We start from the raw sequence: 57,671 nt of genomic DNA, 5'->3' as shown, positions 1-57,671 counted from the left end.
GGCAGCACCCCACCCGTGGCCTGGTCGCCCCCGGCGAGTTTATTCCCCTGATGGAGACCACCGGGCTGGTGGTGCCGGCGGGACTGCTGATTCTGAAGCTGGCCTGTCAACAGCTGCACCGCTGGCAGCAGCAGGGCTGGAGCGACCTGACCATGAGCGTCAACCTGTCGATTCGGCAGTTCGCCTGCCCCACCCTGCTCGACGATATTGACCAGATTTTGGTCGCCACCGGCATCAATCCCGCCCGGCTAAAGCTGGAAATTACCGAAAGTGCCATTATGGACAATGCTGAAACTGCCATTGCCCTGGTGGATGCCCTGCGATCGCGGCAGATTCAGATCAGCATCGACGACTTTGGCACGGGCTATTCATCCCTGGGCTATCTGCACCGGTTTTCAGTCAATGACCTCAAAATCGATCAATCGTTTACCAGCCAAATCCAAGTCTTGACCTCTAAATACAAGGTCGTCGATACCATTATTACCCTAGGCCAGCAGCTGGGCTTAACTGTCACCGCCGAAGGCATCGAGACTCAACCCCAGCTGGAGCGACTGCAACAGCTCAACTGCGAACTGGGGCAGGGCTATCTATTTTCTAAGCCCCTACCGGCAGCAGACATTGAGGCCCGCTTTCTCAACGGCAGAGATAGCCCCCTCATGCTGGCGGCCTAAGGGGGTACCAATCGCTCTGCTACAGCCGGGCAAGTGATCTCGAGCCAAGGAATCGAGAACAAAGGCCATGAGTTTCAGCTGCTATCTTGACCGTCTGGGCTGTCCACCAGGAGACCCTCTCCTCAGCTTAAAATTCACGGAGGGACGGTTACCACCAGACAGAATTAGTGAGGCTTTTAATCGCCTGTGATCTCTGAATACAGACTCAGATCGCTCAAAACCCAGCGGTCGAGAGCCTAGCCCTAGCGTAGAAAACTGCCTGAGCAGCCTGGGAAATAATGCCCAGTCTGCTCAGGCAAATGTTTGCGGTCAGCTCATTCCCGCTACAGTAGTTGTCTCTAACGCCCTTCTTCGACGGTTGTTCCCGCTTGGGGATTGCCTAACTGAGTCGGCTGCTGGAAGATGGCGTAGATGGCCCGTACCGTAAACAGCACGATGGCGATCGCGCCCAGGGTGAAGACAATGTCGCCGGGGATGCGCAGCCACACCGTCCACCGCATCCAGGGGGAGCCAATCACCTCGGCACTACGGGCATACCAGGTACCGTAGTTGACCGACTGCACGAGCTGGTAAAAGCCGTTGGGAATCAGGCCCAAGACCATCATCATCACCAGGCCCCCATTCAGGCTCCAGAATGAGAACCGCAGCAGCTTCTCATTCCAGGCACGATCAGGCACGATCTCCCGCAGAGAGAACAGCATCAGGGCGATCGCCAGGCAGCCGTACACCCCAAACAAGGCACTGTGGGCGTGGATGGGCGTGGTGTTGAGGCCCTGGGAGTAGTAGAGGACAATGGGTGGGTTGATCAGGAAGCCGAATACCCCTGCCCCTACCAGGTTCCAAAAACAGGTGGCTAGAAAAAAGCGCAACGGCCAGCGGTAAAAGTTTTGGGCCTGGTCAGACATCCGCAGGGTCTTCACCACCTCAAAGCCGATCAGCGTCAGGGGCACCACCTCTAGTGCCGAGGCCACTGACCCCATGGCAGCAATAAAGGAAGGTGTGCCCGCAAAGTAAAGGTGGTGCAGGGTACCAATCACGCCGCTGCCCAGATAAAGGACCGTGGTCAGGTAAGTGGCCCGCAGCGCCGAAGACTTTTTCAAAAAGCCCAGTTCACTGCACAGATAGGCGATGGTGACCGTGGCAAACACCTCAAAGAAGCCCTCCACCCACAGGTGCACTACCCACCAGCGCCAGTATTCTGCCACGCTTACTGGGGTGTGGTTGGTGTACATCAGCCCCGAGGCGTAGAACAGCGGAATCGTGATCGCACTGTAGAAGAAAAAGTGGTTCAGCCCAGTTTTACTGCCCTCGTTCATGAGCGCTGGGCGCAGCGCGCGAAACATTAGCCACAGCCAAAACACCATGCCGCCAATCAGCAACACTTGCCACAGGCGACCCAGCTCTACATACTCATAGCCCTGATGGCCAAAAAGAAAGCTATTGTCGCCGGTCAGAAAGCCCTGCACACTGGCCCAGGAACCAACTAGCGATCCGACCACGACCAGGGTTAGGGCCACCAGCAGAGCGCCATTGCCCCACGCTTGCCCCTTCGGTTCTTGTTTGCCAAAGCGGGGCGCAAAATAGAGGCCCGCCGCCAGCCAGCAGGTGGCAATCCAAAACACGGCCAGTTGCAGGTGCCACGTGCGTGAGGCTGCGTAGGGTAGGTACTGCTGTAGCGGAATGCCGTAGAAGCCGTCGCCCTCCACCGCATAGTGGGCGGTGACCATGCCCATCAAAATCTGCACCCCAAACAGCGCCATCGCCACGCCAAAGAATAAACTGGTGACCTTTTGGCTGGGGGTCGCTAGACGGATAGCCGGGCATGCAGCTACCACCTGTACTTCTTCGGCATCCTCCTGGGTGAGGTAGACAAACAGGAAGAGGGCGATCGCAAAGATCAGCACCATCACCGACACAATTGACCACACCAGAAACTGCCCTGGGGCCTGGTTGCCAATTAGGTCATCGTGGGGCCAGTTGGCAGTGTAGGAAAAGGGCGCATGGGGCCGATTGGCCGAGGCCGCCCAAGCCGTCCAAGTAAAGAACGAGGTGACGTCGCGAATCTCCTGCTCACTCTTAAACCAGCCATCGGGGATGGAGTGAATCCGCGACCCGTGAGCTAGCAGCTCTCGGTAGTCGCCATACACTTGCTTCAGCCCCTGGGTTTGGGCGGTGGTCAGCAGTAGGGTATCAGTATCGGCGTCGTAGCGGTTGGGCTTAAACTGCTCGCTCACCTGGGCTTGCAGCATCGCTCGATCCGTGGTGCTGAGCGCCTCTAGATCGGCCTGGCTAAAGCTGGGATCGTTGGCGTAGAGCACCCCAGCGGTCGCCAGACCCCAGCGGTGCAGCACATCCGCTGTCCAGTCGGGAGCCAAATAGCTGCCGTGGCCCCAAATGCTGCCCACATGCTGACCACCCCGACCCAGGTAGGTGACTTGGCCATTTTCGATATCAGCGCCGGTAAAAACCACCTCGTGCTGAGACGACTCAACGGTAGCTGGATAAGGCGGAGCATACTTGGAAATAGCGGCTCCAGCGCCCAGCAGTACGCTGAAGGAAACCACACAGATGAGGATGAGCCACACCGGTAGACTAAAGTTCTTAATTCGGGAGCGGGCTTTTACCCCACCCCTTAGAGATGGACTTGCCATGATAATTTAAACGCCTTTTTAAACAAGAGAAAAATTGTTGAATTTGTGATCAATTCAGCTCGGTTTTCCTATTCAAAATAAATCGAGAAAGTTCATCATTACGTCTTAGATTACTCACTATGGACCGGAAACAGAGTCACTGTGACAATTACTCCAATAAGCAGTTCTGCAACGATCTCATATTAAATCTGAACCGTATAATTCTGATTTTACGAAGGTCAAACTGTAGGCACAAATGGCATTTTTTCCCTGAGGAATATGAAGGGTTATCAAACAGGATTTGGCATTGATTTCAGCGATCGGGCTGGAGAAGTTATAGGAAAGAACTAGGCTTGGGCTCCAAGACCTTTAAGCAGGTTACTCGTCATCAACAAACCTGCACCAAACCAGCATAAGTAGAGCAAGTAGATTAAACCAAACTGAAGCTCAGGATGAAATGAGGGATTTAGGCAATTTTTCACTAGTTCATTGATTCAGACCTACTTCTAAGTGAACGGGCATTCACTTCACCCGTTTAACCGTAGTGTGACAGATACTGCTCAGCCTGTTCATGAGCTAGCTCATAGTCTAACCGCCGACAGTTTTTAAGGTTTGATTGCAGTACAAGGAAAAAAGTTGTAGCGCTTAATGGCGTTGTTGTATAAAAAGGGTGCTGATGGGGTAATGACCTAAGGTTTAAGTAACACTGAAAACATAACCCCTTTGCTTGTTAAATCCTCTCCAGTCCTAATATGCGGCTCTCCTTATTCAACTTTTGTCCCTGTACCTGGAGAGAAGCTTCAGCTAAGCTACCGACACCCAGCCTTTTACCAGGGCCAGAGGGATGCTGATGTAGGGGTTTTGGGTGAATACCCGAATGAGCTCGCCGCTGCCTGCCTCAAGGGCCTTGAGCAGCCGGGCTTTAAACTCAGGGTTAACCCGAGCTTTTTTCTTCAGGGCGTTGTTCACCACCTGGGGCCGCTTATGGACGGGCACCTCGGCCGCCTGGTCGGCCAACTGTTGCAGCAATTCTTCCACCTGAGTGACCAGTTCAAAATCAGAGACTGTATCCATCGCGTGCTGGTTATACTGCACCGATTTTTGCTGGCCGCCCGCCTCAACGGTGTCGGCAAAGCTACCGATGTTGGCACCGCGCATGTCGTACTTAGATACACCAGTCATAATGTTATTCTCCATTACAGAAACAGACTGAACGTAAACGTTTTGCTGGGTCATGGCCTTGAGCAGCTCCAGCAGCTCGTCATTTTGTCGCTGCACCGTAGCCATCTGCTCTTCTTTGACTTGCAGCTGCTGGCGATAGAACTCGCCCCGGCCCAGGGTGCTAAACAATTGCTGCACCGTGGGCTTTTCCGCCGTAGGCGGTGGGGGTGCCTTAAGGCCAGGCACGCCCACTCGCACCATTAGGTCGCCATCACCCTGAAGCTCTACCGATTGCAAGTAGATGTCAGGACCAGCGGCCCTGACAGACGGTGGCCAGTCAATGCGGTAGTGGTGAGGGCCATCGTTTTCGCAGACTTCCACAAAGCTTTGGTAAAACTGATGCAGGGCTGAGCGAAAGCAAGCGGTGTAGGTGTTGGCCGTCTCGCCACTACCCCCCTGAGCAACGCAAGACAGCACGTAAACGTGATCGCAGGTCACGTGTTCTAGAGTAGCCAGCACGCCAATATCGACATCGCTGACCATGATGCCGGTCAGATCAGCTCCAGTTAGCCGAGTGTTGGTGAGAGCGGCGTTAGTAAGCTTCGCCCCCTGAGGTTGGCCCCAGTCAGGTCGGCCCCGGTGAGGTTGGCCCCTGCTAGGTTAGTCATGCTGAGATTAGCGCGGTGCAGGTTAGCGCCGCGCAGGTCAGCCTGGCTGAGGTTAGCACCCAGCAACTCGGCCTCGGCCAGGTTGGCCCTAGCGAGGTTGGTGCTGCCCAGATTGGCGCTGCTGAGATTGGCAGCCCGCCCATCGGCATGGCTCAAGTCGGCACCCCACAGATCGGCGGAGTACAGGTCGGCCTTGTTGGTTAGCCGCGCTGAGGTCACTGGCGCAGAGGTAGGCTTCGCTTAAATCGGGTTTTATGGTTGGGTTGTCATTGCGCCAACGGTTCCAGGTTTCGATTTTTTGCTTTAGATGCACGAGGTGGGTTGGGCTGCCCATGAGACGCACCTCCCCTTTATATGTAATGGGCCCTGATGATGAGAGAGACACTTCAGCGCAGAAAAGATGTAGGGGCTGAAACCTTTAGACACTAGCCGAGGGGCTAGTCGGGCAGTGCCACCCGCACTATGGTCTGCTGACCAGGAATGCTCTCAATGAGCACTTTGCCCCGATGCAGCTCGACCAGGCGTTTGGCAATGGTGAGACCCAGGCCAGTGCCGGTAGCTTCTGACTCAGGTTCAAACTGAAGATAAGCCCCCACTTGGGCGATCTGGTCAGAGGTCATGCCCTGGCCATAGTCGATGACGTAGAAGGTGACCTTACCGTCACCGCACGACCCAAATATTTTGATTGGGGTACCTACCTCAGAAAACTTAAAAGCGTTGTCGAGCAGCTCTTCGCAGACCTTGCGCAGCTGTGCTTCAGACATGGGCACAGCCAGGTGCTCGAGGGAGATCTCTAGGTCGTCGTCGCGTAGGTAGTCGGAGGCCAGCGCCTGGGCAACCTGGGTGATCACCTCGTCGGCGCGATCGGTGTGCTGGTGCTGAAGAGTTTCAGCGGAGATCTGCTCAGGGCTAAGCCGCTCAAGCTTGGCAAACAGCATCATGTTTTGGGTCAGGCGGGCGGTGCGATGAGAATTGCGGTGGATAGCCCTGGCCAGGGTGACAATCTCTTCAGGCTCCAGGGTCGCGGCCTTTTCGATTAGTGTGGTGGCTAGCTTGAGCACTTCTTTCATGGGGGCACCCAGCTCGCGGGGCAGGGCGATGCTAATACTGCTGCGGAGGGCACTAAGCTGCTGCTGAGTCTTGTGCTCCACAGCAGTATTAGCCTCCAGACGGGTGTGAATCATACGCAGCAGATCATCGTGGGTGAAGGGCTTGGTGAGATAGTCATCGGCCCCCAGATCCATACCGCTGCGAAAGTCGACCCGTTCGGCTTTGGCGGTGAGAAATACGAAGGGCAGGGTGGCCAAGCCGGGATCTTGGCGGATCTGCTTCAACACGCCGAAGCCGTCGAGCACGGGCATCATCACATCGCAGATCACCATATCGGGCTTAAATTCGTGAATTTGGCGCAGGCCCTCCTCGCCATTGGCGGCGCTGTCAACAATAAAATCTTCGGCGTTGAGAATGTCAACGATGCTGTCGCGTACCCCAGCTTCGTCTTCGATCACCAAAATCTTAGCCATGATGGTCACTCCACAGAACAAGGGGTAATACAACAGTGAAGGTGGTGCCTAGGCCCACCTTGCTCACAAACGAGATGCGCCCCTGATGGGCTTCGGCGGCCCGCTTGGCGATTACCAAGCCGAGGCCGGTGCCGGAGATATTCCCCACGTTGTCGGCCCGGTGAAAGGCTCCGAAGAGCTGGGCTTGGTCGGTGGGGGGAATGCCAATGCCGCGATCGCTCACCTGAAACACGCTTTCGCCGTCACCACAGGTCACCGCAAAGGTAACCGGGGTATGCTCGGGGGAATATTTCACCGCGTTAGAGAGCAGGTTGAGCAAAACATGTCGCAGCAGCTTTTCGTCGGCCAGCACCTGGAATCGATCGCCAGTGGTGCTGAACTCGATGGAGCTGGCAGTACTGACCTGGGCAAACTGCACCTCTTCGACTAGGTCGCGGCAAAACTGGTGCAGGTCAATGGGGGCCAGGGTGCAAGCCAGCTTGCCCGCTTCGGCTTTGCCCACGGTGAGCACGTCGTTGAGCAGGCCAATGATGTGATGCACCGAGGTTTGAATGCGCTTGAGTATGGTTTGTTGCTTTTCGGGGGTGAACTTGTGGCTGTAGCGCTCCAGGGTTTCGGCAGAAGCCAAAATGGTGGTTAGCGGGGTGCGAAACTCGTGGGAGGCCATGGCGATAAAGCGGGTTTTGAGGTCGCTCAACTCTTTTTCGCGGGTGAGGGCTTTGCGAATGTTGACTTCGATCTGCTTGCGTTCGGTGATGTCGCGGGTGATGCCCCGGTAGCCCTCAAACTCACCCTCGGGGGTAAAGATTGGCGAGCCACTGATGTCGAGGGTGACGGTCTCGCCGCTGGGGCGCAGGCAGGTGGCCTCAAGCTGGATGAAGGGCTGGCGCTGGCCCACCAGCAGCGTCAAAATGGTGCTAAAGCGCACTGCCTCGTCGTCGGCCATAAAGTCTGTAAAGCAGTGGTTGAGAATCGCTTCAGCGGGGCAGTCGAGAATTTCGCTAGCACGGGGGTTGATGTAGCTAAAGCTAAACTGACGATCAATTTCCCAGACCCAGTCGTTGGTCTGCTCGACCAGGCTGCGAAACTTAATTTCGCTAGTTTGTAAGGCAGCTTTAGCCTGCTCGCGATCGCTGATATCCAGCCCCACAAACACCGCTGCGCCGCCCTGGTCGTACCTTTGGGCCACCAGCAGCCAGTTGCTAGCTATTCCGTTCATCGCAAACTGTAGTTCCTGCCGAACGATGCTGTCGCTGCCGGCCAAAAAGCTTTTGGCAAAGCTACAGAACGGTGACTCTTCACCCAAAAAGCCCAGGGGCTGGCCAATAAAGTTGGTGGGTAAGAGCTTGTAAGAGGTGGCTAGACGGTGGTTGCAGCCCAGGTAGAGGCCTTCGGCGCTGACCCACGACACTATGGCGGGTACCGCATCGAGTACAGCCTGAAGCTGCTGGTTGATTTGGGACAGGGTCTTCTCGGCCTGGCGACGCTGGTCTACTTCTTGGCTCAGCTTTTCGGTTACCTGACGCCAGGAGGCGGTGCGTTCTTCCACCCGCTGCTCTAGCTGATCGTTCAGCTGTTGCAGGTGAAGCTCATACTGTTTACGGGCTTCGATATCCTCCTGGAGCTTTTGGTACAGCTCTGACTGGCGCACAGCAATGGCCACCGATCGCGCCAGCTGCTTCACTAGGCGAATTTCCCAGTCGCGCCAGCGCCGAGAGCTGTCGCACTGGTTAATGACCAGTAACCCCCAGAGCTTGTGGTTGCAAACAATGGGCACCACCAGATTTGCTCTGATTTGCAGGCCTTCAAGCAGGGCAATGTGGCAGGGGCTGAGGCCCGCCCGCTGAATATCTTCGACCGCCTGGATGTGGCCGTAGCGGTAAGCCTCAGCGCAGTGCTGCTCAAAATAGTGATCTTCAATGGTGTGGCCCAGCAGCGAATTCCATGGGGGGACTACTGCCTCTACGGCCACGGTGCCTATGGAGCCGGCGTCAAACCGATAGATTAGGGCGCGATCGGCCTGGAGTAGCTGCCGTACTTCCCCCACCGTAGTGGAGAGAACATCTTGCACTTCAAGGGATTCGTGGATGCGCTGGGTGAGGGTAGTGAGCAGGCGATCGCACTTGGCTTGTTCTTCGAGCTGTTCGGTACGCCCCTGCACTAAGCGTTCTAGCTCGGAGCTGTGGCTTTTCCAGATCTCGACCTTCTCGCTGTCAGACTGCTTAAAGGACTGCCACAAATGGCTAAAAGAGGCTTGCAGTTCGCGCAGGTCAAGGCTGTATAGCAGGTCTGACTGACTGATCACCCCCAGGGGCTGCTGCTCAGGGGTGCTCACCACTAGGCAGGGTAGGTGGTGCTGGCTCATCTCTTGATAGGCTAGCCAGAGCGAATCGTCGGGTTTGAGGCAAAGTTGCGGATCTCGCATCATGGCTCGCACTGGTAGCTGGGCCAGGTCGATGTGCCGCGCCTGAAAGCGCAGCACATCCTGCCGCAGTACCAGACCAAGCAACACCCCGGCGGTGGGGTCAACCACGGCAACACAGCTAACCTGGTATTCTGCCAGCTGCGTCGCGACAGCTAGAGCTGAGTCGGTGGGATGGGCGGTGACTATAGATGCCATGCGCGACTGCGCCCGCTGTAGCTTAAGCACGTGGGGGGGCTGGAGTGCTTGCTGGAGCGAATCGATGGTAATCAACCGCACTGGACGCTGATCGTGATCGACCAGAGGCACATGGTGAATTTGCCGCTGGCGCATAAGGTCTAATATATCGAGGGCGCTGATGGTTTCGTTGACCGGCAGCACCGTTGGGGAGCTGGTCATGCGCTGGTGAATCGGGGTATTTAGATCCACTCCGCTGACTACTAGGCGAATGGCATCGCGATCGGTGACGAGCCCCACCAGCTGATTTCCCTGCACCACCAGCACGCAGCTATGCCCCTGAATCGAGTCGTCGCTCAGGTAGCTGATCACCTCTTGAAGAGTAGCGGTTTGAGGCACCATCGTCAGGGTAGTCCCTAGCGACCAGAGGGCCTCGGGTTTGTGATTTTGGGCAAAATTTGCGGTTTGAAGGTTGGGCATGACTATAACCGCTGATAGAGGGGGGGCTTGACAAGACGGCAGGGTGGCCGCGTTGGTCACGTCAATGACATCAACGCCCGAGCTGAGGGGATCCTGCCTTTTCTTCCCTCTAACCTAAGGGCAACCCGCCGGATGCTATATCAGGGGATACCTGAGATCCCCTCCGAAATTTCCTGATACGCTAAAATATTTGGGCTGAACCCGCTTTACGACCTAGGGGTTGTTTTAGGATAATTTTGGCAACGAAAATACCCGAGGATTTTGCGGTCTCTTCAAAGCGCAGGCCTCACGCCTCTACCTAGGGGTATCGTCTTTCTTAGAAACCTCCTTATTTACCAACCAATACCCGCCGTACATAGGCGAGTACAGAACGATGATCATGTCAACCTGCTTGGGGCTGGCTCTCTACGCCCATGACGGCCCCCTGCCGGAAAGCTTTCGCCAGGGATAAGCTCTATAGCTGAATGCGCCCTGCACTTAAATACTTGCAAGTCCCCTGACAGTGAGCAGGTATCGGCGATCGCTTCCAGTTTCCAAACATCCAGCCATCAATCTCTCGTTAAGTCACTTTTGCAATTGACCCCGCCACGGAAGTTTAGTTTGCCCCTTAGCCCAGTTGAACTGTCTCCAACGCTCGCCAATTCAGGGTCTAGCTTATGGGGTGCGGAAATCGGTTTTCCACGATGAAGCTAACCCCATCACAACTCTGGAGTTCTCTGTGAAAACTGCCTCGCGCGAGTACTACGCCGGATGCCTGAGCTTTTTGTGGCAGCTCATTGCCCAGCACCAAGGTGATGCCGCCCCGGTGTATCAATGGCTTTTGACTCACCCCACTGAGGCTTCACCCCAGGCTATGGAAGCGGCATTACCCCTAGCCGCCTCACGCTGGCTGGCTACCCGCGCTACTGAGCGTTTTATGGCGCTACGGGTGCTGGCTACCTTTGCCAACGCTATGCAGCAGTACGCCCTAGGCCACCGGGCCGCCAGGATTGAGTTGGCGATCGCCACCTACAACTGGGTGCTAACGGAGCTATCGACCGGTTCCGTTGACTAGCGGCCAGTCGAGTCTTTCTGGGGTCAACCGGTTCGATGCGATCGAGCTGGGTGAGAAACACCGCCTGACACCCCCGCACCAGGTCATCCATCCCTACAACTTGCACGGCGTGCTGGGTGCCCGCGTCGTTTGCAGCATCGACCCGCTGCACTAGCCACTCTGCATCTCGACAAAGCACTCGCATTCCGGGAGCAATGGATAGGGGGGATGCCATTAATTAAAATCCTCTGGGCTTAGGCAAAGCTCCTCTAACCCTGCCATACGCAAGCAGGCATTGAGCACCTCTACATTATCCTCAAAGCCAATGGGCGAGTCAAAGTTGGGGTCATCGTCGTCGGTTTCGACAAAGTAGAGCCTGGCCCCCTTCAGCCAGGGCGTCGCCAGATCGGCTAGAGTAGGCTAGTGGCTGAGCAAATGGGTGTAGGTGGCGGCGATCGCCTCCGCCAGGGCCATGTTTACCATCAAGGCAGCCTGGGCCGCAAAGTGTGCCCGCTGGAGATGAGCATGAACACGATTGCCCAGGTAGGTCAGATCGATGGGGTCTGCTTGATGGGCACAGAGGGTAAGGGCATTAGTTAAGGTGCGTTCAAGCCCCTCTGGCAATACCAATAGATTGAGCTGCATAGAGTTTTATCTAAGAAAGGCCGCCATGCTCCTTGCTTAGCTTTCCTAAGACCAAGGGCAACAACTGGAACTTTGCCACAGATTCAAGTGACTTAATTGGATCCCTAGAATACCTATAACAATGACAATTCCTGTCCCCCATCCCAACTTACCCAACCTATTTAGGGGTTGGGATGAGGCTGGGATTTGCTGAAATGCCCAATGACTAAGGGTTTAGGTATAGCGTCCCAACTTACCCAACCTTCAAGGGCAAAAAACAAAAACTACGGACAGCCGCCGTAATCTCAGACCCGAAACCTACCGCACTAGATCGAAATTAGTTCAGCAAAATATTGCAAACTCCCAAGAGCTGTCTGAAAGGGAATTTTAGGAGGTGACAAAGTAGTCTCGAAAACTACTTTGGGGAAACCCAACGAGGGTTCGAATCCCTCCCTCTCCGTTGCAACGCTTAACTTGGCTTAGCGGCTCGTCCTTAGCTGTTAGGCCAAGCTGGATCACATAAGATTGCTGTCCAGACTGATGCTGGCTGGGAGTCCAGGCTACGAGCACCAGTCAAGGACAAGCAACGTTCTGCGTCTAGCGGGAAACCGAAGCAAGCCGGCAGAAGATCAAGGATTGCGCTGGCCTAAACCGACTGAGCCTGGGCTAGGTGTTTGCCCTCGCAAAATTCCTCCACGATTTTGCTGTTGAAAGCGGGCAAATCTTTTGGGTTGCGGCTGGTGACTAACCCCTGATCGACGACCACCTCTTGATCAACCCAGGTGGCACCGGCATTGCTGAGGTCGGTCTTTAGAGAAGGCCAGGAAGTGACGGTGCGACCCTTGACCACATCGGCTTCAATCAGGGTCCAAGGCCCGTGACAAATTGCGGCTACGGGTTTGCGATCGGCAAAGAATGCCTTAATAAACTGAATGGCTTGGTCGTTGGTTCTGAGCTGGTCAGGATTCAACACTCCACCGGGCAGCACCAACGCGTCGTAATCGGTGGCGCGAGCCTGATCGAGAGTGCGATCGACCGGCACGGTGTCGCCTTTGTCATGGTGGTTCCAGCCTTGAATGGAGTCACCTTGGGGAGCGATCACATGCACTTGGGCACCAGCCTGCTCCAAAGCCTGTTTGGGCTCGGTCAACTCAACCTGCTCAAATCCATCGGTGGCTAAGATCGCCACTTTGCGGTTTTTAAGTTCTTGAGCCATGCTAATTCTCCTGGGGTTTAGGGTTTGAATTGTCGGTTCTAGATTTGCACGGCTCTCGGCTAAAACCTGCCCTTGAAATTAATGCAGCACATCCTCAGACATACTAGGCGCGGCCGACATTCACCGCTTGCCTCAAGTCAATGGGCTGCACTAGCGGTTGCGGATGGATAGGTTTACACTGCCTGCTAACCGTTGAGGATGCAGGCTGAAGCTGACAGATTTGTTGCCGAGAGCTGTCTTCAGCTTAGGTAACTAGCCTAAAGGCAGCGTCTAGCCGCAGGTGGAGTTAGTCATTCACAGAGTTGTTCGGCCACACCTAAAGGGCAAAGCCGCGATCGCCGCCACTAAAACTGCCCCAGCTGTAGTACGAAGCGAGAAGCAGATGAGTGGGTCGACTACTGCGATCGCCAACACAAAACAGCGGGTTTTCCATCACGTTTTTCTGTTTAAAAATCGTGATGAAAAATTGAGAAACCCACAGGGCTCCTTTGAATACTTACACTGAAGCTAATCAGCGCTAATTTGGACCATAGCTTTTTCGGCAAAGCAGCAATTAGCTATGTCTTTCAGTCGATAGGGCCAGCTACATTCCTCAGAAATCGGCTGAAATAATTTGTTAGATAGAGCGATCGCCCCCGTGCCGAAAGCAGCCTTGAAAGCGAGATTCCCCCCAGCAATCTTCAGCCAAGACTATCTGAGATGGAGCTAATTCCATGAAAAATACCGCTATTGAGACCAAGCCTCACCAGGTTGTGATTGTTGGAGGAGGGTTTGGCGGACTCTATGCCGCTAAGGCATTGGGAAAAACTCAGCAGGTTGAAGTCACCTTAATTGACAAACGAAACTTTCACCTATTTCAACCACTGCTCTATCAAGTTGCTACTGGCAAGCTATCCCCTGGGGATATTTCATCCCCTTTGCGCACTATCCTGAGTGCTCACCGCCATGTCAGGGTGCTGATGGATGCGGTGATTGATATCGACCCCCAGCAACATCAGGTGAAACTGAAACATACCGTGCTGCCCTACGACACGCTAATTGTGGCCACGGGCGTCAGCCACCACTACTTTGGCCATGACCAGTGGGCCGAGGCCGCCCCAGGGCTAAAAACCGTTGAGGATGCCCTAGAAATGCGGAAACGAATTTTTGGGGCCTTTGAAGCCGCGGAGAAAGAGTCAGACCCAGAGCGGCGGCGGGCCTGGCTGACGTTTGTGGTGGTAGGCGGCGGGCCAACTGGTGTGGAATTGGCTGGGGCTTTGGCCGAACTGGCTTTTCACGCGCTCAAGAACGAATTTCACCACATTGACACCACCGAAACTCGCATTCTGCTACTGGAAGGGCTCGATCGCGTGCTGCCCCCCTACCCCGCTGACCTATCGGCCAAAGCTGCCGAATCGCTGGCGGAACTAGGCGTGACGGTGCGCACCCAGTCTCTGGTGACCGATATTGCCGACGATGTGGTGACGGTGCGCCAGGGCGAGCAGACCGAGCAGGTGCGGGCTAAAACGATTCTCTGGGCCGCCGGAGTGCGGGCTTCGGCGCTAGGCAAAGTGCTGGCCGCTCGGGCTGGAGCCCAGCTTGACCGGTCGGGTCGGGTGATGGTGAACCCCGACTTAAGCCTGCCGGAGCAGCCGAATATTTTTGTGGTAGGGGATCTGGCACACTTTGCCCACCAGGACGGGCAGCCCCTGCCTGGAGTTGCGCCCGTGGCGATGCAGCAGGGGGCCTACATCGCTAAGCTAATTCAGCGGCGGCTTCAAGGAAAAGAGGTGCCTCCTTTCCACTACGACGATGTGGGCAATCTGGCGGTGATTGGCCACCACGCGGCGGTGGTCAACATGGGGCGGTTCAAGCTGTGGGGCTTCCCTGCCTGGCTGATATGGATTTTTGTGCACATCTATTACCTGATTGAGTTTGACAACAAGCTGGTGGTGATGATCCAGTGGTTGTGGAGCTATTTCACCCGCAAGGGCGGATCGCGGCTGATTACCTGGGAAGAAAGCCGTTTGGATGAGCCGATGGTTGTGGATCAGGAACCCCAGCGGGTGGAGCGGCACGACGCTCCAGAACGCACCTCAGGGGAGATAAAAGCACCCGTCATTGCAGAATCGTAGATGGAGAGAGGCTGAATTGGCGGACGTAGTCATTGGTTTAGATTTGGGAACCGGCGGGGTGCGGGCGATCGCCGTCAATCTGCAAGGACAGGTGGTGGCTCAAACCACTCAGAGTTATCCCCTGCTGACGCCCTACCCCGGCTGGACGGAGCAGCACCCCGCCGACTGGGCCGAGGCTAGTTTGAACGCTCTGAGCGAGGTAGCTGGGCAGATTGAGGGGCAGCAAGCGATCGCCCTCGGTCTATCCGGCCAGATGCACGGCATGGTGCCGCTGGATGGGACTGGTCAGGTGATTCGCCCAGCAATTCTCTGGAATGACCAGCGCACGGGCAAAGCCGTCGAGGCGATTGAAGCGGCGGTACCCCGATCAGAACTGATTCAGCGCACCGGCAATCCGGCGATTACCGGGTTTCAACTGCCAAAGCTAGTTTGGCTGCGGCAGGAAGAACCCCAGGCCTATGAACAAGTGCAGCAAATTCTGCTGCCCAAAGACTACCTCGGCTACGTGCTGACTGGCGAAGCGGTGACGGAACCCTCCGATGCCTCGGGCATTGGCTGCTTAAACCTGACCAGTCGGCAGTGGGATCAGGACATCCTCACGGCCCTGAATATCAGCTCTGACCTGTTTCCCCAGGTGATGGAATCGACTGCCATTGCTGGACGACTGAAACCCGAGCTGGCTGAGCGTACCGGACTCCCGGCAGGACTCCCCGTAGTAGCGGGGGGCGGTGACAATGCGGCAGCGGCGATCGGTCTGGGCATTTCAGACCGCAACCTGAAACGGGGCAGCCTCAGCATTGGCACCTCGGGGGTAATTTTTGCCCCTTGCAATGTTCCTACCCCCGACCCCGAGGGACGGGTGCACCTGTTCTGCCATGCCGATGGTGGCTATCACCTGCTAGGGGTGACCCTAGCGGCAGGGGGCGCCCTGCGCTGGTATCGCGACACCTTTGCCCCCAATATTGCCTTTGCCGACTTGATGGCTCTAGCAGAAAAATCTGAACCAGGGGCGCGCGGCGTGCTGTTTTTGCCCCATCTGGCTGGCGAGCGCAGCCCCTACCTCGACCCCGACACGCGAGGGGCCTGGGTGAATTTGTCGCTGGCCCACACCCAGGGCGACCTGATTCGGGCGGTGCTGGAGGGGGTGGCATTTGGCCTGCGGGCAGCCCTGGAGGTGATTCAGGGAATTTCTCCGGTGAACCAGCTATTGGCGACGGGGGGCGGGGTGCGATCGCCCCTCTGGTTCCACCTACTGGCCGATGTGTTGCACACGGAACTAGTGGCCCCCAAAGCTGAAGAAGGGGCGGCCTACGGAGCAGCGATCTTGGCGATGGTGGGGGTAGGGGCCTACCCGTCGCTAGCGGCGGCGTTTGACATGCTGCCTGAGGCGATCGAGGCGGTGCAGCCCCAGGAGCACGCGGCCTATGAGGCGGCGTTTGAGCGCTATACCCCGCTTTATGATTCGTTAAAGGTTGTGAGGTAGGGAGTTTGTCCGGTCAAATCTCGGTATGGTGAGCGGTGCATTGTGGCCCATAGGCAACGTGTGAAGGGTTTTAATAGAATTTTAGGGCCACGTAGGCAGAGCCGCGCCCCTAGCGCTATGCACCCTACGGTTCCGACATAGCAGGGCATCATCCCTTGCTGGATGACAAGGCTGTAATTCAGGTGCGGTGTAAACCGTCATTTTGGTTTAGCCCAATGGAAGCTGTCGATATAGCAACGCCCCTAACTCAATGCCAAAACAATACGTATCTAGAACGGACGGCCCTAGCTTCAAGCGTCGAGACGCCTTGGGCTTCCTCGGCGGCACCCTGATGGTTTCGCTGTTTGGCTGTTTTCGTAGGCCCTCGGCCTCGGCCGAACTCAGCGGCACTTTAGCCCAAACCCCGACCGGGGCGGCAGCGGGGCAACCGGCCTGCACCGTGCGCCCTCAGCAAACCGAAGGCCCCTATTTTGTCGATGAAGGGCTGAATCGCTCAGATATTCGTTCTGATCCGGCGACTGGCTCAGTGAAACCAGGCGTCCCCCTAACGCTGCAATTTCGAGTCTCTCAGGTGGGTGCTAATGCCTGTGTGCCTCTGGCAGGGGCAATTGTAGACGTCTGGCACTGCGATGCCACCGGAGCCTATTCAGACGTAGCCGATCGCAGAGCCAACACCCTGGGTCAAAAATTTTTGCGCGGTGCTCAAGTCACCAATGCTGACGGCACGGTCGAGTTCACCACCATTTATCCCGGTTGGTATCCTGGCCGAACTACGCACATCCACTTCAAAATTCGCGGCAATACTGCGGCAAATCAGGGCGCAAATCAGGGCTATGAATTTACTTCACAGCTCTATTTTGACGATGCTCTGAGCGATCGCATCTACACCCAGGCCCCCTATAGCACCAGAGGCCAGCGCACCACCCGCAACCAAAATGACGGCATCTTTCGTAGCGGCGGCGATCAGCTAATGCTCTCCCTTACCCAGAATGGGGAAGGCTACACCGGACGCTTTGAGATTGGGCTAGAGCTGACCTGATTGGCAGTCCAGATCCCATTTAATTAACCCCCCGGTTTGTAGGGGCATAGCATGCTATGCCCCTACGGAGATACGGGTTTTGAATCGGGATCTCAAATTTTTTAGCTAGAGGCAGCGGCCTGGTGGTGCAAAAAGGCATCGACCTCCCGGGGGGTGGGCTGGGCGGCGATCGCCCCCGGCTTGAGCGTCGTCAGCGCCCCCACCGCGCTGGCATAGCGCAGGATATCAGCGATCGCCTCCCGCTGCTGCAAACAATCCCACCCACGCTGGTGCAGCTGGTGAATAACCCCAGCCAAAAAGGCATCCCCGGCTCCGGTCGTGTCTATGCTGTCAACGTCAAAGGCAGGCCGCGCAATGTTGTGGTGCCGGGTGGCGCAGGTGCTGCCGTTACCGCCATCGGTGAGCAACACAGCTTGAGCGCGAGGGAACTGCTGACAAATCTCAGCGGCAGAGTCGGTATTCAGCAGCCACAGGGCTTCTTCGCGGGAGAGCTTGAGTAAGTCAGCAGCGTCCAGAAAAGCGCGAATTTTTTGAGGCGCAATCTCTACATCGGGCCAAAATACGGGTCGCCAGTTCAGGTCAATAATAATCTTTGCCCCAGCTTGCTGAGCCTTGTCCCGTGCCCGCTCCATGGCGCTGGCGGTGGTGGCATAGGCCAGACCCAGCGTCCCCATCACCAGATACTTCACCCCGGCAAAATCGACGGCATCAATCCATTCAGGGGTGAGGTGGGCATCGGCAAAGGCGGCGGAGTCGGGGGCGCTAAAGCCGATGAACTGGCGATCGCCCGTTTCATCCCGCTGCACCAGCACCGTGCGGGTGGGCATATCAGCCACGCGCTGAATCCGGCACGCCACCCCCTGCTCCTGCAGCACCTGAATTAGCCAGTCGCCCAGGTCGTCCTGGCCCAGGGCACTGATCAGCCGGGTAGGGGTGCCGAGTTTTGCGATCGCAGCAGCCACATTGGCGGGTGCTCCACCGGGGTAGTCGGTACCATTGTTTGAGCTATTCTCCGGCGTTTCACCCACCTCAAACAGGCGATCGACTAAGCATTCTCCTAAACAAATCACAGGCTCGGTCATGGTTTTTTCCTAAAATCGCTCCAAATCCATCCGAGCTAGCCGATCTCGGGTCGATAACAGTTATCCCTTAATCAAAATCGCTGTGGCGGCGGCTTCATCGGTAATCAACCCGCTGATCAGCCGACCCTGTAGGGCTGCGAGAATGGCTTCGGCTTTGCGGATGCCCCCAGCGACGCCGATGATCAGGCGCTGGGCCGGCTGCTCTAGGGGCACGCCAGCAACGCGGCTGTTGGTGCCCGCTTGCAGCAATTTTCCCTGGGAGTTGAACGCCCAGCCCGCAATTTCACCAACCGCTCCCAGCTCGATCAGCTCAGTCAGTTCGGCGTCGTTGATAAAGCCATCCTCGTGCAGGGGCGCGTTCCAGGCGATGTGGCTAACGCCAACAAAGGTGACCTTGGCCTGCTCCGCCAGGGCTTTCACGGCAATAAACGATCGCTGGGTCTGCAACAGGTCGCGCTCTTCCACGCTGGTGGCCACCGCTGGCGTGGGCACCGGGTAGGTTTGCGACCCCACCCGGTCAGACAGGTGCATGACCACCTCATGACGACCGGCCAGCCCATAGTGCGACATGTTGCCCACAATCGAGACAATCTTGTGCTGGGGCTGATCCATCGAGGGAATTTGATCGACCAGGGCCCGGAGAGTGCGCCCCGAGCTAAAGGCCAGAATGGACGGGGTTCTAGCGACTAAATAGGTCTCCAGATGAGTTGCCGCACAGACGCCCAGGCCATTGTAGAGATCACCACCGACGGCGGGGTCGGGGACGACTTCACACATTGACAGATTGAACCGATCCCGTAGGGCCTCGGCCAGGCCAATGCAGTGGCTAAGGGGATGGTCGAGGCGAAATTTGATCAGCTTTTCGCTGACGGCTAGGGCTACCAAGCGCTGGGCCGCCTGCCGCGACACGTTGAGCTTAGCGGCAATTTCTTCCTGGGTGTTGCCGGCGATGTAGTACAGCCAGGCGGCGTGGGCCGCCAGGTCGAGTTTGCGATCGCGCTTCTCCGCATACATGTCTCCCATCAGGTCACCTCACCCACCACTACCTAAAGAAGGATTCTATTTGATTAAAGATCTACCCAAAGAATGATTGAGTATATCATCCATCAGAGAATATTTGCTCAATTCTACTGTCCTCCCGTAATATCCAAATTGAAGCCAGTGATATAGCTAGCCTCATCACTCATTAAAAAAGCAACTCCGTTGGCAACTTCTTCTAACCGTCCCAACCGGCGCAGCGGCACCAGGTTGATCATCTGCTGTTCGACTACCTTGGGGTCGGCATCAAAATACTGCGACCCTACCCCCGCCTGCAGTTCCGTCTGCCGGGTCCACATAAAGCCAGGGCCAATCAGCGACGGCGACAGGGCATTGACGCGAATGCCGTGGGGGGCCAGGTCTTTAGCGGCGGTTTGAGTCATGCCAATCACCGCAAACTTGGAGGCGGCATAGGCCAGCATGTTGGGCGGCCCATCGACCCCGGCGTGGCTGGCCATATTGACAATCGCCCCACCAGCCTTCCGCAGGTGCTGGGCAGCGGCCTTAAGAATGTGAAACACGCCAATCACGTTGATATCGATCACCTTCTCGAAATCTTCCTCAGGATACTCGTCGGTCTTAGCAAACGCGCCCTGGTAGCCGGCATTGTTAAACACATAGTCGAGCTGGCCCACCTGCTCAACGGCGATCGCAAACATCTCGGTCACTTCCTGAGCATCGGTGACATCGCAGCGAACGGTGTACACGGGATTGCCATAGTCTTTCAACCCCTGGGCGACCTCGGCCAGCCTCATTTCGTTAATATCCAGCAACGCAATTGTTGCCCCATTGGCGGCAAATCGGTGGGCGGTAGCTTTGCCAATTTCCCCCGCCCCGCCAGTGATCAGAATGGTTTTGCCTTGGAAATCATAGGTGGCGATCGCGCTCATAAAGCTGGCCTCACAGTTGGGATTGCAATCAAGAATTGTTGCGAATACAACTGAGCGCCTCGTCGTTGGGAAGCGACATCAGTATGATTCCATTATTGGGCTTTTGCCCGTGACTAGAGCATAAATTCAACTTAGTTTATCTTTTTAGAAATCCGAGGAGCCGTGCGATGCGCCTATTTCGCCGCGCCCGAATGCGCGCCAGAGGGCTGGTGGCATTCCTCATTGGCTTGCTGCTGGTGCAGCTCGTCAATGCCTGTTCAGCAGGTCCCCAAGCCGGGGACCGCACTCGCCTAACCATCGCCACCGTTAACAACGGTGACATGGTGGTGATGCAAGACCTGTCGAGCCAGTTCGAAGCCGACAACCCCGACATCGAGCTGCGCTGGGTGGTGCTAGAGGAAAACATTCTGCGCCAGCGCACCACCACCGATGTTGCCAGCCAGGGCGGTCAGTTCGATGTTTTAACAATCGGGTCTTACGAAACGCCGATCTGGGCCAGGCGGGGCTGGCTGCGATCGCTCGACGGTCTCCCCGCTGAGTACGATGTCGACGACCTAATCGATCCGATTCGCACCGGGCTTTCCTACGAAGACACCCTCTATGCGGTGCCCTTCTACGGCGAGAGTTCGATGCTCTACTACCGCACCGACCTGTTCGATAAGGCGGGCATTACGGTGCCCGCCAACCCTACCTATGCTCAGGTGGGTGAATGGGCCAGCCAAGTGCACGACCCGGCCAACGGCGTCTACGGCATTTGCCTGCGGGGCAAGCCAGGCTGGGGCGAAAATATGGGGTTTCTCACCACTCTGGTCAACACCTTTGGCGGCCGCTGGTTTGATATGGACTGGCAACCCACCATTGACACCCCCGAGTGGCAAAACGCCATCACTTTTTACGTAGACGTACTGAACCAGTACGGGCCACCCGGAGCCAGCTCCAACGGCTTTAACGAAAACCTGGCCCTGTTCTCGACCGGCAAGTGCGGCATGTGGGTTGATGCCACAGTCGCCGCCGGGCTGCTCTCTAACCCCGACCAGTCGCAGGTGGCCGATCGCATCGGTTTTGCCCGCGCCCCGGTCGAGTCATACCCCAACGGCTCTAACTGGCTGTGGTCTTGGGCGCTGGCGATTCCAGCCACGTCGCAATCGCCTGAGGCCGCCGAGCGATTCGTCGCCTGGGCCACCTCGAAGGAGTACGTCCAGCTGGTGGCGGAGGAGTATGGCTGGGTCTCGGTCCCCCCGGGCACCCGCATCTCCACCTACGAGAACCCGAACTATCAGCAGGCCGCCCCCTTCGCCGAAATCGTGCTGGACTCTATCCAGACGGCCGATATCACCAATCCGTCCCCACTGCCGACCCCCTACAAGGGCGTGCAGTACGTGGATATTCCTGAATTTCAGGCGATTGGCACCCAGGTCGGCCAGCGGATCGCCTCCGCCCTAGCCAATCAGGTCTCGGTTGATCAGGCGATCGCGCAGTCGCAGACCGTCGCCGAACGGTTTATGCGGCACACAGGTTACATCGAGTAGGCGGGTGGATGGGTAGACCGGTGAATGGGTAGATGGCTTAAAGGTTTTCCCTGATGCCTGAACCCCAAAAACCTGGCACCTGCCACCTAATACCTAACACCAACACCCCCTCATCCACTCATCTACTCTCCCACTCTCCAACCCTCTTCCCTACCATGACCTCATCTATCGCAACCCCTGCCCACTCCCCGCCGCCCGCGCGGGCGCGATCGCACCGCTCGATTCCTGCCCGGCTGCTGGTCGCGCCATCGGTGATTTTGCTCGTGCTCTGGATGGTGGTGCCGCTGGTGATGGCCATCTGGTTTGCCTTCCAGCGCTACAACCTGCTGATTCCCGACAATCGCGAGTTTGTCGGCTTCGCCAACTTTGCCTACATTCTCACCGACCCAACCCTGTGGATATCTATCGGCATCACCCTGGTGCTGGTGGTGTCGGTGCTGGCCATTACCATCGGCCTCGGCACCGTGCTAGCGGTGCTGTTTAACCAGGAGTTTCCCGGTCGGGGCGTAGCGCGGGTGCTGGCGATTTCGCCATTTTTCGTCATGCCCACGGTCAGCGCCCTGATCTGGAAAAACATGCTGATGCACCCGGTGAACGGGCTGCTCGCCCAAATTACCCGAGGGCTTGGCCTAGGGGCGATCGACTGGTTTGCCGACTTTCCGCTGCTGGCGATCATCATCATTGTCGCCTGGCAGTGGCTGCCCTTCTCCCTACTGATTTTGCTCACGGCAATTCAGTCCCTCGACACCGATCAGATGGAAGCGGCCCGCATGGATGGCGCTAGCGCGATGCAGCTGTTCCGCTTTGTGGTGCTGCCCCACCTGAACCGGGCGATCGCCGTGGTCGCCATGATCGAGACGATTTTCTTTCTCACTATTTTTGCCGAAATTTTCGTCACCACCGGGGGCGGGCCTGGCCTCGCCACCACCAACCTGGCTTACTACATCTACCTCAGAGCGCTGCTGGAATTCGACGTCGGTGGAGCCTCGGCGGGCGGTTTGATTGCCGTCGTGCTGGCCAACATCGTGGCGATTTTCCTGATGCGCAGTGTTGCTCGTAATTTGGACTCTTGATATGGCAACTAAGCAATCCCACCGCTGGTGGATTCCCTTGCTGGGCTGGCTGGTGGCCTGCCTGCTGTTCTTCCCAATTTTCTGGATGTTTATCACCAGCTTTAAGACCGAGGTGGCGGCGGTCGCCACACCGCCCCAACTGTTCTTTCGGCCCACCCTAGAGAACTATGTGGCGGTGCAAACCCGGGCCTCGTACTTCAACTTCGCCTGGAACAGCGTGGTGATTTCCGTGGGGGCAACAATTCTGTCGCTGCTGCTGGCGATTCCGGCGGCCTACGCCATGTCGTTTTTCCCCACTAAGCGCACCAAGGGCACGCTGCTGTGGATGCTCTCGACCAAGATGCTGCCCGCCGTGGGCGTGCTGGTGCCAATTTATATCCTGGCGCGGGAAACGGGGCTGCTCGACACCCGAATCGGTTTGAGCATTATTTACACCCTGATAAATTTGCCGATTGTGGTGTGGATGATCTACAGCTTTTTCAAAGAAGTGCCGAAGGAAATTCTCGAAGCCGATCGCATGGATGGCGCTTCTACCTATCAGGAACTGGTGCATGTGCTGATGCCCCTAGCCCTGCCGGGAATTTTTTCCACCGCCCTGCTCTCGATTATTTTGTCGTGGAATGAAGCCTTCTGGAGCCTCAATTTGACCACCTTTGATGCGGCTCCATTGACGGCGTTTATTGCGTCATTTTCCAGCCCCCAGGGTTTGTTTTGGGCCAAGCTGTCGGCCGCTTCTAGCATGGCGATCGCCCCCATTTTGATCTTCGGCTGGGTTAGCCAGCGGCAGCTGGTGCGAGGTCTCACCTTTGGGGCCGTTAAGTAGATGACCTGTCGTAGGGTGGGCACTGCCCACCAGCCTTAACTCGGCAATATTTCACCCTATAAAACTGTCTTTTTCTCCCTCAATTTAAGGTGAGCCACCCATGTCAACTGTCACGTTACGAAACATCCATAAAACCTACGTCGATAACGAAGTCATCAAAGGCGTCGATCTCGATATTCACGATCGCGAATTTGTCGTCTTTGTCGGCCCCTCTGGCTGCGGCAAATCGACCCTGCTGCGCATGATCGCCGGGCTAGAAGACATCACCTCCGGCGACTTGCTAGTTGATGGCGAGCGCATGAACGATGTGCCGCCCGACCAGCGGGGGCTGGCGATGGTGTTTCAAACCTACGCACTGTACCCGCACATGACCGTGGCCGAGAATATGGCCTTTAGCCTGCGCCTGGCTGGGGTTTCTAAGGAGCGGCGCATGGAACGAGCGCGAGACGTGGCGAGGATTTTGCAGCTCGAACCGCTGCTCGATCGCAAGCCGGGCAAGCTTTCGGGGGGGCAACGCCAGCGGGTCGCCATCGGCCGAGCCCTGGTGCGCAACCCCAAGGTGTTTTTGTTTGATGAGCCGTTGTCGAACCTTGATGCCTCTCTGCGGGTGCAGATGCGCATTGAGCTGTCGGGGCTGCACGAAAGCCTGCAATCCACCATGATCTACGTCACCCACGACCAGATCGAAGCTATGACTTTGGCTGACAAGATTGTGGTGCTCCAGGGCGGCGTGGTCGAGCAAGTCGGTTCGCCCCTAGAGCTGTACCACCATCCCCGCAACCTGTTTGTGGCTGGGTTCATCGGCTCACCCAAGATGAACTTTCTCTCGGTGCAAACCACCGGGGTGCAAGATTCTGGCACCACCGTGCGCCTGCCGGGCGATGCCACCATCACCATTCCGGTGCAGCCGAGAACCCTGATGGCAGGCGATCGCGCCACCCTGGGCATTCGCCCTGAGCACCTGCGGATCGATGCCACCAACCCAACGCTAATGGGCGAAGTCTTGGTAGTGGAGCGTCTGGGCGGCGAAACCTACCTCTACGTCAAGGTCGCTGGCGGCGACACCTTTATCGTGCAGACCGACGGCAACAGCCGGGCCAAGGTGCGCGATCGCGTCCCCGTCACCATCGATGGCAGCCTCTGCCACCTGTTTGATGGCGAGGGCCAAGCGATTCCCAAAGCTGAGCGCCACCCCCTCAGCCTCACCCGCCATCCCGAAGTACCGTTACAAACCGAAGCACGGCTAGAGCAGACCTATGAACAGCCAACCCACTTCCGCGAAGTCCCTCGTCAAGCTGAATGAGCGATCGCTCTCGCAGTTGAGCGATCGAGTGCGCCTGCCCCGATACGATCGCAGCGCCGTCACCCCCGGCATTATCCACATTGGCGTCGGCGGCTTTCACCGGGCCCACCAGGCGCTCTATATGGACAACTATCTAGAGCAGAACCCCGGCAGCGACTGGGGCATCTGCGGCATCGGCCTGCTGGAGTTCGACCAGAAAATGCGCGATGCCCTGGCGTCCCAGGATTGTTTGTACACTCTGGTAGAGCGATCGCCTGCCGGTGACTACGCCCGCGTCATCGGCTCGATTACCCAATACCTATTCGCCCCTGAAAATCGTGAGGCCGTGATTGCCACCCTGGCTGACCCCCAGTGCCGCATCGTCACCCTGACCATTACCGAAGGCGGCTACTACGTCGTCGAAGGCACCGGCGAGTTCGATGCCAACCATCCCACGATTCAGCACGACCTGCAAAACCCCGAGCAGCCCTACGGCGTCTATGGCTTCCTAACAGCGGCCTTGGATCGACGACGACAGCAGGGGATAGCGCCTTTCACCGTGCTCTCCTGTGACAACATTCAGGGCAATGGCGACATGGTGGGGAGAATGCTGACCGCCTTCGCCCAGCTGCAAAACCCCGACTTGGGCGGCTGGATTCGGGAGAATGTTGCCTTCCCTAACTGCATGGTCGATCGCATTACCCCCGCCACCGCTCCCAGCGACCTGCAAATGGTTGCCGACCAGTTTGATATCGACGACGCCTGGCCCGTGGTAGCTGAGCCCTTCCTCCAGTGGGTAGTTGAAGATCGCTTTAGTGCCGGACGTCCCGACTGGGAAAGCGTCGGCGTGCAGATGACCAACGACGTGCACCCCTACGAGATGATGAAGATCCGGCTGCTCAACACCAGCCACCAGCTAATCGGCTATCTCGGCTCGCTGAAGGGCTACGCCTACGTTCACGAATCGATGGCCGACGCCCAGATTCGCCAGGCGGCAGAGCGACTGATGGATGAAGTCATCCCTACTCTGCACCCCGTTCCCGGTATTGACGTCAGCCAATACAAGCAGACTCTAGTAGAACGGTTCTCGAACTCGAAGATTCACGACCAGCTCCCCCGGCTCTGCCTCAACAGCTCGGCCAAAATTCCCAAGTGGGCCCTCGGTTCCCTGCGCGACAAGCTGGATCAGAATGGCGCGATCGACTACCTGAGTCTCACCATTGCCGCCTGGTTCCGCTACCTCAACGGCAAAGACGATCAGGGCCATGAGATGCCGATCGATGACCCGATGGCCGAAATACTATCGGAGCGGGCGCGATCGGGCGGCACTGACCCCATGCCGCTGCTGAATCTGACGGAGATCTTTGGCGATCTGCCCCAGTCCTCCCGATTTGTGGAAACGGTTACCCAGTACCTTCACCAGCTCTATGAATTGGGTACCGAAGCCACCCTGGCCAAGCTCCTTTAGAGTGTTCCAGCTGAACACCGATAAGCTGCACCGTGACCGGCCCCAATAGCCAAGTTACACCGCTGACTGAGAGGATTTTTAGCTGGAATATTGCAAACGTCCACTGGGTTAGGCCAGGTTCGCCGTAGGAGCATTGCACACTGCAATGCCCCTACCAGAGGATTCCGCCTGTCAAAGTGGCCTAACTAAATCAACTGCGGCAATACACTCAGGATTTTTGAGCCAATGGCCCTAGGGCTGCAACTGGTTTAGCCATATTAGCTAGGGAAAAATCTTACTGATGCCCGACCCATAATAAATCTCCCTAACCCCTTTAAAGGGCTAGGGAGACGAATAGGCGTGTTTGAACAAGTGTGGATTCACCCGCTTAAGTCATAGCGCTAAGCCATAGCAGCCCTATGGGTGCCATTGCTGGAGGGAACCGAGGTATTTGCCTCAGAATCCTCAGCGCTGATGGCCTGACCGCTTTGACCCTGAGTTTGGCTGGGCTCATACACCACCGAGCCCAGGGGCAAAGGATAACGCAAGAACCCCTGGGGCACTTTAGGCAATTCGTACATGCGCTTGGGTGTAGCGCTCCCATAACCAAACGTCGCTTTGCCCTCGGTCAAAGCTGAAGGTTGATAGAACGTCTGTTTGCGGGCTTGGTAAGCGGTTTGATACAGCGTTGTGCGCACGCCGTTAGCGCTGGTTAAGCTAGGCTGCTCTAAACCTCGGGAGGGATGATAAAAATAGTCACCAAAGGATTGCTCCGTAGGCAGTAGGGGCGGCAGCTCCATCTGGGGTGCTGAGTAGCACACCTGTAGCAGGGGTCGAGGTGCTGAGTGCACCAGGTTTTGGTAAGCCAAGACGGGATTATCACTCACGACAGCCAGGTTTTGCTGCCAGTTGGCGATGGTTTGTCTCCAGTCAAAGCCCATAGCCCGCTGATAGTGCCAAAGCCCTCCCTGCAAAAAGAAAAAGGCCAGGTAAAAGTGAGCATTGGCCAACCAGGTACGGGAAGAGTATCCCGAGGCGATCGCGCCACTGGGGTCGTAAAACGAGGGCAAGAAAGCCGATTTAAGAGCCAGGGGTGGCCCATAAAACTCAGTGGGGTAGGCCAGGGTATTAAAGCCGCAGTAGTAGGAGGCGGCAAACCCACCCAAGGCAATGCCAAACAGCGAGTAAGCCAAAATGCCGTCGCCAGAAAAGAGAAACCGCTGCCGTACCCAGTTAAAGGGCGGCACTAAAATGTGCCAAGCACCTCCTAACACCAACAGTACGGCCACATAAATGTGGCCACCCACCAGGTCTTCTAGGTTGTTGACGTCAAATAGGTGGGTGCGATAGTCGAAGAGAGTGCCGATATCTAAGGTAGGGGCAGTGACCAGGCGAACTTCCCCAACGGTAGCGTCGTATAGCCCACCAAAAGCCATGGCTTTAATGACCAGCAGTAGGGCACCAAGGCCCAAAATGACCAGATGGTGCCCTAGAATCAGGCCCAGTTTTTTGGGATCATCCCACTCAAAGTCAAATTTGGCAGCCCGCCCACTCTCGGTCGCCAGGCTAGGGCTAAGCCGGATGCGGTGAAAGTAGGCTCCGCCAGCGAGCACCCCGGCAGCGACAATGTGAATTACCCCAATGGCAAACATAGGGTAGGTGTTAGCAACGGTACCGCCAGAGCCTATGCCCCAGCCCTGGGTGGCCAGGTGGGGCAACAAAATTAGCCCCTGGCTATACATAGGGGTCTCGGGAGAGTAAACCGCCAGCTCAAAGAGAGTAAATACCCCAGCCCAGAGCATGATCAAGGCGGCGTGGGCCACGTGGGCCACAATAAACGTGTTAGACAGGTCTATAAATCGGGCGTTACCCGCCCACCAGGGGTATTGTTCCTGGGTTTTATTAACAGCGTACATGGCAATGATTCAACTGTTAGGGCAGTGGTCAACAAGGGGGAAACGGACTGTTCCTAGCTCAGACCCGAAATAATGTAGTCTAAGTAAATATCCATTTCTTGACCGGCATCAGCGCCAACGCGCTGGGTCACCACTTCCTTCATAGCCTGAATCGCTTGGATAGTTGGTTCAATGGGCACCCCTAAGGATCCGTAGGTTTCTCTTAAACCATTCAGCACGCGCTCATTCAAAATAGACGCATCTGCGGCCAGCATGGCATAGGTCGCGTAGCGCAGAAAATAGGTTAGATCGCGCAAGCAAGCGGCGTAGCGGCGAGTGGGGTACATGTTTCCCCCAGGGCAAGTGATATCTCCGTATAGCAGACTTTTAGCAACGGTTTCACGGATGATGCTGGCGGCACTTTCGCCAATTTGGCTGGCCGCTTTTACTCGCAAACTACCACTTTTAAAGTATTGATTGAGGGCTTCTAGCTCAGCACCTTCCAGGTAGCTACCTTTCTCGTCAGCAGGGTTAATAACGGCAGTAATGGTGTCTTGCATGATTGTTCTCGTTAAAGCGTAAAAACAACGTTGGTCAGTAAACCGATTTTGCCTAAGCTAAAGCTTTAGAATGCCCGAATTAGCTGATCAAAATAGGGAGCAGCTAGCGCGCCTTCTTCTGAGGTTAAGGTGCCCATGGCCACTTCTTTGATGCAGCGCATGGCTAGTTTGAGATTGGTGAGGGGAACCCCAAGAGAAACGTACATATCGCGCATGCCGTCTAGCCCGATATCTTCTAAGGGCTTAGCATTGCCTGCTAGCACACAATAGCTGACCAAACGAATATACCAGCCCTGATCGCGCTGACAGAGAGCAGTTTTTTGTGGATTTCCGCTGTTGCTAGGTGTGTTTGGGCATTGAGACCAAAAACGCTTGCTGCCTTCGTCAACGATTTTCTGCTCATTGGCAGCTAACTTTTGTGATGCACTGATGCGAGTGGTTCCGTTACCAAAAAAGTCTTGTAGTTTTGTTAGCTCAGCGCTGCTGAGAAAACGATTAGCTTCATCGGACTGGGCGATAACCTTGGCCACAATGCTCATAACTGAAAATCCTTCTGAGTGAGTTAATCGTAGCAGTCTAGACAACAGTGGTAGGTCAAATTTTTCCAGATTGAACCTGGCTTAAGCCCAAATTAAATACGGCTGGCTTTACCATGAGCGACCAAAAAATTGGCGCTCATTTAAGATTTATCTGACCCCTAATTAAGCTAAAGAGAATCAACCCGCCAGCTTAGAAAAGATCAGACATAATCCAGCTTAGGCGTTGACCCAGGCAAGAGTTAGACGGCTAAAACAGCTTATTTATTAGGGCAATTATTCCAGATTTTTTATTCGCTATTCACGAATAAACAACAATTTGACTACCTCTAAACAATAAAATCTATTGGTCACTATTCAGCTATTTATTTCAAAAAGCACACACATAAGTTCAAGTATGTTTATCAACAAAAAAAGAATTTTGAGATCTTCAATGATTACCCCAGGAAATTAGAGAGAATAACGGCTACACGCAGGCTGCGATCGAGGTTGGGGCTAGCGGCATACAGGGCTGCATAGAAGGGCTACACCTTTTCCCATAACGTGTTGGCCCATAACCAGGTTCGTCACTGATTAGTGAAGTCATCCCTATCCTGCGGCTGCCCGGCGTCGGCGTTAGCCATTGCAAGCAGATCAATCGGCCGGAGCAGAAGGGGCGATCGCCTATCTGAGCTCCACCATTGCCACCTAGTTCCGCTACGACGATCTGGGCCAAGCCAGGCCGCTGCTGAATCTGACAGGGGTCTTTAACGATCTGCCTCGGTTTTCACGGTTTGTGAAAATGGTGATCCAGTACCTAAACCAACTTCATGAGTTGGGTACCCAGGTCACCCTAGCAAAGCTGCTTTAGATTGTTCCAGCCACATAGACTACTGGTCAGATAGAGCAACTGAAGGCGGGGCTTTTGTAATGGCGACTAGGAGCCACGCCATCGAACAACAAAACTCAACCTAGTCTCGCTCCAACACCCCTACCTGGCGAAGCCCAGCCAAGCTTTCCTGCCCGGTGCAAAATAGCACTGTCCTAATCTCGGCCACTAGCACCTCTGCTAGAGCCGCTACGGCCTCCTCTGACTCACTCGCCGCCTGCAAAAACGGCATCGCCAGTCCCGCCAGATCGGCTCCCAGGGCCAGGGTTTTTGCCACATCCAGCCCATGACGCAGCCCTCCCGAGGCGATCAGCGGCAGTGCCGGGGCCACTCGCCGCGCTTGAACAATGCAGTCTGCCGTAGGCAAACCCCATTCGCCAAAGGTCTGCCCCAGCCGCCGCTGGTGGGCATCGATCGCCCGCTCGCTCTCCACCCTGGCCCAGGAGGTGCCCCCGGCTCCGGCCACATCCACCGCCGCGACCCCGGCCTCTATCAGCCGCCGCACCATGGGGGCCGAAATGCCGTTGCCGACCTCCTTGGCAATTACCGGCACTGGCAGCACCGCGCAGAGCTGCTCAATCTTGGCCAGCAGGCCCTTAAAGTTGGTGTCCCCTCCGGTTTGCACCGCCTCCTGCAATGGGTTGAGGTGCAAAATCAGCGCATCAGCCGCCAGCTTGTCTACCACGCGGCGGCACTGGTCGAGACCGTAACCGTAGTTGAGCTGCACCGCCCCCAAATTCGCCAGCAAGAGAATGTCTGGAGCCTCTGACCTGACCGCAAACGTTTCCATGACGTCGGGATTTTCGACCCCGACCCGTTGAGAGCCGACCCCCATGGCCAGCCCGTAGCGCTGGGCCACCACCGCCAGTCGTCGGTTGATCTGGTGCGCCGCTTCGGTGCCCCCGGTCATCGACGAAATCAGCAGCGGTGCCCCCAGCCGATGCCCCAAAAACACCGTGCCCAGGTCGATATCTTGATAGTCGAGTTCAGGCAAACAGCAGTGGGTAAACCGATAGCGCTCTAGCCCGGTGGTCACCTGGGCACATTGCACCGGCCCCTCTAGGCAAATGCGCAGGTGATCGGCCTTGCGGGCCTGGGTCTCGTGGGTGACAGGCAGTAGAGTCACAAGGTTTTCGCAAAATCAACGCCACCTATCCTAAGAAAAATCGGGGCGCTTTTGACGCGATCGCACACCAGACGTAACACCCCCATCCCCTAGGCCCGCTTCAGCAGTTCCACTCCATCTCGCCCGTCTGTGTCCTGTAAAAACACTTTCACTGACTCATCCTTCGCCGTCGGCAGGGTTTTACCCACAAAGTCAGGGCGCACGGGCAGTTCTTGGTGGCCCCGATCAATCAGCACCGCCAGGCGAATGGCGCTGGGCCGACCGTAGTCGCTCACCGCATTGAGGGCAGCACGAATGGTGCGCCCGCTAAAGATGACATCGTCCACCAGCACCACGACGCGATCGCTGATGTCGAAGGGGATCTCGGTACGGGCCGGGGTGCGAGTGCTGATTTTATCCAGGTCATCGCGGTACAAGGTGATGTCGATCGCCCCCACCGGCAGCTCTACCCCCTCTAACCGCTGAATCTGCTGGGCCAGCAGATGGGCCAGGGGCACGCCTCGGGTGTAAATACCCAGCAGCACCAGACGGCTCAGATCACCGCCCCGCTCCACCACCTCCGACGCCAGCCGGTTCAGCGTGCGGCGCATTTCCTCCGCCGATAAAATCTTGACCACGTTGCTGCTTGTATTCATGCCCCGACCTCCTGGCAGCTGTAAAGCCCCACTATACCTGACTTACAGGGGCAGCAAGAGCGGACCCACCAGCGAGGCAAAGCGCCTGAGAATAGCCCCAGAAATTTATCTGGAGCGATCGCCACCCGCTATCCTAGCCAGCCGGATCTAGCCCCGGTTTTTGATCGTCATCACCTGCACAATCTGCTGGGCGAGGGAGCTGGGAATCTCCAAAATTCGGTACAGGTCTTCTAAAAACGCCTGCTCCTGGGGGGTAACGGTGCGGTCAGACAGCACCAGATCGGTGGCGAGAGCAAAGGCCGTCTCCCGCAGATCTTGGGGCAAAACGGCTTTGGCCTGGTCAACCATCACCACTGGCCCCTCAGTCTTAAGGCGCGTCAGCAACAGATCAAACAGGTGGTGCACGGCGTCTTTGGAGTAGCTGCTAAACAACGCCATACGCGATAGCAGCATTGTCATATCCTGACCCTCCTGATCGGCCAGGTAGCCGTCGGCGGCGATCGCCACTAGCGCAATGCTGGCCAGCGCCTCTGCGGTGCCCATGGATGACTCGGTCATAGCAATTTTTCCTAGTATCCTTGGCACAAGGCCCTACGTGCCCCTATTTTTGCCCTAAAGCCGACGCGGCGCAATCCCGTTGTGAGGAGTCTTTACCTGAGAGGTGTCTTGACGATTGCCCCCTTATCTTCTTTGTGGCATCCGCCAAAATACGTAACTTTGTGATCAAACTCACCATTGGCCGTGATAAATCCGCTAGGTTTTCGGGAACCTTCCAGGGATACTGAAATTGACTCAACTTTAGCCGAGTCATCTACAGGGAACACACAACTACCGACAAGCCCGCAAGGGACTGTCGGTTTTTTTTGCCCCCTACTTGCCCGACGCCCGTTGGTAAAACCGCTGCATCTCCTCAAACCAGAGCTGTCGCGACTCATCCCAGGTATAGAACATGTGCCCTCCCTGAAAATGCTGCAGGGTGAGGTTTGGCTGTAGATCTGGGTTGAGATTCATCAAATCTCTCAGGTGCTCTGACGAGAAGTAGGGCGTCACCAGGTCGTAGATGCCGTGGGTAATGTAGACCTGGAGGTAGGGGTTGAGGGCCATGCCCACTCGTAGGTCATCTACCGAGCCCACAAAGCCCTGGCGGTATTCACTCTCGGGCAAAAACTCCCAGGCTTTAAACACCTCAAAGCTGAGCAGGTTGTAGGTCAAGGTGGTGTTCACCCCCAAGGTCGAGCGCAGGTGGCTGTTGATGGCCCCGGTAAACATGCGATCGATGCCCTCTAGGGTGGGGTCGGTGCCCTCATGCATCAGGCGATCGGGAAAGGGGTCGATCGCAGTGACTGAGCCATCGTAGAGACCCAAAATGCGCTGCTGGTGGCGCAGCAGCTCGCGGGCAAACACCACAATGTCGATGCGGCCCCGGTGGCGCAGCACCACCTCTGGCGGCAGGCCAATCAGATGAGCCAGCTGGCCAAAGACTCGCTGCTGGTCTTCGCCAGAGGCGGTGCTGCCCAGGGCCAACAGCGGAATCAGGGACTTGCGGGCAAAGTCGGCGGCCTTGGCCCCGTGGGTCATAGGGCTGTCGGTGGTGTCGACTTGCCCGTGATGGACTGCCGTAGCCGCCATAGACGGAATCACCGTAGCCCAGCCGCTGAGGCTGTAGTCGTTGCCCTCCAGCAGCATAAACTCCATCACTGGTGAAATTAGAACAGCCCCGCACAGGCCAACCCCATAGTCTTGCTGAAGCTTGCGGCAGAGCTTGGCCACTCGAAAGCCGCCATAGCTTTCCCCGGAGATGAATACCGGCGACAGCCAGCGGTGATGAGCTGAGAGATAGCCCTGAATAAATTCGCCCAGGGCGTTGAGATCGCGATCGACCGTCCAGAATTTTTTGGCCTTTTCGTCGAGTTTGTCCTCACCCTTGTCGGCGGGCTTCTCATCAGGTTTCTCAGCTTTGGCATCGTCTGGGGGCAAAACCCGGCTAAAGCCCGTGCCCACCGGGTCAATAAAGACTAAGTCAGTGAAGCTCAGCCAGCTTTCACCGTTGTCGGCCACCTCTACCGGCGGGCGCGGCAGGCTACCGTCGGAGTTAAACACCACCCGTCGCGGACCTAAGGCTCCCACATGCAGATAGGCCGATGCTGCCCCTGGCCCACCGTTAAACACAAAGGTAATGGGCCGCTGGGCTGGGTTTTGGTCAGCAATGGTATAGGCCACGTGAAACAGCTCGGCCACGGGCTTGTCATGTTCGTAGAGGGTTTGCCACTGGGCTGAGGCAGTGTAGGCCTGGTTCCCCAGCATGTGCTCGGTGGTGTTGCCCTGACGTTGGGTGTGATCTGGCATGGAGAAGGGGGGTTGAAGACTCTACCTGTTATAACGCGGTCGGTCGCCTTCCGATTACGCGCATCCCCACTGGCTCAGGAGCAGACACATGGCCCGCTAACGATTAGATTGGGTTAAGCCAAATTTGCCTAAGGAGTTTCCCCGCGATGAGATGGCTCCTGCTCGACATCGCCAGCGCCTTTAACAACGTCTACAGCGGCTGGATTTTATGGAACCTGTTTTTAGCGTTTGTTCCACTGTTGCTGAGCTTTGGTCTCTTTCGCCGCCAAGTCACACCAAAAGCATGGTGGTGGGCAGCCGGAATATTGGTGGGTGCCTTTGGGGTGGTGGGGCTGCTGCCCCGCATTCCTCGCGTTGTGCGAGGTCTGTCTAACCTGGTCCAGGCTAGCGGCGCAGCTACTCTGTTGTGGCTGCTGGTTGTTATTGCCTTGGCCGCTGCCCTCACCATCAGAATTTTTAAGAAGCAGCAGACCCCCCAGGGTTGGCTCTGGTGGGTAGGACTGGTGGTGTTCTTCGCCTTTTTGCCCAACGCTCCCTATGTGCTGACCGATATCATTCACCTAATTCGCGGCACCAGTTCGGGAGAAATTCCGGTCTGGGTAGTAGCCCTGGTCTTTATTCCCCTGCACGCGGCGGCCATTTTGCTGGGGTTTGAGGCCTACGTGATCTCCATTCTCAACCTGGCTAGTTATCTCAAGCGGTACGGTGCCAAGGCGTTGATTTTACCCATTGAACTCACCATCCATGCCCTATGTGCCGTGGGCATTTACCTAGGGCGATTTCTGCGACTTAATAGTTGGGATATCGTCACCGCCCCCACCAGCGTGCTGGCCGACACCCTGGATGTGCTGACCTCAAAACGTCCGGCGGCGGTTGTTTTTGTTACCTTTGTCATTTTGGCCAGCCTCTACTGGGTGCTAAAGCAGATCACCCTGGGGCTAAAATTGCGCATTCGCTACGCCCGCCAGGGTATTGACGTGCTCGATTAAGCCTTATCAACCTAAACCGGATGCTCCAGTACCGACATTGCAGGTAGAAGCGGGTACATTAGCCCTGACGTTCCTTCTGCCAACCATGTCTTTTAAGGCCAGCGTACGGCACTTTCAAACCCTGGTCGCATCCTTTCACCCAGTCATAGTAATCGACACGGTAGAAGAAGAACGGGTACAGGGGCTGATTAGCGCCGCCTGCATTGACATGCAGATGGCCGTATTCGAGTGGAGCGTTGCCCAGGGGCTAATGCGATTCGCACAGCGATCCCTTCGGGAATCGCCCGACAGCCCCGACAACCGCTGGCAAAATGAGTATGCCCCCCCCGGCGCTAAGCGCGGCCAAGCCCTGCCCAAAACCACTGCCCCCCTCGACATGCTGCGCCACATTCAAGAGATGAGCTTCAAGGCCATCTTTTGGCTCAAAGACTTTGCCGAGCATCTACAAGACCCAGTGGTTGCCCGTCAGTTTCGAGAAGTATCTGAGCAGTTTTCTCACAACAGCTCAACCTTAGTTCTCAGCGGCAGTGGCCATGCTCTACCGCCAACCATTGCGCAGAACGCCGTCTATTTAGATATCAAACTACCCGGCCCCGAAGAGCTCTATAAAGCTATTTCTGAAACGGTCAAAACCCTCAAAGGACAGGTCACCATCGACCTGAGTCCCGATGATGTGCGCGCCCTAGTGTCAGCCCTCCAGGGAATGACCCTGCACCAAGCCCGAAAAGTCGTGTCTTACGCGGTTCGGCATGACAGCAGACTCGACGCCAGCGATGTGAGGTGGGTACTCGAACGCAAGGCCCAAGTCATTCACGAAGAGGGGCTGCTCGACTATTTCCCGCCCGAAACCAATCTGGCCGAGCTGGGTGGGTTTGAGGGGCTCAAGCGCTGGCTGGCCTACGCCAAAGTGGGCTCCACGCCCCAGGCTCGTCAATACAACCTGCCCGCTCCCAAAGGCATTTTGATTGTAGGCATTCAGGGCTGCGGTAAGTCACTGGCCGCCAAAACCATCGCCCGCCAGTGGAATCTCCCTCTGCTCAAGCTCGACGCGGGCCGCCTCTACGACAAGTACATCGGCGAGTCCGACAAAAACTTCCGCCGCGCCGTCACCCTGGCTGAAACCATGGCCCCCTGCATTCTGTGGATTGACGAGATCGAAAAGAGCATGGGTCAAACCAGCAGCGAAGCCGATGGCGGGCTTAGCCGTCGCCTATTTGGCTACTTCCTCACCTGGCTACAAGAAAAATCCCAGGAAATTTTTGTCGTAGCCACCGCCAATGACCTTTCAGCCATTCCGCCAGAGCTGCTGCGCAAAGGCCGCTTTGACGAAATCTTCTTTGTCGATCTGCCCGAAGCCGACGAGCGCCACGTCATCCTGCACATTCACCTGGGGCGACGGCAGCAGGGCACCGACAACTTTGATCTCAGCGAATTAGTCATTGCCACCGAGGGCTTCAGCGGAGCCGAAATTGAGCAGGCCATCATCACCGCCCACTACCGCGCTCTCTACGAAAATCGCCCCGCCGATACCACCCTACTGCTCGAAGAGATCAAACGCACGGTGCCCCTTTCTATTACCCGCCGAGAAGATATTCAGCAGCTGCGGACAATGGCCCGAGAGCGGTTTGTATCCGCCCGCTAGCCCCGACAAGAACTTAGACTAGCTGCATAGGGTTGAAAAGTGCGATCGCCACTCTTTCAACCCCTAATTTCTTTCACCCATAGATAGATTGAACACAGCTAGATGTTTAGGAGAGCCAAGCAAAATAACGCAGAGAAAGAGACACCTAAATGGGCGTCTCAATCCCCATATTCTCTAGTGGTAAATCAGCTCTTTTTCTGAATGGTTTGCCCCAATGTAATCGAGGGCCATTTGAATAGACTGACAGTCAACCCTGAAAGGCTCTTGAAAGGAAGGCCGAACAGCAGTAGGCGGTAGGTTACAGAAGTCAACATCCCTCAGGGACTCTGGGGTAATCTGGCCCCGAACACCGCACCACTGGCCGTTAATGCCGGCAACCTGGCGGCGGTGCGCCCACCGACTGGCCCAATTGGGAGGATAAAGCTCAACGACCTTAACACCACTGCTAGGCAAACCAGGGTTTTGCAGCCCTGAACGATTAAAAACTAAATGGCTGAGGGCAGCACCATGAACGGCCACAACCACCTTAACGTCCCGGGTGAGCGACCATTTTTGGGCACAGGTTAAATCTTCGAAGTAGTAGGTTTTGAAGCCCTTAGCTTCGAGAAACTGAGCTACTTCGTCATGGTTCACCAGAGAGCGACTCCCTCGCCGAGGGATGAAAATTTTCTCAGCATCTAAAGACTCATCCCCAGAGAAACTAGAACTGTTAAATAAGGCCGCATGAACATTGTAAAATTTTGCATCTACCTCGACGAATGGTGCGTCATTAATGATAGGAAAAAATTTGGGCTCTTCTGAGGCCACATCAACTTGGGGCCGGCAGGCCGAAATAGAGACGACTTCACCATAGACGCTATCGTCAGTGTAAATCACTGGTATTCCTAAGGTATCAAAGACCTCTCGGGCCAGATTGGGAGCACGCTCTCGGAGAATTACATGAACAATTGCGTCGTAGCCCAAACGCTTAGTTAGCATTTGCTGTGCAAATAGGGCTAGGGCTGCGATGTTTTCAATAACGTGGGCAATATTGGTGTCTAGTTCTGGGCGACCATCAAGCAAAAACTTTTCTGGACAATCTACTATGTTGTCTCCCTTGATCCGTTTAGAGAGAGCTTTGTAGATTTTCCAACGAGTAGACCCGAGTTTTCTAGGCCCTGTGCACCTAGATTCAACCTCTATTTTCACGTGCAGAGGTTGCAAATATTCTGCGGGCATAAATATTCTTTCAATTGCCGGACGTAGCGTATCTCCTAGAGCTGTGGGGTAAGAAAAAATCATTGAGTCGGGGATTTTTGTCGCAGGTAAAATTTCAACGAATGACAATCCCATAGTTGGTGTATCTCTTTCCTCTGATAGGTGAAGACAGGCTTGGCCTGAGTGGATAAAATCTATGCCATCTATAAAAAATTGGCATGATTGATTCTACGATTGTTAAAAGCTGATACTTTAAAGCTTTGATGAAGCAGTTCGTAATTTTGGTTAGAATTCATCGTCTCTAGACTCAAAATTCTGAGCCCATTAATAAATTACTATTAATTTACAGGCAAAAATTTCAGCGCCACTTCGATAGTCGCCGTGAGAATTAACCCCTTCGCTGGTTGCCCCAGAAGCAACCTTGGCTCAACAAGAGGCAGAGCTGTCTGGTCTACTATTTTGCCTTTCCCTTAGCCCTTGGTCAATACATCGGCAGCTACTCTGCCGGATGACACAAACCAGGAAGTAATTATCAATCGTTAAATTGTTGACACAGAAAGACAAAACGCCGTTGAGCTGGTGATCGTAATTCAACTTTTATCGGCAGTTCACTCCGCTTTGGCCCTTGTAAACCTTAGTTATATGATTCTTTTACTGTTAAGAGCTGTTCTTTAGAGAAGCATCAGCACCAAGGTTGCCCAATTTGGCAAAGGGAGCGCCGTAGGCTATAGGTGCTCATTAGGGTTGGGCGACCGACTGCTTCTATCTCTTGGGGGTTATACCCCCATTCGCGATGGCCACCTTGACAAGTGTTTATAAATGTTAAATTGATAAAGCGTTTTCACTAAGCCCCCAGATATGCCCAAATCGGACGCTTCCGCCAAGAAGACCGCTGCCTCTAGCAAAAGCCGAGCGTCCACCAATGGCAATCAGCACACCGGCCTCGCCCACCACCACGCCGCCCTTGACGACAACGTCATTCGCATTCGCGGAGCCCGCCAGCACAACCTGAAGAATTTAGATCTGGAGATTCCCCGCAACAAGCTGATTGTGTTTACGGGGGTATCTGGCTCGGGCAAGTCATCCCTGGCCTTTGACACCATTTTTGCCGAAGGGCAACGCCGCTACGTCGAGTCGCTCAGCGCCTATGCTCGCCAGTTTTTGGGTCAGGTTGATAAGCCTGATGTCGATGCCATTGAGGGGCTGAGCCCGGCCATTTCCATTGACCAAAAATCGACCTCCCACAACCCGCGATCGACCGTGGGCACGGTTACCGAAATCTATGACTACCTGCGCCTGCTCTACGGGCGGGCGGGCGATCCTCACTGTCCCCACTGCGATCGCAGCATCTCTCCGCAATCTATCGACCAGATGATCGATCGGGTCATGGCCCTGCCCGATCGCACTCGCTTCCAAATTCTCGCCCCCGTAGTGCGGGGCAAAAAAGGCACCCACAAGAAGCTGCTCTCTAGCCTGGCCTCCGAGGGGTTTGTGCGGGTGCGGGTCAACGGCGAACTGCGCGAGCTGACCGACAACATTGAACTCGACAAAAACTATAGCCACAACATTGAGGTGGTGGTCGATCGCCTGGTGAAGAAGGAGGACCTGCAAGATCGCCTGGCCGATTCGTTGCGCACCTGCCTGAAGCGATCGGAGGGGATCGCGGTGATCGACATTCTGGCAGAGAAGCCTCAAGAGGCTGCTAACCCGGAGCCGGGCAGCAATGTCGTGTCTCTGACCGATCGCCTACCCCAGGCAGCCGAGGCCGAAGGTAGCTACGGGCAGCCCAAGGAGCTGGTATTTTCCGAAAACTTTGCCTGCCCCGAGCACGGCGCGGTGATGGAGGAACTGTCGCCTCGGTTATTCTCGTTTAACTCGCCTTATGGGGCCTGCCCCCACTGCCATGGGTTGGGCAGCCTGCGGACGTTCTCGGCGGAGCTGGTGGTGCCGGATCCGACCCTGCCGGTCTACGCGGCGATCGCGCCCTGGTCGGAGAAAGACAACACCTACTATTTCTCGCTGCTCTACAGTGTTGGCCAGGCCTTTGGCTTTGAGATCCAGAGCCGGTGGGATCAGCTCACCCCCGAGCAGCAACACATCGTGCTCCACGGCAGCGACGAGAAAATCTACATCGAGTCAGACTCTCGCTACCGCGATCGCAAGGGCTATCAGCGGCAGTATGAGGGGGTGCTGCCCATTCTCGACCGGCAGTATAAAGACGCCACCTCTGAGCTGCACAAGCAAAAGCTCGAAAAATACCTGATTGACCAACCCTGCGAGGTCTGCCACGGCACTCGGCTCAAGCCTGAGTCGAACGCGGTGCGCATTGGCCCCCACTCGATTAGCGACCTCACCAACGTCTCTATTCGCGAATGCCTCAGCCGCATTCGTAACCTGGTGGGCGAAGAGGGCGAGGCCCCCAAGCTCTCGGCCCGGCAGCTCCAGATTGGGGCGCTGGTGCTGCGCGAGATTCGTGCCCGCTTGCAATTCATGATGGATGTGGGCTTAGACTACCTGACCCTGCACCGCACCGCTATGACCCTGTCTGGGGGCGAGGCCCAACGCATTCGCCTGGCCACGCAGATTGGCTCGGGCCTGACCGGAGTGCTCTACGTGCTGGATGAGCCCAGCATTGGTCTGCACCAGCGCGACAACGATCGCCTGCTCAACACCCTGCACCGTCTGCGCGACTTGGGCAATACGCTCATTGTCGTTGAGCACGACGAAGACACGATTAGGGCCGCCGATTATTTAGTCGATATTGGCCCTGGGGCGGGGGTGCACGGTGGGGCGATCGTCGCCGAGGGCGATCTCAAAACCCTGATGACCGCGAAGGATTCTCTCACCGGGGCCTACCTGTCGGGGCGGATATCAATTCCCACGCCAACTGAGCGGCGGCCGGGAAATGGGCGATCGCTCATCCTCAAAAACGCCCGCCGCAACAACCTCAAAAACCTGGATGTCGAGCTACCCCTGGGGGCACTGGTGTGCATCACCGGCGTCTCTGGCTCGGGCAAATCGACCCTGGTGAACGAGCTGCTATACCCAGCCCTCCAGCACCACTTTGGCAGCAAAGTGCCCTTCCCCAAGCACATGGATAAGCTGGACGGGCTCAAGGCACTAGATAAGGTGATCGTCATCGACCAGTCGCCGATCGGGCGCACACCCCGCTCCAACCCCGCCACCTATACCGGCGTGTTCGACGTGATCCGCAACCTGTTCACCGAAACCATTGAGGCCAAGGCGCGGGGATACAAAGCCGGGCAGTTCTCCTTTAACGTCAAGGGCGGGCGCTGCGAAGCCTGTGGCGGTCAGGGGGTGAACGTAATTGAGATGAACTTTTTGCCCGACGTGTATGTGCAGTGCGAGGTCTGCAAGGGAGCGCGCTACAACCGCGACACCCTGCAAGTCACCTACAAGGGCAAGAACATCTCCGACGTGCTGAATATGACCGCCGAGGAGGCTTTGGGGTTCTTCGAGAATATTCCCCAGGCGGCGGCGCGGCTGCAAACCATGGTGGATGTGGGTCTGGGCTACATTCGCCTGGGGCAAACGGCCCCCACCCTCTCCGGTGGGGAGGCCCAGCGGATGAAGCTGGCCTCGGAGCTGGCCCGCCGCTCGACAGGCAAAACCTTGTATCTAATTGATGAGCCGACCACGGGCCTGTCGTTCTACGATGTGCACAAGCTGCTGGATGTGGTGCAGCGCCTGGTGGATAAGGGCAACTCGGTACTGATGATCGAGCACAATCTGGACGTAATTCGCTGCGCCGACTGGATTGTGGATCTGGGGCCAGAGGGGGGCGATCGCGGCGGCGAGCTGATTGCGGTCGGCACCCCCGAGGTGGTGGCTAAGGTGGCTGGTTCCTACACGGGCAACTACCTAGCCAAGGTGCTAGAGCAGCATCCCGCCGCGGATAAAGCGGCATCAGCTGGATAACGCACTCATCATGGCTCTTGGTGTACTCGAATTCGCCCTTTTTGGACAATCCACAGTTTTCCGACGATCTCTTCGCGTTCTAGACCGCCAATTAACGTTTTTATAGCATCCAGCAAATCCTTTGGCTCTGGACGTGATGGCAGCCTCAGCACAGCAATGCCACAGTAATGTGACGGTCTGAACTGGAGGGGGTTGCTGAAGTCTAGGTCGAGGGTTACCAAACAGCGCCCTTCCTGACGGCAGACCTCAATCAAGTTTTCGTCTGGCGTAGAGGTTAAGCCTTGCTCTACCACCGTCGCTGTATCGTGGCCCGCTTGTTTGAGCAAATCCAGACCGCGTTGGCCAAGGTTCTCGTCTAGCTTCAGCCTCACGCACTGGCCTCCAGGGGAATATCGATCCAGCGTTCTCGGCTCATTTCTGCGCCGTAGGCTAAGCAGGCATAAATGTCGGCTTCTTCTAAGCTCGGGTAGTCTTCTAGTAGCTCAGCTATGGTCATGCCGCTGGCCAAGAAGTCTAGAATCAGCGACACCCAGATGCGATGCCCTCGAATGCAAGGCTTGCCAAAACAAATATCGGGGTTAACGGTAATCCGGGAGAGGAGTTCTTCGCGGGTCATGGTCAGGAGCCTGGGTGGTTATTCCCAATTATCTTGTCTAGGTTCTGGATTTACCAGTACCAGTAGTGCCGAACTATCTAATGAGCAAGGGTGAGGGAAGTTAACCTTCTCTCACCCTTGCTGCTGGGCTAAATTTTAAGGAATGGTGGCTGAGCGGAGTCGTTCGTTTTGTATCTCCCAAAGGGAGAAAGCTACCGTTTTGGCGTTACGCCGCCAGCTTGGGTTTGCGGGTGGGGCGTTTGCGATCGCTCTTTCGCACACCCCCGGCCATTTCGTATTCGTTGCTATCTTTGCCGTATTTGGTGGCAACCCCCAGCAAAATGCGCTCTGAAAAGTCGCGGACAACTTGCTCAGCGTCTTGAACGGCGTTGGCAGCCTGGTCAAGCAGAGAGAGGGATTCGTTGTAGTCGCGGAGCTTCTGGCGCAGGTCTTCGATCGCGCGGGTGTAGGCGGTGGTGCTGATGCCGTTGCCCAGGTCAAGGTCTCTTTCAATTGACTGGACACCCGCGTTCCGTTGTTCGGCCAGGGTGAGGTATTTGGAGGTGCGTTTTTGGCGAGGCATGAGGTTAGATGACCCTGTGGAAATTACTCTTCGACTGTAGCGATCGCCGTAAGCCAGCGAGACTAGGGTTTTTGCGGATTTGGGTTGGATAGTCTGTGTTGTTTTGGCCCCAGTTGAGCGGGGTTGTGTAAAGGGAGTGACTTTTCGCCAGTAAGGCTGGCGGCAAGGGCGTTTTGATGGGTCGGTGGCAGTACAGAGGGTGTCACCCTTGAGGGCGATCGCTGCCGCTTGAGAGGAGGCTTTGGGTGTAGTGGTGCAGAGTAACGGGAGGCCAGTACAGAAAAACGAGAGGCTGGTGCAGAGGAACAAGGGGCCGTTGCAGCGTGACGAGAGGCTGGTACAAAGAAACACAGGACCGGTACAGAGTTTCGGGAGGCTGTTTCAGAGTAACGGCAGGCCGGTGCGAAGAAACAGGGGACCGTTACAGAGTAATGAAAGGCTGGTGCAAAGGAACCAGAGGCCGTTGCAAAGGAACCAGAGGCCGTTGCAAAGGAACAGTTAGAGGTTTGGGAGCACGCTGTTGCTTTTGTGGGACACGCCTCGACGAGCTAGCGTCAGGACGATGACCTTGCCCTTGGCAGTATGCCTCTACCGGAGGGTCTTAAGGACTTCGGGGGTAAAAGGGTTTTCGCCTTTCTCTAAGGCATTGATCCAACCCTGGAGCTGGGCTTTAGCTTCTTCGTCAACTGTCCATTCGGGGAAGGCTTGAAAGTCGGCAATGGCCCCCTGGGTATCGCCGGTCAGGGCACGGGCCAAGCCGCGACTGACACTGACAATGATGTCACCATTCTCTGAATTTAGAGTCATAGCCTTTTCGCAGGCAAACATGACGGCTTCTGCTTGGTTATAGGTGCTGCCAACCCAGCAAAGCTCGCTCCAGTCAAAGGCTGAGATACTCTCTTTCAAGTTCAGAGCATCAGCTTGGCGGTACGCTGCTACGGCTGCTGCCACGTTGCCGTCGTTAACGAGTTGCTTGCCCTTGGCCAAGTATCCCTGTACCGCTAATTTTTTGGCGTGGGTTTCGGGTTCAAACTCTAGGCTAGGATCTAGCGACTTAGCCGTGGCTAACTTAGCAGTTGCTTCAGAAATTTTTCCAGTTTGGGCGAGTTCTTTTGCTTCGTCAACTAGGGTCTGAGCCTGAGCGAGGTTTTGGGCTTTGGTCTTTGGGTCAATGTCAAGACTGCTATCCCAAGCGATCGCTTGTTGAAACAACTTTCTGGCCAATTTAACGTTGCCGTCACGGGCTAGTTTTTCACCCTGAGTCACTAGCATGGGTGCTGCCGCCATCCGTAACGAGGGGTCACGTTCTTGGCATATTGATAATTTTATTAGTAACTCTGGGGATTGCTTTGTAAAGTACGTGTCCAGCCAATTACAACCTTTAGCCGTTAAATCTGCTAGCTGAAAGTTCCATAACTTGACGCTCTGGTCCTCACTGGCGGTGGCAATGGTCTCCCCGTCGGGGCTAAAAGCTACACTCAAGACACCGGCGCTGTGGCCTTTGAGGGTTTGCAATTCCTCCCCCTGCCGACTCCATAACTTGACGCTCTGGTCAAGACTGGCGGTGGCGATGGTCTCCCCGTCCGGGCTAAAGGCCACACTCCAAACAGTATCGCTGTGGCCTTTGAGGGTTTGCAATTCCTCCCCCTGCCGACTCCATAACTTGACGCTCTGGTCAAGACTGGCGGTGGCGATGGTCTCCCCGTCCGGGCTAAAGGCCAATGCCCAAACAGTATCGCTGTGGCCTTTGAGGGTCTGCAACTCCTCCCCCTGCCGACTCCATAACTTGACGCTCTGGTCACCACTGGCGGTGGCAACGGTCTCCCCGTCCGGGCTAAAGGCCACACTCCAAACAGCATCGCTGTGGCCTTTGAGGGTCTGTAACTCCTCCCCCTGCCGACTCCATAACTTGACGCTCTGGTCAGCACTGGCGGTGGCGATAGTCTCCCCGTCCGGGCTAAAGACCACACTATGGACAATATCGCTGTGGCCTTTGAGGGTCTGTAACTCCTTCCCCTGCCGGTTCCATAACTTGACGCTCCGGTCCTCACTGGCGGTGGCAACGGTCTCCCCGTCCGGGCTAAAGGCCACACTCCAAACAGCATCGCTGTGGCCTTTGAGGGTCTGTAACTCCTCCCCCTGCCGACTCAACAACTTGACGCTCTGGTCAGCACTGGCGGTGGCGATGGTCTCCCCGTCCGGGCTAAAGGCCACACTACTGACCCAACTGCTGTGGCCTTTGAGGGTTTGCAACTCCTTCCCCTGCCGGTTCCATAACTTGACGCTCTGGTCACCACTGGCGGTGGCAATGGTCTCCCCGTCCGGGCTAAAGGCCACACTCAAGACACCGGCGCTGTGGCCTTTGAGGGTTTGCAACTCCTTCCCCTGCCGGTTCCATAACTTGACGCTCTGGTCACCACTGGCGGTGGCGATGGTCTCCCCGTCCGGGCTAAAGGCCACACTCAAGACACCGGCGCTGTGGCCTTTGAGGGTTTGCAATTCCTTCCCCTGCCGGTTCCATAACTTGACGCTCTGGTCACCACTGGCGGTGGCAATGGTCTCCCCGTCCGGGCTAAAGACCACACTATTGACACCAGCACTGTGGCCAATTAAGCGTTCGCGCTCTTTAACCCCATACATTACTTTTCGAATAGACGATATAGCTCGAAAGCGGTTATGAGGCTCCAAATGGGTTGCCCTATTATCTTGCAAGGCTTGCCTTGTTAGCATGGCCTGGGTTACGGCAGCTTCTTCAAACCCTGCTTCTAGGTAGTTTTCCATGGCTAAGCTGTCGGCTAACGTTTGAGCATTAATTCCCGTCAGCGCCTTCTGCTGCTGTACCAAGGCAAAGGCTCCAATTCCAGTTGATATGGCAGCTAGGGAACATAACCCTATTGCCGCTAGACGAGTTTGCCTGAGTTTTTGCCGCTCTGCCTCGATCCGCTTACGCTGTTCTTCAAACCGTTGCTGCTCTGCCACCATCCGCATCTGCCGCTCTTGGGCCAACTGAGCCATCAACGGCTGCTGCGACGAGCGCAAAAACGCCGCCAGGTAGTCGTGCACCAGTTGATAGCGGTCGTCGGGGGCGTTGGGCACCCGCACCACCAGACCCGATTGGGTCAGAACTTGCAGCACCAACCCAAAGGCTTTGGCATCCAGCTCGGTGTGGTTAGTAAAGGTATGCAGGTCATTCAGCAGCTCAGTCTGCGTTTTCAAGGGGCGGGTGCCTCTTTCATCGGTCAACAGATACAGCACCAGATTCGCCAACTGCTGCTGAGCCACCGGGCCACAGTCTCGCACTACATCATTCAGGTACTGCTGCACCAGGGCCGCTTTAATGCTGACTCCGGGATGGGGCCAGCCCTGGTAGTCCGCCAGAGTCGCAATCCCCTCGGCTTGCAGCTGAGACCCCACAATTTGCAGCTCAATCGGACGCACTTCTCCTGCCTCTGCCGCCAGGTCGGTCACCACCCGCTCCACCAGGTCAGGAGTTGGGGCATAGGGCGTGGGCTGAGTCAGGTCGTCAATCACCCCCCTGGCATCTTCGGGGCTAAAGTTGCCCAGGTAATAGATCCACTTCTTATCGAGAATGTTGTTGTCAATAATCGCCAGGTCCGTCAGGCGGTTGCACTCCAGCAGGTAGTGGGTATAGTCTTCGCGCAGCGACAGCACCACCTTAATAAACGGCATCGCCAAACAGTCGCCCAAAAACCTATAAAAGCGCAGACGCTCCACTGGCTGCTCACAGGCAAAAAAGAACTCCTCAAACTGGTCAAAAATAAGGACGATGACCCGATTAACCTGAGTCTGCTGACGCAATAGATCCAACAACCGGGTCTCTAAGTCAGCGGCCTTCTCTCCCGCAGAGTTGGCTAGAGCAGCTGGCCTTGGCATAGCGCCCATAACTTCTTCGATCCAGTTGCCATAGCTCCGCAGCCGCACCGGCACCACCTGCCGCCCCCCAAACCGCTGCTGCTCTAGCGTGGGCACCAGCCCCGCCTCAATCAGCGAGCTTTTGCCCACCCCCGATGGCCCATAGACGACAGTAAGCACAAATTCATCCTGCTCCAGCCGGGTGACCAACCGGCTCACATCCTGCCTGCGGCCCGAGGCCATAATCAAATCGGGGCCGTGGTCGCCCGTGGGCAGCGCCGGGTTAGTAATCTGCTGCTTAGGCTGTAGCCGCCCCGCCCCCACAAACGCGCGAAAGTTAAACCGACTCTCGATCGCCTCTTTCTCTCGCCGCGTCTCAAACGCTTGCAGGTAGTGGCCCTGCTCAAAATAGCCCCGGCGCAGATACTCCAGCGTTTGGCTATAGAGCTGCGGGTCATACTCCGGCTGGGTAATGGTTGGCACCTGCTCCAGCGTCTGCACCGCCGCATCCACCTGCCCCTGCCCCATCTGGGCCTTGCCCAACGAAAACACATACCAACTGCGATGAAAGCTATTCACCCAGGCGTAGAAATCGCGATCTTCCGCCGAGGTTTCGGCATGGCTGTCGGCAAACGGCTGAATCAACGCCAGGGCGGCTTCGGCGTGGCGCTGAGCGGCCCCATAGTTCTCATGGGCCAGGTCAACTTCTGCCAAAAACCCCTCGGTCCGAGCCTGACGAATTGGGTTTCCCTGGGCCTGATGCAGCAACCGTGCCTTGGCAGCAACGGTCTCCAGAGCGTCCCACGATTCCAGGCGGTGCAGGGCTTCGGCCCAGTAGTTGATGTAGCGAGCCGCTAGCTCTGGCCGCTGGGCCTCTTCAAAGGTTTGTACGCCCTGCTCAAAATAGCGGCACGCCTGCTGGCAGGCTGGTTCAAACTCGCGGCGGTGGCGCACCGAGTAGTTGAGCCACCACAGGCCCAGATAAAACTGCACGTGTCCTACGTTCTCTTGCCATTGGGCGACTGTGGCAACGCTAGGGTTTTGGTCAATCAAGGCTTGCCACTGGGCCAGGCTGCGATCGTAGTGCTCGCGGGCGGCGGGGGTGTTGTGGTCGGCAATGCGACCCTGCACAAAGGCCAACCCCGCCAACTGCTCTGGGGTAAGGGCAATACCCTGCGCCGTCAACACCTCCAGGCTGGCCTCTAGCTCACGGCAGCGGGCCGAGCCGGGGGTAAGGCCCAGCTCTTGGTTGCTGAGAAAGCGGTTTTCCCGCGATTCCACCACCTGCCGTCCCACGTCGGCAATCAGCTGATCTAAAAAGGCGAGAAAAAACTCGGGCGGCGTGGCAAAGGTCACCGAGTTGGCCCAGGTGTAAAAATCTGGAGCCGTGCGAATCAGCTGCTTGAGGCCGTCATCAGTGAGCCAGAGCACCAGCGGAAACGGAAACTGACGAAACTCCTCTCGAATTTGGTTGGTAGCGACTAGGAGCTGCCGCTGGTCTTGCACCCCGTCTAGCCCATAGACCATCAGAGCCTCGGGGAACGGGCTACCAATCTGGCTGCGAATGGTGGTGAAGAGAGTTGTGGTGCTCGGGTCGAGGGTGATCTCGGCAAACGAAACGCTGCACTGCTGTCGCAGCTGCTGCACCAAACCCTGCCGCTGCTGGGTTGAGTTGCACACCGCCAAAACCAGCTCAAACTCACCCTGCGAAAAACGCAGCAGACGACAAAGCTCCTCCAGCACTTGCTGGTTGTGGCGATCGATCTCAGAGGGTGAAACGTCAGGCATCGGGCGTGAGTTCCTTAGCGGTCAGTAGCGCAGGGTTGAGGTCAAACCAGGTTTGGCCCGCATCCCGATATTCAAACACAAACAAACTGCGCAGCAGGGCCTGATATTCACCCTCGCCCCGCACCGCCTTAGTGCGATGCACCTCCCGCAGCAGGCCCCACTCTTCAACTTCGATCGCCTTAGTCAGATCGCTCAGTCGCAGGCTAATCACCTGACCGAGCAGCGCCTGGGTGAGGGGTGGGTCAGCCTTCTTGAGGCAATCGTTGACTAACACCAGCAAATTCCGCACGTGGCCACCGCTGGCCAAACACAGGCGATCGAGGGTTTCAGTCGAGTCAAAAATTTGCCCCAGCTGATCCAGGCGTTGGTCGGCAGGCACCTCCGGAAAGGCGCGGGCCAAAATCATCTGGCGCAGAGCCTCTAGCCCCGCTTCGCAGGCACTGCCGTCGCGGTTTTGGGTGCGCACCATGGGCAACACCTGGGGGCTAGCCCCAAACCGATTGGTCAGGTTCTCTTTTTCGTTAGAGAACGACAGCACCAAAGGGATGGTGTAAATCACATGGCAGCGCAACTGCTTGAGCTGGTCGCCCCGGTCGACAAATAGGTACTCGGGCTGGCGGCGGTCTTGCACGCGGGGCTTGTTATCAATGCGATCGAGGTTGTCCACAATCACCACCAGGCCAGCCTTGCCCTGGTCGAGCAGCTGCCGGTTGGCCGCGTCAATTAGCTCGCCATTGATGATATCGAGAATAGTCTTGATGCGCGGCTCTAGGTGCTGGCGCAGGAGGGCGCGCACGTCTTTGCTATCTTTGGCCTTGGTGGTAATTTCGCCAATGCCCAGCGACAGCGAATAGGTGCCATCTGCAGCACTGATGCCTAAGTCGCCACCGACCTTGATACCGCCAATTTCAGGCCCTTTAACCTTTAGCCCTGTGACCTCAGAGTTGAGCAGATCGGCGGTGCTCTTAATCAGCTGTTGAAAACGACTGGGGGTCAAACGCAGCTTGGCATCCTCTAGGCTTTTGCTGACCTGTTTGGCGATCGCCAGCAAAATATCGCTGATGTCCACATCCCCCATGTCTAAATCGTCGGTCGACTCAAAGTAGACCACATGGTAGCCCGCTGCCTCTAGATCGCCCTGTAGACGAGAAAGCTCAGTCGACTTGCCACAGCCAATGTGGCCCGTAAACAACTGACAGGTGGGCTCTTCTCCCGATAGGGTAATGGTGCGCTTCAGCTCTTTCACCAGATCGCTGCCCCGCACCGCCGAGAAGTCGATGTAGTACTGTTTGTCGGCGGGCGAGGTGAGGTTTAGAGTTTTGCTGGGGTTACAGGCCCGAAAAAACCGCCCTGCATCAAATGCCATAGGTTTGCCAATGCCCCGTTGATACACGCTAACTGCCCAAACTATGGCGTATTTTCTAAAAATAGCGATGGAAGTCGCTGAAAATTTAACGGATGCGGGGAAAACAGCTTTTTTTGGTAGCGTAAACCACTAAAAAAGGCAGGGGCGATCGCCCCTGCCTTTTTGGCTTGTTTAGAAGGTCTAAAGGAAAATTGCGTTCTTCCTAAAAGCCGGCGTCCGATTCGGTCCAGGTAGCGCAGGGTTCAACGCTGCAGCTTGCCATCACCAGCTCAATTAAGAAGTTGCCCTCGTAGGGAGCAACCACCCCAGGAACAGCATCAACCAGCGTGTCGGAAGCCACCAGTTCACCCGACTGAGCATCGTAGAGAAACATGTCGAGATCGCTACAGTCATCGTCGCAGCTGGCGAACACCGCCTCATCGGCCAGCAGGTAACCTTCGTAGGTAATGGTTTCGCCAGTGCTGAGCCAGTCTGCGCGAGACTGGGCCTGGGCAATCGTTGCTGTAGTGGCAATCGCGATCGCTCCCAGGGCCACCGTTGCTGTCATCTTCACTCCAAACTTAGCCATGATTTAGTGCTCCAAGGTTAGTAAAAATGAGGCCAACGCCCGGCCTATGACCAGCGATTGACCTTACCCCCTAGACTGCCTCTAGGGGTATCTAATACCACACCAAGTTTTGCCAGCTCTACGGAGACTTTAACGAATGTTAAGGAATCTGCACTAGCGCCCAGTCGCGCACCTGCCCCAGGCGCACCGTCTCGGCGGGTAACGCACCTAAGTCTGGGACGGCGACCCAGGCGTAGCTGCCTGGCGCTAGGGTCTGCCAGTTGTTGGTAGCGGTGCCGGGCTGGGGCGTGTAGAAAGTCAGCAGTACCGCATCTTCGTCACCCAAGCCGATGCTGTTGACAATGGCGTGTACAGGGTTTTGAGCCACAATCTCTTGGAGGGGGGACGTGCTCAGCGCCAGTTTGACATCGGGGTTGTAGTTGCCCCACAGGCCCGTAGCGTAGAGCAGGGCGATCGCCCCCCACGGCCCCAGCAACCATCCCCCCTGCCACAGGGCGGCGGTCTCAGCCCGCTGGTGTCGGGCGTAGCGCCAGGAAACAGCCAGCGGCACTAGCCACCCCATCCCCGCCGCGATCGCCACCAGGCCATAGCGCCATAGCCCCGCCACCGGAAACCGCTGGGGTTGCAGCAGGGCCACGCCCCCTGCGATGACGAGCACAGCACCAATGATGGCTAGGAGAATGGTTAAACCTGCCACTAGGCGAGGACGCTGACGCGATCGGTAAAGCGCACCCAGGGTCGTCAGAGTCAGCGCCGCCAGCAGGGCGACGAAGGGCAGTAGCTGGAGCGGGTAGTACCAGGTGCGGGTTTTAAACAGGGTCAGCAGGGTAAACAGCACCAGCGGATACCCCAGCCACAGCGTTTTGCGTGGGTAGGGCGACTGCCACCCCAGCCACACCCCCGGCACTGCCAGCAACGGCCAGGGAAAGGCATTGAGGGGAATATTCCAAAAATAGTAAAGCGGGCCGACATTGTGAAAGTCTTCTTGGGCCAAGTTGGTCAGCAGACCAAAGGTGCGCTCAAGGGGCAGCGAGCCGTAGCGCTGCACACTAAGGGCTAGCCAGGCGATCGCAGGCACCATTCCCACTACCAAGCCCAGGTAGAGTCCTGGGTTCAGCAGGTGGCGGTGGCGGCGATGCTCCAGCACCAGGTACGGCCCCAGAGCCATCACCACCGGAATCACCATAATACTTTTAAGCATAAAGCCCAGGCCCACGGTGCTGCCTGCCAGCATTCCCCAGCCCCACCGGTGCTGGGGCTGCGCTTCCGCCTGAAGTAAGGCCCAGATGCCGAGCAGTTCCAGCGCGGTCAGCGGCACATCTTGAGTGGCCAGCCGCGAGGCCTGCATCCAGATCGGGGTGGCAGCAAGAATTGCCGCGCCCCACAAGGCAATCGACGGCGTCAAACACCGCAGGCCGATCGCGTAAGTCAGCATAACGGCTCCCCAGCTGGCGATCGCCCCCGGCAGCCGCGCCGACCATTCACTCACCCCAAATAGCTGGTAGGAGGCCGCGATCAGCCACTGAATGCCCATCATGCGATCGTGCACTGGGGCACCCCACCACTGCTGGGTGACCCAGTCGCCAGTTTCCACAATCCACCGAGCCTGCTGGGCATACCAGCCCTCGTCGTGGGGCATCAGGCTTTGCAGCGGGCTACGCAATAGCAGCAACAGGCCCACCCACAGACTTAGCACCAGGTAGGGCGCAAGGGAAGATTTGCCAAGGCTAAACCGCCGGGGGGTCAGGCTGGAGGACAAGGGCATGGAGAATTTCGACCTAGGGCTCAGTCAATTTCACCACCCTACTATAGACGGAGGCGCTGAGAGAGCCAGGTGCTGCCGGTAGCCAGCCGCTTCCTCGCGGGAATGACCGCCTATGATGGTGCCTAGGCCCAAGCTTAAGGGAGAGGCAAGCGAAAGAATGGCCCTGGAAAGCATCGATCGACACAACCAAGAAATTCTCAAAAATGCCGACGCCTGGTACCAGAAGCCGGCTCTGCGAGCCATCTACAAAACTTTTCACCAAGCCATCGCCAACTATCTAGCCCCGATGCCCCAGCCCATCGTTGAGCTGGGTTCTGGAGTTGCCGATATTCAGCGGGTGATCCCCGGCTGTATTCGCACCGATATTTTCCCTAACCCCTGGATTGATCAAGTTGAGAATGCCTACGCCCTCTCCTTTGCCTCCGGCAGCCTGTCAAACCTGGTGCTCTTTGATGTGTTTCACCACCTGCGCTACCCTGGCACTGCCCTTCAGGAGTTCGATCGCGTGCTGGCCCCTGGTGGCCGGGTGATTTTGTTTGAGCCCTGCGTCAGCCTGCTGGGCTTGCTGGTCTACGGTGCCCTCCACCCCGAACCCCTGGCCCTCAACCAGCCCATTCAGTGGCACGCGCCCCCCGCGTGGGACCCGAGCCAAATTGATTACTATGCCGCCCAGGGCAACGCCAGCCGCCTTTTTCTCAAAGCCAACATTCCCCACGATTTAAGCGGATTTCGAGTTGTTACCACCCAGCGCTACGCCGCCATCTCCTACGTCGCCTCCGGTGGTTACTCGAAACCCCAACTTTATCCCACCGCCTGGCTGCCGCTGATGACGGCGATCGATCGCCTCTGCGAGCACTTTCCCAAAATCTTCGCCACCCGCCTGCTCGTGGTTTTGGAGAAAGTCACCTAATCCACCCACTCACTCGCCCACTCATCCACCCACCTACTCATCCACTCCCCCTACGCCCGCACAATAAACGGATTATCAATCCTCGACGCCCGCAGCTGTAGCACCAGCGCTTGATACACCGCTGCACAGACATCGGCGCGACTGGCCACTCGGTTGGGGTTGAGCTGGGCAATGTCGGGCACGTTGACCACCAGACCGAGTTGCGTAGCCTTGGCGATCGCATTCACCGCATAGTCGGGAATAGTGGCGCGATCGCGGTAGCGCTCCAGCAGTCGCAGGTTGCCGGGCTGATTGGGCAGTAGGGCCAGCCCCGAAATCAGCGACACCCACACTTGGGCGCGCAGCAGCGAATTTTCTGGCCCAAAGGTCTGATCGGGAAACCCAGAGAGAAACCCACCCCGATAGGCAGTTTGAATGGCACCGGCCGCCCAGTGGCCGGAGGGCACGTCTCGAAACAGCTGGGCCGGCCGGCGGGGAGCCGGGGCAAAAGCGCGGCTCATCAGCGCAGCGAACTGGGCCCGGCTCATGGGCTGGGCGGGGTTGAAGCGGCCGGCCTGATCCCCCTGCACCAGGCCGAGGTTTAACAGGCCCTGGATAAAGTCCAGCGCCCAGTGGGTTTGAATATCGGGAAATGATCCTTGAGCCATGGCAGCGGGGGGGATAGCGACGGTAGTTAACGGTGGAGCCTTGCTCTGGGCCACCAGCCCCTGGTAGATCAGCACGGCGACCTCGGCGCGGGTCATGGTTTCCAGGGGTCGCAACAGCTCGGGGTCAGGGTGGTTGATCACCAAGCCAGCCCGAGTGGCACTGGCCAGAGCATCGATCGCATAGCTGGGAATTTGGGCGCGATCGCGGTACACCCCCAAACCGCTAGCCGGGGCTGGGAGCAGCTTTAGCCCTGTGGCCACTGCTACTATTGCTTGTACTCGCACCATGCCCTGATTAGGGCGAAAAGTCTGGTCGGGGTAGCCGCCCAAAAAGCCCTTGCGCTGAGCTTGGTCGATGGCGTTGGCAGCCCAGTGGGTCGGCGGCACGTCCACAAAGGTCACCGCTCCCCGCACCGGGTCGAAGTTGCTGTAGCTGGCGGCTACCAAAGCCGCAAACTGGCCCCGATTGATGGTTTCTTGGGGGCGATAGGTGCCGTTGCCGTAGCCTTTCACTAAGCCGCGATCGGCCAGAGCCTCAATATAGGGGGTGGCCCAGTGGCTCCCCAGGTCGGCAAAGCGGCTGGGCACCGGGACGACTGGAGCCGGGGACTTATCCGACGGCGTGGGAGGCGTAGGTGCGGGGGGCGCAGGGGAAACAGTGGGGCGATCGAGCAGCACCGGGGGCACGGCAGCGGGGTCAGGCCATTGGCTTGCCACCAGATTCACCGTCCCCACCAGCCCCGTGGGGATCACGTCGTTACCTACCAGCGTCAGCCCCGGTTGGGTGTCGTTGCGCAGATCGCTCTGGCGGTTGTAGCGCAGAATGTTGCCTGCTGGGTCGTCGGGCTGGCCCAGGTCGGGGCGGCCGGTGTCTTGCACCACCAGGCCAGCAGTTTGGTTTTGCACCAGCCGATTTTGCCGCAGCACCGGGCTGGCGGCTCCGGCGATCTGCACCCCCACCTGGCTGTTTGAGCATTGGCAGCCACGAATTAAAGGGGCGGCGTTTTGGCCGAGATAAATGCCGGTGCCGCAGCGCTCTACGGTGCAGTCTTGCACCTCGCCCCGGGCCTGGTCGACAAAGCTGAGGCCGCGATCGCCGCAATCAGTTACCCCCGTTTTGGCCACCAGGGGGCGGCTAGCCCCTGCCACCTGAAGCCCTACCTTGCACTGGCTGAGGCGGCAGGCTCGCACCAGGGGCGCGTCCGCGTCAATCAAAATGCCGATGCCTTGAGGGTTTTGCACCGTCACTCCCCGCAGCTGGCTTTGGCCTTGAAGAATTAACCCCACCGAGGTTGCCCCTGGCCCTGGCCCGCCGCCTGCGATCGCAATTCCCTGGCCTTGGTTCGATTCTTGCCCCGCAATCATCACGCCGTCGGGCAGGGTGATGGGGAAGCGTTCGCCCGTGGCAGCGCTGTAGGTTCCAGGGGCGAGTTTAATCAGCGTGTTGCTCTGGGCCGCACCGAGGGCGATCGTCAGGGTTTTATAGGGCAGATGGGGGCGGCCCGAGGGTTCATCGATCCCGCGATTGGGATCCACATCAAGGGTTTTAGTAATGGTATCCAACGGGGAGATCTCCTAACAGCAGCAGGAAATACGGCGGTTGGCCCAGAATGTCGCTATGCCAGAATACCGTTATGATTAAGCCAGTTAAAAGGATAGGGCGAAAGTTGTGATTGCGGTTGCCGTTAGCCTAAATCTAGTCGTTGCGCTGTTTTGCTTCTATGTGGCCTGGCGGGTATGGCAGTTGAGCAAAAGCTTAGGGGCCGTGGCCGACGCGCTGACGAATTGGGAGCGCAACACCCACAAGACGCTCAATCCCGTTGTTATTCCTCCCGCTATTTTGCGCGGCCAGGCAGGCACAGTCTACCTCCGGCAGCGCTATAGTCTACTCCAGCTCCAGCTTCAACGCCTGCAACAGCTTATGGCCATGGTGGGTCTGCTGCCCCAGGCCAGCCGTTGGCTAGGAATGAGCCGCCGACTCAGCCCTAGGGCCAACGTGGCTTCTGCTAAAAGGCGGTAGGATTGCCTTAGCCCTAGCCGGTTCAGGGATTAGGCAGAGGTCGGGGTAACGGTCTGGCAACCACAGGATAAAGACACTATGAGCGAGAAACAGTCAGGGGGGTTTGTTGGCGGAGTATTGCTAGGAGCCGCCATAGGCGCAGTGGCAGGGCTGCTGGTGGCCCCGCGCACCGGGCGCGAAACCCGACGCATTCTTAAAAAATCTGCCGATGCCCTGCCTGAGCTGGTCGAAGACTTGGCCACCAGCGTCAATCTCCAGGCCGATCGCCTGTCGGAAACTGCCCTAGTCAACTGGGATCACACCCTGACTCGGCTGCGGGCGGCGATCGTCGCTGGGCAAGAAGCCAGCCGCCAGGAGTATGAGCAGCTTCGCCAATCCGCACCCGTGGTCAGCAACGGGTCTACCCAGGAGTAGGAGCACCCATTTTGGCCGACCCGCTGTTTTGGCTAGCTCTATCGTTTTTGCTGGTTGTCATCAGTCTGACGGCAGTGCTGATGGTGGCTATACCGGCCATGCGCGAGCTGGGTCGCGCCGCCCGCAGCGCCGAAAAATTCTTTGATACCTTGGGTCGCGAGCTGCCCCCTACCCTAGAGGCCATTCGTCTCACCGGGTTAGAAATTGTGGAGCTCACTGACGATGTCACCGAGGGCGTGCAGAGTGCTGGGCAGGTGGTGCAGCAGGTTAACCAGAGTATTTCCACCGCCCAGACTGGAGCCAAGCGCCTAAACACCGGCACCAAAACTTTTATGGCCGGAGCCCGCGCCGCTTGGCAGGCCTGGACAAAAGATCCATCGCCTCAGCCCCCGCCCCGCCGCCCCGCCAAATTAGCCCAGACACCCCAACCCGTTATTCAGCCTGGCGATCGCGCCCCCATCCCCACCCCAGACCGCCGACCGCCGGAGCTTGAGGACAGCCTAATTGAGGACGGCCGCCAGGAACACCAGAGCGATGGCGGGGCCTCCCCGGAGGGGAATCGCCCCCTTCCCGGCGTTGATGCCCCGCTTCCCCAGCTCGAAGAGACCACCCTTCACGCGCTCCCTGAGACTGGGCTAGAGACCGCCCCCGCCGTCGACTCCCCCGAGCTATTGCCCAGTCGGTCGCCCCAGCAAACCCAACGTCGCCCCAGCGCTGAGTGATACTAAGGGCTGCCAAACTAGTACTTAACCAAGCTGACTGTAACAGCTCCAACAGCTTAGGGTTCAGGGTTTAAGGTGTCGGGTTCAAGGCAGGTCCTAAACCCGACACCTTAAACCCTGAACCCCATTAACCTGTCACCTTTGGCTTGGTAGGCTACTAGGGCTTCTAATATAAAGTCCGCTTGGAGGAGCATAATTAGAGGGATTGCAATTAGGACTGTGCAATGCCCAAGCAAGTACAAGTTGTGGATTATCTGGCCGTAGATGAGCTAGCGCGTCGGT

44 protein-coding genes and 1 tRNA gene (1 of these 45 running past the window's edge) are annotated in these 57,671 nt (G+C 56.9%); 19 read left to right on the top strand and 26 right to left on the bottom strand.

Going from position 1 to position 57,671, the window contains the following annotated elements; genetic code table 11:
* Positions 1 to 671: the end of an EAL domain-containing protein gene (locus tag H6F57_RS03490; RefSeq protein WP_190624704.1), read on the top strand. It extends 1,081 nt beyond the left edge of the window; the window shows 671 of its 1,752 coding nt (coding positions 1,082–1,752); its start codon lies off the left edge, out of view; its stop codon occupies positions 669 to 671.
* 338 nt (positions 672 to 1,009) lie between these two features.
* Here the strand turns inward: H6F57_RS03490 and H6F57_RS03485 are convergent, their stop codons facing one another.
* The 5 genes from H6F57_RS03485 to H6F57_RS03465 form a co-directional block, all read right to left on the bottom strand.
* On the bottom strand, positions 1,010 to 3,322 hold the full coding sequence (locus H6F57_RS03485) for a nitric-oxide reductase large subunit (protein WP_190624703.1): 2,313 nt from the start codon (positions 3,320 to 3,322) through the stop codon (positions 1,010 to 1,012).
* A 783-nt stretch (positions 3,323 to 4,105) separates the two neighbouring features.
* Positions 4,106 to 5,005: a hypothetical protein gene (locus H6F57_RS03480; protein WP_190624702.1), complete on the bottom strand. Its 900-nt coding sequence runs from the start codon at positions 5,003 to 5,005 to the stop codon at positions 4,106 to 4,108.
* Positions 5,006 to 5,028: 23 nt separating this feature from the next.
* A complete protein-coding gene (locus H6F57_RS03475; RefSeq protein ID WP_190624701.1) occupies positions 5,029 to 5,349 on the bottom strand; it encodes a pentapeptide repeat-containing protein in 321 nt (106 codons plus the stop codon).
* A 218-nt stretch (positions 5,350 to 5,567) separates the two neighbouring features.
* Complete coding sequence (locus H6F57_RS03470) at positions 5,568 to 6,653, bottom strand: response regulator (RefSeq protein ID WP_190624700.1); 1,086 nt, start codon at positions 6,651 to 6,653, stop codon at positions 5,568 to 5,570.
* Positions 6,646 to 9,732 (bottom strand): CBS domain-containing protein, encoded by a 3,087-nt coding sequence (locus H6F57_RS03465; RefSeq protein ID WP_190624699.1) that lies wholly within the window; start codon positions 9,730 to 9,732, stop codon positions 6,646 to 6,648. The genes H6F57_RS03470 and H6F57_RS03465 overlap by 8 nt, the downstream gene beginning before the upstream one ends.
* Before the next feature lie 718 nt (positions 9,733 to 10,450).
* On the opposite strand from H6F57_RS03465, the gene H6F57_RS03460 reads away from it, so the two are divergent.
* On the top strand, positions 10,451 to 10,786 hold the full coding sequence (locus H6F57_RS03460; protein ID WP_190624698.1) for a hypothetical protein: 336 nt from the start codon (positions 10,451 to 10,453) through the stop codon (positions 10,784 to 10,786).
* Positions 10,779 to 10,940, top strand: coding sequence for a hypothetical protein (locus H6F57_RS03455; RefSeq protein ID WP_190624697.1), 162 nt, complete (start codon positions 10,779 to 10,781; stop codon positions 10,938 to 10,940). Before H6F57_RS03460 ends, H6F57_RS03455 begins: the two co-directional genes overlap by 8 nt.
* A 245-nt stretch (positions 10,941 to 11,185) precedes the next feature.
* On the opposite strand, the gene H6F57_RS03450 is transcribed toward H6F57_RS03455, so the two are convergent.
* Positions 11,186 to 11,410, bottom strand: a complete 225-nt coding sequence (locus tag H6F57_RS03450) for a hypothetical protein (protein ID WP_190624696.1) — start codon at positions 11,408 to 11,410, stop codon at positions 11,186 to 11,188.
* A gap of 360 nt (positions 11,411 to 11,770) precedes the next feature.
* Between H6F57_RS03450 and H6F57_RS03445 the strand changes: the two genes are divergently transcribed.
* Positions 11,771 to 11,849 (top strand) — tRNA-Ser (locus tag H6F57_RS03445).
* 186 nt (positions 11,850 to 12,035) lie between these two features.
* On the opposite strand, the gene H6F57_RS03440 is transcribed toward H6F57_RS03445, so the two are convergent.
* Positions 12,036 to 12,605 (bottom strand): type 1 glutamine amidotransferase domain-containing protein, encoded by a 570-nt coding sequence (locus tag H6F57_RS03440; RefSeq protein ID WP_190624695.1) that lies wholly within the window; start codon positions 12,603 to 12,605, stop codon positions 12,036 to 12,038.
* A gap of 713 nt (positions 12,606 to 13,318) precedes the next feature.
* Between H6F57_RS03440 and H6F57_RS03435 the strand changes: the two genes are divergently transcribed.
* The 3 genes from H6F57_RS03435 (at position 13,319) to H6F57_RS03425 (ending at position 17,241) form a co-directional block, all read left to right on the top strand.
* Positions 13,319 to 14,719, top strand: coding sequence for an NAD(P)/FAD-dependent oxidoreductase (locus tag H6F57_RS03435; RefSeq protein WP_190624694.1), 1,401 nt, complete (start codon positions 13,319 to 13,321; stop codon positions 14,717 to 14,719).
* 16 nt (positions 14,720 to 14,735) lie between these two features.
* On the top strand, positions 14,736 to 16,202 hold the full coding sequence (gene xylB / locus H6F57_RS03430; protein ID WP_190624693.1) for a xylulokinase: 1,467 nt from the start codon (positions 14,736 to 14,738) through the stop codon (positions 16,200 to 16,202).
* 250 nt (positions 16,203 to 16,452) lie between these two features.
* Complete coding sequence (locus H6F57_RS03425) at positions 16,453 to 17,241, top strand: intradiol ring-cleavage dioxygenase (RefSeq protein WP_199289461.1); 789 nt, start codon at positions 16,453 to 16,455, stop codon at positions 17,239 to 17,241.
* Positions 17,242 to 17,342: 101 nt separating this feature from the next.
* Here H6F57_RS03425 and H6F57_RS03420 read toward each other — a convergent pair whose 3' ends face one another.
* The 3 genes from H6F57_RS03420 to H6F57_RS03410 all read right to left on the bottom strand — a co-directional run bounded on the left by H6F57_RS03420 (position 17,343) and on the right by H6F57_RS03410 (position 20,251).
* Entirely contained in the window at positions 17,343 to 18,323 is a 981-nt protein-coding gene (locus tag H6F57_RS03420; protein WP_190624692.1) for a carbohydrate kinase, read from the bottom strand.
* A 60-nt stretch (positions 18,324 to 18,383) separates the two neighbouring features.
* The gene (locus H6F57_RS03415; protein WP_190624691.1) at positions 18,384 to 19,346 is read right to left on the bottom strand and encodes a sugar-binding transcriptional regulator; all 963 of its coding nucleotides are present in this window, start codon (positions 19,344 to 19,346) and stop codon (positions 18,384 to 18,386) included.
* Positions 19,347 to 19,450: 104 nt separating this feature from the next.
* Positions 19,451 to 20,251, bottom strand: a complete 801-nt coding sequence (locus H6F57_RS03410; RefSeq protein WP_190624690.1) for an SDR family NAD(P)-dependent oxidoreductase — start codon at positions 20,249 to 20,251, stop codon at positions 19,451 to 19,453.
* Positions 20,252 to 20,418: 167 nt separating this feature from the next.
* Between H6F57_RS03410 and H6F57_RS03405 the strand changes: the two genes are divergently transcribed.
* The 5 genes from H6F57_RS03405 to H6F57_RS03385 all read left to right on the top strand — a co-directional run bounded on the left by H6F57_RS03405 (position 20,419) and on the right by H6F57_RS03385 (position 26,426).
* The gene (locus H6F57_RS03405) at positions 20,419 to 21,780 is read left to right on the top strand and encodes a sugar ABC transporter substrate-binding protein (protein ID WP_190624689.1); all 1,362 of its coding nucleotides are present in this window, start codon (positions 20,419 to 20,421) and stop codon (positions 21,778 to 21,780) included.
* Positions 21,781 to 21,935: 155 nt separating this feature from the next.
* The gene (locus H6F57_RS03400; RefSeq protein ID WP_190624688.1) at positions 21,936 to 22,853 is read left to right on the top strand and encodes a sugar ABC transporter permease; all 918 of its coding nucleotides are present in this window, start codon (positions 21,936 to 21,938) and stop codon (positions 22,851 to 22,853) included.
* A 1-nt stretch (position 22,854) separates the two neighbouring features.
* A complete protein-coding gene (locus H6F57_RS03395) occupies positions 22,855 to 23,676 on the top strand; it encodes a carbohydrate ABC transporter permease (RefSeq protein WP_190624687.1) in 822 nt (273 codons plus the stop codon).
* A 100-nt stretch (positions 23,677 to 23,776) separates the two neighbouring features.
* Positions 23,777 to 24,979, top strand: coding sequence for a sn-glycerol-3-phosphate ABC transporter ATP-binding protein UgpC (gene ugpC / locus H6F57_RS03390; protein WP_190624686.1), 1,203 nt, complete (start codon positions 23,777 to 23,779; stop codon positions 24,977 to 24,979).
* On the top strand, positions 24,933 to 26,426 hold the full coding sequence (locus H6F57_RS03385; RefSeq protein WP_190624685.1) for a mannitol dehydrogenase family protein: 1,494 nt from the start codon (positions 24,933 to 24,935) through the stop codon (positions 26,424 to 26,426). The genes ugpC and H6F57_RS03385 overlap by 47 nt, the downstream gene beginning before the upstream one ends.
* Positions 26,427 to 26,806: 380 nt before the next feature.
* On the opposite strand, the gene H6F57_RS03380 is transcribed toward H6F57_RS03385, so the two are convergent.
* From H6F57_RS03380 to H6F57_RS03350, 7 genes are all read right to left on the bottom strand, one after another.
* Positions 26,807 to 28,321 (bottom strand): chlorophyll a/b binding light-harvesting protein, encoded by a 1,515-nt coding sequence (locus H6F57_RS03380; protein WP_190624684.1) that lies wholly within the window; start codon positions 28,319 to 28,321, stop codon positions 26,807 to 26,809.
* Positions 28,322 to 28,374: 53 nt separating this feature from the next.
* A complete protein-coding gene (locus tag H6F57_RS03375; RefSeq protein WP_190624683.1) occupies positions 28,375 to 28,860 on the bottom strand; it encodes an allophycocyanin subunit beta in 486 nt (161 codons plus the stop codon).
* 65 nt (positions 28,861 to 28,925) lie between these two features.
* Positions 28,926 to 29,399, bottom strand: coding sequence for an allophycocyanin subunit alpha-B (gene apcD, locus H6F57_RS03370; RefSeq protein WP_190624682.1), 474 nt, complete (start codon positions 29,397 to 29,399; stop codon positions 28,926 to 28,928).
* Positions 29,400 to 30,346: 947 nt separating this feature from the next.
* Positions 30,347 to 31,390 (bottom strand): type 2 isopentenyl-diphosphate Delta-isomerase, encoded by a 1,044-nt coding sequence (gene fni / locus H6F57_RS03365; RefSeq protein ID WP_190624681.1) that lies wholly within the window; start codon positions 31,388 to 31,390, stop codon positions 30,347 to 30,349.
* Positions 31,391 to 31,479: 89 nt separating this feature from the next.
* On the bottom strand, positions 31,480 to 32,025 hold the full coding sequence (gene pyrR, locus H6F57_RS03360) for a bifunctional pyr operon transcriptional regulator/uracil phosphoribosyltransferase PyrR (RefSeq protein WP_190624680.1): 546 nt from the start codon (positions 32,023 to 32,025) through the stop codon (positions 31,480 to 31,482).
* A 147-nt stretch (positions 32,026 to 32,172) separates the two neighbouring features.
* Positions 32,173 to 32,583 carry a tellurite resistance TerB family protein gene (locus H6F57_RS03355; RefSeq protein WP_190624679.1) on the bottom strand — a complete coding sequence of 137 codons (411 nt, stop codon included), beginning with the start codon at positions 32,581 to 32,583 and terminating at the stop codon, positions 32,173 to 32,175.
* A 312-nt stretch (positions 32,584 to 32,895) separates the two neighbouring features.
* Positions 32,896 to 34,371: a peptidase S10 gene (locus tag H6F57_RS03350; RefSeq protein WP_190624678.1), complete on the bottom strand. Its 1,476-nt coding sequence runs from the start codon at positions 34,369 to 34,371 to the stop codon at positions 32,896 to 32,898.
* Positions 34,372 to 34,517: 146 nt separating this feature from the next.
* Between H6F57_RS03350 and H6F57_RS03345 the strand changes: the two genes are divergently transcribed.
* Positions 34,518 to 35,360 (top strand): DUF1361 domain-containing protein, encoded by an 843-nt coding sequence (locus tag H6F57_RS03345; protein WP_190624677.1) that lies wholly within the window; start codon positions 34,518 to 34,520, stop codon positions 35,358 to 35,360.
* Positions 35,361 to 35,445: 85 nt separating this feature from the next.
* Complete coding sequence (locus tag H6F57_RS03340; RefSeq protein ID WP_190624676.1) at positions 35,446 to 37,002, top strand: AAA family ATPase; 1,557 nt, start codon at positions 35,446 to 35,448, stop codon at positions 37,000 to 37,002.
* 174 nt (positions 37,003 to 37,176) lie between these two features.
* On the opposite strand, the gene H6F57_RS03335 is transcribed toward H6F57_RS03340, so the two are convergent.
* The gene (locus H6F57_RS03335; RefSeq protein WP_190624675.1) at positions 37,177 to 38,064 is read right to left on the bottom strand and encodes a glycosyltransferase family 61 protein; all 888 of its coding nucleotides are present in this window, start codon (positions 38,062 to 38,064) and stop codon (positions 37,177 to 37,179) included.
* Between the two features lie 993 nt (positions 38,065 to 39,057).
* On the opposite strand from H6F57_RS03335, the gene uvrA reads away from it, so the two are divergent.
* Complete coding sequence (uvrA, locus tag H6F57_RS03330; protein ID WP_190624674.1) at positions 39,058 to 42,138, top strand: excinuclease ABC subunit UvrA; 3,081 nt, start codon at positions 39,058 to 39,060, stop codon at positions 42,136 to 42,138.
* An 8-nt stretch (positions 42,139 to 42,146) separates the two neighbouring features.
* On the opposite strand, the gene H6F57_RS03325 is transcribed toward uvrA, so the two are convergent.
* The 7 genes from H6F57_RS03325 to H6F57_RS03295 form a co-directional block, all read right to left on the bottom strand.
* The gene (locus tag H6F57_RS03325; protein ID WP_190624673.1) at positions 42,147 to 42,509 is read right to left on the bottom strand and encodes a DUF5615 family PIN-like protein; all 363 of its coding nucleotides are present in this window, start codon (positions 42,507 to 42,509) and stop codon (positions 42,147 to 42,149) included.
* On the bottom strand, positions 42,506 to 42,754 hold the full coding sequence (locus tag H6F57_RS03320; protein ID WP_190624672.1) for a DUF433 domain-containing protein: 249 nt from the start codon (positions 42,752 to 42,754) through the stop codon (positions 42,506 to 42,508). The genes H6F57_RS03325 and H6F57_RS03320 overlap by 4 nt, the downstream gene beginning before the upstream one ends.
* A gap of 205 nt (positions 42,755 to 42,959) precedes the next feature.
* Positions 42,960 to 43,667 carry a hypothetical protein gene (locus H6F57_RS27110; RefSeq protein WP_199292395.1) on the bottom strand — a complete coding sequence of 236 codons (708 nt, stop codon included), beginning with the start codon at positions 43,665 to 43,667 and terminating at the stop codon, positions 42,960 to 42,962.
* Between the two features lie 237 nt (positions 43,668 to 43,904).
* Positions 43,905 to 48,977 (bottom strand): hypothetical protein, encoded by a 5,073-nt coding sequence (locus H6F57_RS03310; protein ID WP_190794976.1) that lies wholly within the window; start codon positions 48,975 to 48,977, stop codon positions 43,905 to 43,907.
* Positions 48,970 to 50,343 carry an AAA family ATPase gene (locus H6F57_RS03305; RefSeq protein WP_190624670.1) on the bottom strand — a complete coding sequence of 458 codons (1,374 nt, stop codon included), beginning with the start codon at positions 50,341 to 50,343 and terminating at the stop codon, positions 48,970 to 48,972. Before H6F57_RS03305 ends, H6F57_RS03310 begins: the two co-directional genes overlap by 8 nt.
* Before the next feature lie 202 nt (positions 50,344 to 50,545).
* The gene (locus tag H6F57_RS03300) at positions 50,546 to 50,911 is read right to left on the bottom strand and encodes a hypothetical protein (protein WP_190624669.1); all 366 of its coding nucleotides are present in this window, start codon (positions 50,909 to 50,911) and stop codon (positions 50,546 to 50,548) included.
* 139 nt (positions 50,912 to 51,050) lie between these two features.
* Positions 51,051 to 52,676, bottom strand: coding sequence for a glycosyltransferase family 39 protein (locus H6F57_RS03295; RefSeq protein ID WP_190624668.1), 1,626 nt, complete (start codon positions 52,674 to 52,676; stop codon positions 51,051 to 51,053).
* A 157-nt stretch (positions 52,677 to 52,833) separates the two neighbouring features.
* Between H6F57_RS03295 and H6F57_RS03290 the strand changes: the two genes are divergently transcribed.
* Positions 52,834 to 53,586 carry a methyltransferase domain-containing protein gene (locus tag H6F57_RS03290; protein ID WP_190624667.1) on the top strand — a complete coding sequence of 251 codons (753 nt, stop codon included), beginning with the start codon at positions 52,834 to 52,836 and terminating at the stop codon, positions 53,584 to 53,586.
* A gap of 50 nt (positions 53,587 to 53,636) precedes the next feature.
* Here H6F57_RS03290 and H6F57_RS03285 read toward each other — a convergent pair whose 3' ends face one another.
* Positions 53,637 to 55,796, bottom strand: coding sequence for an S-layer homology domain-containing protein (locus tag H6F57_RS03285; protein WP_190624666.1), 2,160 nt, complete (start codon positions 55,794 to 55,796; stop codon positions 53,637 to 53,639).
* A 106-nt stretch (positions 55,797 to 55,902) separates the two neighbouring features.
* Between H6F57_RS03285 and H6F57_RS03280 the strand changes: the two genes are divergently transcribed.
* The 3 genes from H6F57_RS03280 to H6F57_RS27435 all read left to right on the top strand — a co-directional run bounded on the left by H6F57_RS03280 (position 55,903) and on the right by H6F57_RS27435 (position 57,389).
* Entirely contained in the window at positions 55,903 to 56,253 is a 351-nt protein-coding gene (locus H6F57_RS03280; RefSeq protein ID WP_190624665.1) for a hypothetical protein, read from the top strand.
* A 78-nt stretch (positions 56,254 to 56,331) separates the two neighbouring features.
* Positions 56,332 to 56,667 (top strand): YtxH domain-containing protein, encoded by a 336-nt coding sequence (locus H6F57_RS03275; RefSeq protein WP_190624664.1) that lies wholly within the window; start codon positions 56,332 to 56,334, stop codon positions 56,665 to 56,667.
* An 11-nt stretch (positions 56,668 to 56,678) separates the two neighbouring features.
* Positions 56,679 to 57,389 carry a DUF948 domain-containing protein gene (locus H6F57_RS27435; protein WP_190624663.1) on the top strand — a complete coding sequence of 237 codons (711 nt, stop codon included), beginning with the start codon at positions 56,679 to 56,681 and terminating at the stop codon, positions 57,387 to 57,389.
* Positions 57,390 to 57,671: the final 282 nt, after the last annotated feature.

The organism is Leptolyngbya sp. FACHB-60, from assembly GCF_014695775.1.
In the GTDB taxonomy this organism is placed as follows: Bacteria; Cyanobacteriota; Cyanobacteriia; order Phormidesmidales; family Phormidesmidaceae; genus Nodosilinea.
This window is presented reverse-complemented; position numbering and strand designations above follow the sequence as displayed.

What these genes read in the sequence shown, in the direction of transcription:
- H6F57_RS03485 (WP_190624703.1), bottom strand. Translation starts at nt 3,322, where the DNA reads ATGGCAAGTCCATCTCTAAGGGGTGGGGTAAAAGCCCGCTCCCGAATT.
- H6F57_RS03480 (WP_190624702.1), bottom strand. Translation starts at nt 5,005, where the DNA reads ATGGTCAGCGATGTCGATATTGGCGTGCTGGCTACTCTAGAACACGTG.
- H6F57_RS03470 (WP_190624700.1), bottom strand. Translation starts at nt 6,653, where the DNA reads ATGGCTAAGATTTTGGTGATCGAAGACGAAGCTGGGGTACGCGACAGC.
- H6F57_RS03465 (WP_190624699.1), bottom strand. Translation starts at nt 9,732, where the DNA reads ATGCCCAACCTTCAAACCGCAAATTTTGCCCAAAATCACAAACCCGAG.
- H6F57_RS03450 (WP_190624696.1), bottom strand. Translation starts at nt 11,410, where the DNA reads ATGCAGCTCAATCTATTGGTATTGCCAGAGGGGCTTGAACGCACCTTA.
- H6F57_RS03440 (WP_190624695.1), bottom strand. Translation starts at nt 12,605, where the DNA reads ATGGCTCAAGAACTTAAAAACCGCAAAGTGGCGATCTTAGCCACCGAT.
- H6F57_RS03435 (WP_190624694.1), top strand. Translation starts at nt 13,319, where the DNA reads ATGAAAAATACCGCTATTGAGACCAAGCCTCACCAGGTTGTGATTGTT.
- H6F57_RS03425 (WP_199289461.1), top strand. Translation starts at nt 16,453, where the DNA reads ATGCCAAAACAATACGTATCTAGAACGGACGGCCCTAGCTTCAAGCGT.
- H6F57_RS03420 (WP_190624692.1), bottom strand. Translation starts at nt 18,323, where the DNA reads ATGACCGAGCCTGTGATTTGTTTAGGAGAATGCTTAGTCGATCGCCTG.
- H6F57_RS03415 (WP_190624691.1), bottom strand. Translation starts at nt 19,346, where the DNA reads ATGGGAGACATGTATGCGGAGAAGCGCGATCGCAAACTCGACCTGGCG.
- H6F57_RS03410 (WP_190624690.1), bottom strand. Translation starts at nt 20,251, where the DNA reads ATGAGCGCGATCGCCACCTATGATTTCCAAGGCAAAACCATTCTGATC.
- H6F57_RS03405 (WP_190624689.1), top strand. Translation starts at nt 20,419, where the DNA reads ATGCGCCTATTTCGCCGCGCCCGAATGCGCGCCAGAGGGCTGGTGGCA.
- H6F57_RS03400 (WP_190624688.1), top strand. Translation starts at nt 21,936, where the DNA reads ATGACCTCATCTATCGCAACCCCTGCCCACTCCCCGCCGCCCGCGCGG.
- H6F57_RS03395 (WP_190624687.1), top strand. Translation starts at nt 22,855, where the DNA reads ATGGCAACTAAGCAATCCCACCGCTGGTGGATTCCCTTGCTGGGCTGG.
- ugpC (WP_190624686.1), top strand. Translation starts at nt 23,777, where the DNA reads ATGTCAACTGTCACGTTACGAAACATCCATAAAACCTACGTCGATAAC.
- H6F57_RS03385 (WP_190624685.1), top strand. Translation starts at nt 24,933, where the DNA reads ATGAACAGCCAACCCACTTCCGCGAAGTCCCTCGTCAAGCTGAATGAG.
- H6F57_RS03380 (WP_190624684.1), bottom strand. Translation starts at nt 28,321, where the DNA reads ATGTACGCTGTTAATAAAACCCAGGAACAATACCCCTGGTGGGCGGGT.
- H6F57_RS03375 (WP_190624683.1), bottom strand. Translation starts at nt 28,860, where the DNA reads ATGCAAGACACCATTACTGCCGTTATTAACCCTGCTGACGAGAAAGGT.
- apcD (WP_190624682.1), bottom strand. Translation starts at nt 29,399, where the DNA reads ATGAGCATTGTGGCCAAGGTTATCGCCCAGTCCGATGAAGCTAATCGT.
- pyrR (WP_190624680.1), bottom strand. Translation starts at nt 32,025, where the DNA reads ATGAATACAAGCAGCAACGTGGTCAAGATTTTATCGGCGGAGGAAATG.
- H6F57_RS03355 (WP_190624679.1), bottom strand. Translation starts at nt 32,583, where the DNA reads ATGACCGAGTCATCCATGGGCACCGCAGAGGCGCTGGCCAGCATTGCG.
- H6F57_RS03350 (WP_190624678.1), bottom strand. Translation starts at nt 34,371, where the DNA reads ATGCCAGATCACACCCAACGTCAGGGCAACACCACCGAGCACATGCTG.
- H6F57_RS03345 (WP_190624677.1), top strand. Translation starts at nt 34,518, where the DNA reads ATGAGATGGCTCCTGCTCGACATCGCCAGCGCCTTTAACAACGTCTAC.
- H6F57_RS03340 (WP_190624676.1), top strand. Translation starts at nt 35,446, where the DNA reads ATGTCTTTTAAGGCCAGCGTACGGCACTTTCAAACCCTGGTCGCATCC.
- uvrA (WP_190624674.1), top strand. Translation starts at nt 39,058, where the DNA reads ATGCCCAAATCGGACGCTTCCGCCAAGAAGACCGCTGCCTCTAGCAAA.
- H6F57_RS03320 (WP_190624672.1), bottom strand. Translation starts at nt 42,754, where the DNA reads ATGACCCGCGAAGAACTCCTCTCCCGGATTACCGTTAACCCCGATATT.
- H6F57_RS03310 (WP_190794976.1), bottom strand. Translation starts at nt 48,977, where the DNA reads ATGCCTGACGTTTCACCCTCTGAGATCGATCGCCACAACCAGCAAGTG.
- H6F57_RS03305 (WP_190624670.1), bottom strand. Translation starts at nt 50,343, where the DNA reads ATGGCATTTGATGCAGGGCGGTTTTTTCGGGCCTGTAACCCCAGCAAA.
- H6F57_RS03300 (WP_190624669.1), bottom strand. Translation starts at nt 50,911, where the DNA reads ATGGCTAAGTTTGGAGTGAAGATGACAGCAACGGTGGCCCTGGGAGCG.
- H6F57_RS03295 (WP_190624668.1), bottom strand. Translation starts at nt 52,676, where the DNA reads ATGCCCTTGTCCTCCAGCCTGACCCCCCGGCGGTTTAGCCTTGGCAAA.
- H6F57_RS03290 (WP_190624667.1), top strand. Translation starts at nt 52,834, where the DNA reads ATGGCCCTGGAAAGCATCGATCGACACAACCAAGAAATTCTCAAAAAT.
- H6F57_RS03275 (WP_190624664.1), top strand. Translation starts at nt 56,332, where the DNA reads ATGAGCGAGAAACAGTCAGGGGGGTTTGTTGGCGGAGTATTGCTAGGA.